The sequence below is a fragment of the Streptomyces jumonjinensis genome, from assembly GCF_009600885.1.
In the GTDB taxonomy this organism is placed as follows: Bacteria; Actinomycetota; Actinomycetes; order Streptomycetales; family Streptomycetaceae; genus Streptomyces; species Streptomyces jumonjinensis.
Genome location: NZ_VCLA01000022.1, coordinates 1 through 51,079 on the forward strand (window position 1 = coordinate 1; position 51,079 = coordinate 51,079).

51 protein-coding genes, 1 other RNA gene and 1 pseudogene are annotated in these 51,079 nt (G+C 71.4%); 24 read left to right on the forward strand and 29 right to left on the reverse strand.

The window, feature by feature from the left end; translation table 11 throughout:
• On the forward strand, nt 1-480 hold a 480-nt coding region (locus tag FF041_RS02445), incomplete at its 5' end, for a histidine phosphatase family protein (protein WP_194291907.1).
• Nucleotides 481-644: 164 nt separating this feature from the next.
• Here FF041_RS02445 and eda read toward each other — a convergent pair.
• Both eda and yaaA read right to left on the reverse strand, forming a co-directional pair.
• Nucleotides 645-1,262, reverse strand: a complete 618-nt coding sequence (gene eda / locus FF041_RS02450) for a bifunctional 4-hydroxy-2-oxoglutarate aldolase/2-dehydro-3-deoxy-phosphogluconate aldolase (RefSeq protein WP_153520816.1) — start codon at nt 1,260-1,262, stop codon at nt 645-647.
• A gap of 75 nt (nt 1,263-1,337) precedes the next feature.
• Nucleotides 1,338-2,138: a peroxide stress protein YaaA gene (gene yaaA / locus FF041_RS02455; RefSeq protein ID WP_323391018.1), complete on the reverse strand. Its 801-nt coding sequence runs from the start codon at nt 2,136-2,138 to the stop codon at nt 1,338-1,340.
• A 207-nt stretch (nt 2,139-2,345) separates the two neighbouring features.
• On the opposite strand from yaaA, the gene FF041_RS02460 reads away from it, so the two are divergent.
• The 3 genes from FF041_RS02460 to FF041_RS02470 all read left to right on the forward strand — a co-directional run bounded on the left by FF041_RS02460 (nt 2,346) and on the right by FF041_RS02470 (nt 5,078).
• Nucleotides 2,346-3,779 (forward strand): RNB domain-containing ribonuclease, encoded by a 1,434-nt coding sequence (locus FF041_RS02460; protein ID WP_153520817.1) that lies wholly within the window; start codon nt 2,346-2,348, stop codon nt 3,777-3,779.
• A 45-nt stretch (nt 3,780-3,824) separates the two neighbouring features.
• Nucleotides 3,825-4,227: RNase P RNA component class A (rnpB, locus tag FF041_RS02465), an RNA gene on the forward strand.
• Nucleotides 4,228-4,655: 428 nt separating this feature from the next.
• Nucleotides 4,656-5,078 carry an NUDIX hydrolase gene (locus tag FF041_RS02470; protein WP_323391020.1) on the forward strand — a complete coding sequence of 141 codons (423 nt, stop codon included), beginning with the start codon at nt 4,656-4,658 and terminating at the stop codon, nt 5,076-5,078.
• 55 nt (nt 5,079-5,133) lie between these two features.
• Here FF041_RS02470 and FF041_RS02475 read toward each other — a convergent pair whose 3' ends face one another.
• Entirely contained in the window at nt 5,134-6,201 is a 1,068-nt protein-coding gene (locus FF041_RS02475) for a helix-turn-helix domain-containing protein (RefSeq protein ID WP_153520851.1), read from the reverse strand.
• Between the two features lie 111 nt (nt 6,202-6,312).
• Here FF041_RS02475 and FF041_RS02480 point away from each other — a divergent pair, with 111 nt between their 5' ends.
• The 3 genes from FF041_RS02480 (at nt 6,313) to FF041_RS02490 (ending at nt 7,409) form a co-directional block, all read left to right on the forward strand.
• Entirely contained in the window at nt 6,313-6,597 is a 285-nt protein-coding gene (locus tag FF041_RS02480; RefSeq protein WP_323391022.1) for a hypothetical protein, read from the forward strand.
• On the forward strand, nt 6,594-6,845 hold the full coding sequence (locus tag FF041_RS02485) for a type II toxin-antitoxin system RelE family toxin (RefSeq protein WP_153520819.1): 252 nt from the start codon (nt 6,594-6,596) through the stop codon (nt 6,843-6,845). Before FF041_RS02480 ends, FF041_RS02485 begins: the two co-directional genes overlap by 4 nt.
• Nucleotides 6,846-7,094: 249 nt before the next feature.
• Nucleotides 7,095-7,409, forward strand: coding sequence for a hypothetical protein (locus tag FF041_RS02490; RefSeq protein WP_153480309.1), 315 nt, complete (start codon nt 7,095-7,097; stop codon nt 7,407-7,409).
• A gap of 179 nt (nt 7,410-7,588) precedes the next feature.
• Here FF041_RS02490 and FF041_RS37685 read toward each other — a convergent pair whose 3' ends face one another.
• Nucleotides 7,589-8,338 carry a glutamate ligase domain-containing protein gene (locus FF041_RS37685; protein ID WP_228387992.1) on the reverse strand — a complete coding sequence of 250 codons (750 nt, stop codon included), beginning with the start codon at nt 8,336-8,338 and terminating at the stop codon, nt 7,589-7,591.
• Between the two features lie 136 nt (nt 8,339-8,474).
• A complete protein-coding gene (locus FF041_RS02500; protein WP_323391024.1) occupies nt 8,475-8,852 on the reverse strand; it encodes a D-alanine--D-alanine ligase family protein in 378 nt (125 codons plus the stop codon).
• Nucleotides 8,853-9,206: 354 nt separating this feature from the next.
• Between FF041_RS02500 and FF041_RS02505 the strand changes: the two genes are divergently transcribed.
• Entirely contained in the window at nt 9,207-9,527 is a 321-nt protein-coding gene (locus tag FF041_RS02505; protein WP_153520822.1) for a hypothetical protein, read from the forward strand.
• On the opposite strand, the gene FF041_RS02510 is transcribed toward FF041_RS02505, so the two are convergent.
• The 6 genes and pseudogenes from FF041_RS02510 to FF041_RS02535 form a co-directional block, all read right to left on the reverse strand.
• Nucleotides 9,524-10,360 carry a phosphotransferase family protein gene (locus FF041_RS02510; RefSeq protein WP_323391026.1) on the reverse strand — a complete coding sequence of 279 codons (837 nt, stop codon included), beginning with the start codon at nt 10,358-10,360 and terminating at the stop codon, nt 9,524-9,526. The two genes, FF041_RS02505 and FF041_RS02510, sit on opposite strands and share 4 nt — an antisense overlap.
• A gap of 212 nt (nt 10,361-10,572) precedes the next feature.
• Nucleotides 10,573-11,334 carry a hypothetical protein gene (locus tag FF041_RS02515; protein ID WP_153520823.1) on the reverse strand — a complete coding sequence of 254 codons (762 nt, stop codon included), beginning with the start codon at nt 11,332-11,334 and terminating at the stop codon, nt 10,573-10,575.
• Between the two features lie 625 nt (nt 11,335-11,959).
• A complete protein-coding gene (locus tag FF041_RS02520) occupies nt 11,960-12,805 on the reverse strand; it encodes a helix-turn-helix domain-containing protein (RefSeq protein ID WP_153520824.1) in 846 nt (281 codons plus the stop codon).
• Nucleotides 12,806-12,820: 15 nt separating this feature from the next.
• Nucleotides 12,821-13,348 carry a DUF6879 family protein gene (locus FF041_RS02525; protein ID WP_153520825.1) on the reverse strand — a complete coding sequence of 176 codons (528 nt, stop codon included), beginning with the start codon at nt 13,346-13,348 and terminating at the stop codon, nt 12,821-12,823.
• A pseudogene (locus FF041_RS02530) lies at nt 13,317-13,583 on the reverse strand (hypothetical protein). Before FF041_RS02530 ends, FF041_RS02525 begins: the two are co-directional and overlap by 32 nt.
• A 244-nt stretch (nt 13,584-13,827) precedes the next feature.
• Nucleotides 13,828-14,208, reverse strand: coding sequence for a RidA family protein (locus FF041_RS02535; protein WP_153520826.1), 381 nt, complete (start codon nt 14,206-14,208; stop codon nt 13,828-13,830).
• Nucleotides 14,209-14,490: 282 nt separating this feature from the next.
• Here FF041_RS02535 and FF041_RS02540 point away from each other — a divergent pair, with 282 nt between their 5' ends.
• A complete protein-coding gene (locus FF041_RS02540; protein WP_323391029.1) occupies nt 14,491-15,213 on the forward strand; it encodes an alpha/beta hydrolase in 723 nt (240 codons plus the stop codon).
• Here FF041_RS02540 and murI read toward each other — a convergent pair.
• A complete protein-coding gene (gene murI, locus FF041_RS02545; RefSeq protein ID WP_323391031.1) occupies nt 15,122-15,988 on the reverse strand; it encodes a glutamate racemase in 867 nt (288 codons plus the stop codon). The genes FF041_RS02540 and murI overlap by 92 nt on opposite strands.
• 24 nt (nt 15,989-16,012) lie before the next feature.
• A complete protein-coding gene (locus FF041_RS02550; RefSeq protein WP_194291908.1) occupies nt 16,013-16,990 on the reverse strand; it encodes a TauD/TfdA family dioxygenase in 978 nt (325 codons plus the stop codon).
• A 445-nt stretch (nt 16,991-17,435) separates the two neighbouring features.
• Between FF041_RS02550 and FF041_RS02555 the strand changes: the two genes are divergently transcribed.
• Nucleotides 17,436-18,392 carry a LuxR C-terminal-related transcriptional regulator gene (locus tag FF041_RS02555; RefSeq protein ID WP_194291909.1) on the forward strand — a complete coding sequence of 319 codons (957 nt, stop codon included), beginning with the start codon at nt 17,436-17,438 and terminating at the stop codon, nt 18,390-18,392.
• Nucleotides 18,393-18,591: 199 nt separating this feature from the next.
• Here FF041_RS02555 and FF041_RS02560 read toward each other — a convergent pair whose 3' ends face one another.
• Entirely contained in the window at nt 18,592-19,893 is a 1,302-nt protein-coding gene (locus tag FF041_RS02560) for an ATP-grasp domain-containing protein (protein ID WP_194291910.1), read from the reverse strand.
• A gap of 150 nt (nt 19,894-20,043) precedes the next feature.
• Nucleotides 20,044-21,132, reverse strand: a complete 1,089-nt coding sequence (locus FF041_RS02565; RefSeq protein WP_153520830.1) for a threonine ammonia-lyase — start codon at nt 21,130-21,132, stop codon at nt 20,044-20,046.
• A gap of 503 nt (nt 21,133-21,635) precedes the next feature.
• On the opposite strand from FF041_RS02565, the gene FF041_RS02570 reads away from it, so the two are divergent.
• Entirely contained in the window at nt 21,636-22,973 is a 1,338-nt protein-coding gene (locus FF041_RS02570) for an MFS transporter (protein WP_194291911.1), read from the forward strand.
• A gap of 783 nt (nt 22,974-23,756) precedes the next feature.
• Nucleotides 23,757-24,674 (forward strand): S1 family peptidase, encoded by a 918-nt coding sequence (locus tag FF041_RS02575; protein ID WP_407698097.1) that lies wholly within the window; start codon nt 23,757-23,759, stop codon nt 24,672-24,674.
• Between the two features lie 84 nt (nt 24,675-24,758).
• On the opposite strand, the gene FF041_RS02580 is transcribed toward FF041_RS02575, so the two are convergent.
• The 3 genes from FF041_RS02580 to FF041_RS02590 all read right to left on the reverse strand — a co-directional run bounded on the left by FF041_RS02580 (nt 24,759) and on the right by FF041_RS02590 (nt 26,909).
• Complete coding sequence (locus FF041_RS02580) at nt 24,759-25,739, reverse strand: RICIN domain-containing protein (RefSeq protein ID WP_153520833.1); 981 nt, start codon at nt 25,737-25,739, stop codon at nt 24,759-24,761.
• Between the two features lie 164 nt (nt 25,740-25,903).
• Nucleotides 25,904-26,065, reverse strand: a complete 162-nt coding sequence (locus FF041_RS02585; protein ID WP_153520834.1) for a hypothetical protein — start codon at nt 26,063-26,065, stop codon at nt 25,904-25,906.
• Nucleotides 26,066-26,156: 91 nt separating this feature from the next.
• Nucleotides 26,157-26,909, reverse strand: a complete 753-nt coding sequence (locus FF041_RS02590; protein WP_153520835.1) for an SDR family oxidoreductase — start codon at nt 26,907-26,909, stop codon at nt 26,157-26,159.
• Nucleotides 26,910-27,069: 160 nt separating this feature from the next.
• Here FF041_RS02590 and FF041_RS02595 point away from each other — a divergent pair, with 160 nt between their 5' ends.
• The 3 genes from FF041_RS02595 (at nt 27,070) to FF041_RS02605 (ending at nt 31,380) form a co-directional block, all read left to right on the forward strand.
• Nucleotides 27,070-28,782, forward strand: coding sequence for an alkaline phosphatase D family protein (locus tag FF041_RS02595; RefSeq protein ID WP_153520836.1), 1,713 nt, complete (start codon nt 27,070-27,072; stop codon nt 28,780-28,782).
• Nucleotides 28,783-28,928: 146 nt separating this feature from the next.
• The gene (locus FF041_RS02600; protein ID WP_153520837.1) at nt 28,929-30,257 is read left to right on the forward strand and encodes a Bcr/CflA family multidrug efflux MFS transporter; all 1,329 of its coding nucleotides are present in this window, start codon (nt 28,929-28,931) and stop codon (nt 30,255-30,257) included.
• A gap of 76 nt (nt 30,258-30,333) precedes the next feature.
• Entirely contained in the window at nt 30,334-31,380 is a 1,047-nt protein-coding gene (locus FF041_RS02605) for a small ribosomal subunit Rsm22 family protein (protein WP_323391035.1), read from the forward strand.
• A gap of 98 nt (nt 31,381-31,478) precedes the next feature.
• Here the strand turns inward: FF041_RS02605 and ddaH are convergent, their stop codons facing one another.
• Nucleotides 31,479-32,303: a dimethylargininase gene (ddaH, locus tag FF041_RS02610; protein ID WP_407698098.1), complete on the reverse strand. Its 825-nt coding sequence runs from the start codon at nt 32,301-32,303 to the stop codon at nt 31,479-31,481.
• Nucleotides 32,304-32,510: 207 nt separating this feature from the next.
• Here ddaH and FF041_RS02615 point away from each other — a divergent pair, with 207 nt between their 5' ends.
• Together FF041_RS02615 and FF041_RS02620 are read left to right on the forward strand one after the other, a co-directional pair.
• Nucleotides 32,511-33,146 (forward strand): TetR/AcrR family transcriptional regulator, encoded by a 636-nt coding sequence (locus FF041_RS02615; RefSeq protein ID WP_153520838.1) that lies wholly within the window; start codon nt 32,511-32,513, stop codon nt 33,144-33,146.
• A gap of 156 nt (nt 33,147-33,302) precedes the next feature.
• On the forward strand, nt 33,303-34,115 hold the full coding sequence (locus tag FF041_RS02620) for a bifunctional DNA primase/polymerase (protein WP_228386156.1): 813 nt from the start codon (nt 33,303-33,305) through the stop codon (nt 34,113-34,115).
• Nucleotides 34,116-34,248: 133 nt separating this feature from the next.
• Here the strand turns inward: FF041_RS02620 and FF041_RS02625 are convergent, their stop codons facing one another.
• Genes FF041_RS02625 through FF041_RS02645 form a run of 5 tightly spaced genes read right to left on the reverse strand, consistent with a single transcriptional unit; the run spans nt 34,249 to nt 39,107 of the window.
• Complete coding sequence (locus FF041_RS02625) at nt 34,249-35,199, reverse strand: hypothetical protein (RefSeq protein WP_153520839.1); 951 nt, start codon at nt 35,197-35,199, stop codon at nt 34,249-34,251.
• A complete protein-coding gene (locus tag FF041_RS02630; RefSeq protein ID WP_323391036.1) occupies nt 35,114-36,073 on the reverse strand; it encodes an FTR1 family protein in 960 nt (319 codons plus the stop codon). The genes FF041_RS02625 and FF041_RS02630 overlap by 86 nt, the downstream gene beginning before the upstream one ends.
• Before the next feature lie 52 nt (nt 36,074-36,125).
• The gene (locus FF041_RS02635; RefSeq protein ID WP_153520840.1) at nt 36,126-36,968 is read right to left on the reverse strand and encodes a heme ABC transporter ATP-binding protein; all 843 of its coding nucleotides are present in this window, start codon (nt 36,966-36,968) and stop codon (nt 36,126-36,128) included.
• Entirely contained in the window at nt 36,965-38,092 is a 1,128-nt protein-coding gene (locus tag FF041_RS02640) for a FecCD family ABC transporter permease (RefSeq protein ID WP_153520841.1), read from the reverse strand. The genes FF041_RS02635 and FF041_RS02640 overlap by 4 nt, the downstream gene beginning before the upstream one ends.
• Before the next feature lies 1 nt (nt 38,093).
• Nucleotides 38,094-39,107 (reverse strand): heme/hemin ABC transporter substrate-binding protein, encoded by a 1,014-nt coding sequence (locus tag FF041_RS02645; RefSeq protein WP_323391043.1) that lies wholly within the window; start codon nt 39,105-39,107, stop codon nt 38,094-38,096.
• A gap of 287 nt (nt 39,108-39,394) precedes the next feature.
• Between FF041_RS02645 and FF041_RS02650 the strand changes: the two genes are divergently transcribed.
• From FF041_RS02650 to FF041_RS02660, 3 genes are all read left to right on the forward strand, one after another.
• Nucleotides 39,395-40,852: an HtaA domain-containing protein gene (locus FF041_RS02650; RefSeq protein ID WP_153520842.1), complete on the forward strand. Its 1,458-nt coding sequence runs from the start codon at nt 39,395-39,397 to the stop codon at nt 40,850-40,852.
• A gap of 23 nt (nt 40,853-40,875) precedes the next feature.
• Nucleotides 40,876-42,570 (forward strand): HtaA domain-containing protein, encoded by a 1,695-nt coding sequence (locus FF041_RS02655; RefSeq protein WP_153520843.1) that lies wholly within the window; start codon nt 40,876-40,878, stop codon nt 42,568-42,570.
• Between the two features lie 112 nt (nt 42,571-42,682).
• Entirely contained in the window at nt 42,683-43,438 is a 756-nt protein-coding gene (locus FF041_RS02660) for a PhzF family phenazine biosynthesis protein (protein ID WP_323391038.1), read from the forward strand.
• Between the two features lie 148 nt (nt 43,439-43,586).
• Here FF041_RS02660 and FF041_RS02665 read toward each other — a convergent pair whose 3' ends face one another.
• Nucleotides 43,587-44,264 carry a biliverdin-producing heme oxygenase gene (locus tag FF041_RS02665; protein ID WP_153520844.1) on the reverse strand — a complete coding sequence of 226 codons (678 nt, stop codon included), beginning with the start codon at nt 44,262-44,264 and terminating at the stop codon, nt 43,587-43,589.
• Nucleotides 44,265-44,408: 144 nt separating this feature from the next.
• Nucleotides 44,409-45,266 carry a type I methionyl aminopeptidase gene (gene map / locus FF041_RS02670; RefSeq protein WP_153520845.1) on the reverse strand — a complete coding sequence of 286 codons (858 nt, stop codon included), beginning with the start codon at nt 45,264-45,266 and terminating at the stop codon, nt 44,409-44,411.
• A gap of 59 nt (nt 45,267-45,325) precedes the next feature.
• Between map and FF041_RS02675 the strand changes: the two genes are divergently transcribed.
• Nucleotides 45,326-45,553 carry a hypothetical protein gene (locus FF041_RS02675; protein WP_153480276.1) on the forward strand — a complete coding sequence of 76 codons (228 nt, stop codon included), beginning with the start codon at nt 45,326-45,328 and terminating at the stop codon, nt 45,551-45,553.
• Nucleotides 45,554-45,747: 194 nt separating this feature from the next.
• Here FF041_RS02675 and FF041_RS02680 read toward each other — a convergent pair whose 3' ends face one another.
• A complete protein-coding gene (locus tag FF041_RS02680) occupies nt 45,748-47,028 on the reverse strand; it encodes an MFS transporter (RefSeq protein WP_323391040.1) in 1,281 nt (426 codons plus the stop codon).
• Between the two features lie 70 nt (nt 47,029-47,098).
• Complete coding sequence (locus FF041_RS02685) at nt 47,099-47,758, reverse strand: hypothetical protein (RefSeq protein ID WP_153520846.1); 660 nt, start codon at nt 47,756-47,758, stop codon at nt 47,099-47,101.
• Between the two features lie 107 nt (nt 47,759-47,865).
• On the opposite strand from FF041_RS02685, the gene npdG reads away from it, so the two are divergent.
• Nucleotides 47,866-48,588, forward strand: a complete 723-nt coding sequence (gene npdG / locus FF041_RS02690) for an NADPH-dependent F420 reductase (protein ID WP_153520847.1) — start codon at nt 47,866-47,868, stop codon at nt 48,586-48,588.
• A gap of 159 nt (nt 48,589-48,747) precedes the next feature.
• Nucleotides 48,748-48,933 carry a hypothetical protein gene (locus tag FF041_RS02695; protein ID WP_153520848.1) on the forward strand — a complete coding sequence of 62 codons (186 nt, stop codon included), beginning with the start codon at nt 48,748-48,750 and terminating at the stop codon, nt 48,931-48,933.
• Between the two features lie 18 nt (nt 48,934-48,951).
• On the opposite strand, the gene FF041_RS02700 is transcribed toward FF041_RS02695, so the two are convergent.
• Nucleotides 48,952-49,761, reverse strand: coding sequence for a site-2 protease family protein (locus tag FF041_RS02700; protein ID WP_153520849.1), 810 nt, complete (start codon nt 49,759-49,761; stop codon nt 48,952-48,954).
• A 213-nt stretch (nt 49,762-49,974) separates the two neighbouring features.
• Between FF041_RS02700 and FF041_RS02705 the strand changes: the two genes are divergently transcribed.
• Nucleotides 49,975-51,079 (forward strand): AfsR/SARP family transcriptional regulator (locus FF041_RS02705; RefSeq protein ID WP_323391041.1); only part of this gene is annotated, 1,105 nt, incomplete at its 3' end.

Consider the following 51,079-nt stretch of genomic DNA (forward strand, 5'->3'; position numbering starts at 1 on the left):
CGCGGCACGGTCCAGGAGATCGTCAGCTCCCCGCTGAAGCGCTGCCGGGAGACGGCGGAAGCGGTCGCCGCCCGGCTGAACCTCGACGTCCGGATCGAGGAGGGGCTGCGCGAGACCGACTTCGGCGCGTGGGAGGGGCTGTCGTTCGCGGAGGTTCAGGAGCGGTACGCCGACGATCTGGCGGCATGGCTCTCCTCGGCGAGGGCGACCCCGACCGGCGGCGGTGAGAGCTTCACCACGGTCGCCCGCCGGGTGGCGGCGGCCCGTGACCGGATCGTGGCCCGCTCGGCGGGCCGTACGGTCCTGCTGGTCACCCATGTCACGCCGATCAAGACCCTGGTGCGGCTGGCCCTCGGCGCACCGCCGGAGTCCGTCTTCAGGATGGAGCTGTCGGCGGCGTCCGTCTCGGCGGTGGCGTACTACGCGGACGGCAACGCGTCCGTACGGCTCCTCAACGACACCTCGCATCTGCGGGGATGACACGGGCCCGGGGGCGCAGGGCCCCCGGCTGCGGTGAGCGCCCCGGGGACTTCGGGCCCGGGGCGTCTCCGTTCCCGGGGCCGGGCGTCCGGAGGCAGCCCTGTCCGGGGCGGGCGGGGCGAGTGTCCGGTACCGAGGGCTGACCAGGGGCCGCGTCAGGAGCGTCAGGCGCGCAGGGCGGACGCCTCCGCCGCGAGGGCGGTCACCCGCCCCCAGTCCTTCGCCGCGAGGGCGTCGGCGGGCAGCATCCAGGTGCCGCCCACGCAGCCCACATTGGGCAGCGCCAGATACGAGGGGGCCGAGGCGAGCGAGACGCCGCCGGTCGGGCAGAAGCGGGCCTGGGGCAGCGGGCCCGCCAGGGACTTGAGATAGGCGGTGCCGCCCGCCGCTTCGGCCGGGAAGAACTTCATCTCGGTCACTCCGCGCTCCAGCAGCGCCACCACTTCCGAGGTGGTGGAGACCCCGGGCAGAAACGGCAGGCCCGACCGCCGCATGGCGTCCAGGAGCCGGTCGGTCCAGCCGGGGCTCACCAGGAACCGCGCCCCGGCGGCCACGGCCGCGTCCACGTTCGCGGCGGAGATCACGGTGCCCGCGCCCACGACCGCCTGCGGCACCTCGGCCGCGATGGCGCGGATGGCGTCGAGCGCGGCGGGCGTCCGCAGCGTCACCTCGATGGCGGGCAGCCCGCCGGCAACGAGTGCCCGCGCGAGCGGTACGGCGTCGTCGGCGTTCTCGATGACGACGACGGGGATGACGGGCGCGAGATCCAGCACGGAGGTCATGGGCTCATCCTGCCGTTCCCCCGCACAGTGCGCAACGCGCGTTGCATCCTGCGCAATAGGCGGCAATAGACGCCCTTAGTGGATCTGCGTCACCACGACATCCAGCTCCCATGGCCGCCCCGCCCGCGCCGGAGCCTCTGCCTCCACCGTGTACCCCAGCTCCCGCAGGGCCGTGACCAGCTCCCCGGGACCCTTGGGCTTCGCCCCCGAGACCAGCAGATCCCTGACGATCCGGCCCTTCGTCGCCTTGTTGAAGTGGCTGACCACCGAACGCTTCTCCACCCCGTCGACCAGCTGGGAGTGCAGCACCCGCACCGTGGCCGTCCGCCCGGCGAGCTCGCCCTTCGGCTTCCAGGCGGCCGTATACGCCGAGGAGCGCAGATCGAGTACGAGACCACGCGCCGCGATCTCCGGAAGCGCGGCCTCCATGGGTCGGCGCCAGTACGCCCCCAGCGCGCCGAGCCCCGGCAGCCGTACGCCCATCGAGCAGCGGTACGACGGGATGCGGTCGCCTATCCGCACCGCGCCCCACAGCCCCGAGAACACCAGCAGCGAGGAGCGCGCCCGGCGTCTGGCGTCCGGGGGCAGGGTCGCGAGCCCGAGGGCGTCGTACAGCACCCCCGTATAGATCTCCCCGGCCGGCCGGGCGCCCGCCGTCCGCAGCGCCGCGTTCTTCGCGATCTCCCCGCGCAGCCCGTCGCTCAGCCCGAGGATCTCCCGCGCCTTGTCCTCATCGGCGGCGCAGAGCTCGACCAGCTCATCGAGCACGGCGGCGCGCGCTTCGGCCAGCGCGGGCAGCGACAGCGACCCGGGCTTCAGGGGAGCCCCCCGCCCGGAGGCGGCCTTGCCCTCGGACGGCGGCAACAGTACGAGCACGGATCGTTCTCCTCATGCGCATGGAACGGGGCGCGGGGCACACCCCGCGCCAGGGTACGCGCCCGGGCCGGTCCGGTCCGCTGCTGAGACGGGTGCACCCGCTGCCCTGGTGGCGTGACCGCGTCCTGCATCGGCCTCGGGGCGGAGCCCGGCGTTCCCCGGCCCGCCCGCATGCCGAGTCGGCGCCCCCGGCCTACGCTCGGTGTCATGCCCCGCCGCCTGATGCGCGTCACCGGCGCAGCCGAGGCTCCGCTGCGGAGCGCCCTGGGCCGGCTGCGGACGGCGCTCGGTGTGCCCGAGGGCTTTCCGGCGGCCGTGCTCGCGGAGGCGGAGTCCGCGGCCGGGGCCCCACGGCTCCCCGCCGCCACTGTCGACCTCCCCTTCTTCACCGTCGACCCCCCGGGCTCGGCCGACCTCGACCAGGCGATGCACCTCGCCCGCCACGGCAGCGGCTTCCGGGTCCACTACGCCATCGCCGACGTGGCCGCCTTCGTCGCCCCGGGCGGCGCGATCGACCGCGAGGCGCACCGCCGCGTACAGACCCTCTACTTCCCGGACGGGAAGGTTCCGCTGCATCCGCCCGTGCTCTCGGAGGCCGCCGCGAGTCTGCTTCCCGGGCAGACCGTCCCCGCCCTGCTCTGGCGGATCGACCTCGACGCGGACGGCCGTACCACCGCGGCCGAGGTGAGAAGGGCGCTGGTACGCAGCCGGGCCCGGCTCGACTACGCCACGGCCCAGGCGCGGATCGACGACGGCACCGCCCCGGAGGAGCTCGCCCTGCTGCGGGACGTGGGGCTCCGCCGCGAGGAGCTGGAACGCGAGCGCGGCGGGATCTCCCTCCGGACACCCGAGCAGGAGATCACCGAACAGGACGGCTCGTACCGGCTGAGCTACCGCGCACCACGCCCGGCCGACGGATGGAACGCACAGCTCTCCCTGCTCACCGGAATGGCCGCCGCCGAGATCATGACCAGGGCCGGCACCGGTGTGCTGCGTACCCTCCCCACCGCCCCCGGCGGCGCGGTGGCACGGCTGCGCCACTCGGCGAAGGCCCTGCACATCGACTGGCCGCACCATGTCCCGTACGCCGATGTGGTGCGCTCCCTCGATCCGCGCGACGCCCGTCACGCCGCGTTCCTCCTGGAGTGCACGACCCTGCTGCGCGGTGCGGGCTACACCGTCTTCACCGGCGGCAGGCTCCCCTCACCCGCGATCCACGCGGCGGTGGCCGCCGCGTACACCCACTGCACCGCGCCGCTGCGACGGCTGATCGACCGCTATACGGGCGAGCTGTGCGTGGCGGCCTGCGCCGGGCAGGGGGTGCCCGAGTGGGTGCTGGGCGCGCTCGACGGCCTTCCGGGGGAGATGGCGGAGGGCGCGCGCCGCGCGAACACGGTCGAGCGGGAGTCCGTGGACATCGTGGAGGCGGCGCTGCTGAGAGGGCGGGTGGGCGAGGTGTTCGACGGCTTCGTGGTGGAGGTCGGGGAGCGTGAGCCGAGGGTCGGCACGGTCCATCTGGAGGACCCGGCGGTGGTGGGGCGGGTGGAGGGCGACACCCCTCTCCCGCTGGGCGAACGGCTGAGGGTGCGCCTCACCCGGGCCGACCCCGGCACGGCGAAGATCCTCTTCATGGCGGTGTGAGCCGCCGCCGGGGGGAACGCCGGGTAGCATGGTCGCCACGGCAGACGAGCCGGGCGGGCGGCCGCGTGAGGATCCTCCGGATCCTCCCGAGGAACGTCCGGGCTCCACAGGGCAGGGTGGTGGGTAACGCCCACCCGGGGTGACCCGCGGGACAGTGCCACAGAAAACAGACCGCCGGGGACCTCGGTCCTCGGTAAGGGTGAAACGGTGGTGTAAGAGACCACCAGCGCCTGGGGTGACCCAGGCGGCTAGGTAAACCCCACCCGGAGCAAGGTCAAGAGGGGCCGCTGTAACAGGCGGCTCTGCGCGGACGTTCGAGGGCTGCTCGCCCGAGTCCGCGGGTAGACCGCACGAGACCGGTGGCAACACCGGTCCTAGATGGATGGCCGTCGCCCCGACGACGCGAGGTCCCGGGGCACAGAACCCGGCGTATAGCCCGACTCGTCTGCCCCCAAGGGCTTCTGACCAGCAAACTTGCAGGTCAGAAGCCCTTTTTCATGGCCTGAGGCAGTGGGATTGAATACCGGTACATACCGGTTCAAACGGGATCACTCGGCTGTGAACGTAGCCATGAAAGTAGCCACGAAGGTAGCCACATTTTGCGAGACCGGAGACGGATGTGGCAGGTCGGGGGTCCCCGGAAGGCAGCCGTTCAGGCGAGCCGCCGCCCCCAGCGCAGAAGCGGGCTGCCGCCGATCCAGCGCAGGTGTGATCTCTCGGTACCGCAGGGCTGGTCATCTGCTGTGTCTTTGCGCAAGCAGTTCAGCGAAGGCAGCGGACATGGGAAGACCAGTCCCCGTCTCCCCACCCCCACTGCTGATCCATGGCATGGCATTCCATCCGTGAATCCTGGGTGCGTCCCGTATATCTGGTGGGGTGAGAGATGACGAGATCAAAGGTACTGGCGCGCTGCTGGTGAACGCGGCCGGCCAGTATCTTCTACACCTGCGTGATGACATTCCAGGGATTTGCGACCCGGGGGCGTGGTCGCTGATTGGCGGGAACCGCGAACCTGGGGAAGGACTGGAAGAGACGATCCAGCGGGAACTGTGGGAGGAAGCCGAGCTGGTGGTCCCCGCTCTGAAGCGGTTCACCGTGGTCGGGAGTACGGGCCCGGACGGCGTGGTGAAGGGCTTCGTCCAGGTGTTCCGGGGCCGGTGGGACGGGGACGTTGCCGGGCTCCCGCTGTCGGAGGGGATCATGCTGCACTGGTTCGAGCCGGAGATCGTGCCGCGGCTGCGGATGAGTCAGTGGGCCCAGGAGGCGATCCGCCGGGACCGGGCCTGCGCCCCCGTATGACAGGACCGGGTCGGCGGCGTGCCGGGGCGGCCTGCCCCGGCACCGGTGCTGTCGGTCAGCGGGTGAGCGCGAGTGCCAGTTCGCGGACGCCGGGCGTGTGGAGGTGCCGGGAGGACAGCGAGCTGACGATCGTGCGGATGGAGGGACGGTCGCGGACCTCGGAGGGGCTGACCCGGAGGGCGGCGAGGAGTTCCCGGGCGGTCTGTTCCGGTTTGCCGTACTGCCACCAGGCACGGGCGAGGTCGGTGTGCATCCGGCTGGTGCGTTCCGGGGTGGGGAACTGGTCCGGTCGCAGATGCCGCCCGGCCTCCAGCGCGGCCCCGGCGTCGCCGAGGGCCCAGTGGACGCCGACGGCATAGAGGTCGGCACCGGCCGGGGAGATGCGGAAGAGCCGGTCCGCCGGCGCGGTGGCGGGGAGCCGGTGGGCGGCGGCAGGCTGATCTTGGTGGCGCAGGACGATCGACAGCTCGCGGGCGGCTGCGGCGGTTGCGATGGGGGACTCGGCGACAGCGGCGTAGGTGGTGGCGCGGTCGGCGGTGAGCCGGGCCCGTTCGTAGCGGCCGATCTTCCCCAGGACCTGGGTGGCGAGGAGATAGCAGGCGGAGAGCCGGGCGTGGTCCAGAGGGGTACGGGATCGGGCGGCCCGGTGGGCGTCGCCGAGAAGGCCGGGCAGCTCCGCGAGGAGGGCCGTATGGCGGCCGGTGTCCCACATCTTCCGGGCTTGGGCGAGACGGTGGTCGACCGGCACGGTGCCGGTGCCGGTGGGGGTGACGGCGAGGGCGTCGTCGATTGCCAGGAGCAGGGAGGCGGGCACGGCCGTGCCTGCGGCGGTGAGCAGGGTACGGCGGTGCATGGGGTCCTCCTCGGTGGGCGGAGCGTGCGGCGCCACTCTAGTGGGACGGGGATCGGCTCCGGTGGTGATGCCGCAGGCTGCCGCCAGAAGAATGGGTGGCAGTCCGACGGCGGTCGCGGCGGCCGTCAGCAGGCGGATGTCCGCAGGGTGCCTGCTGGCTTCCAGGCGGGAGACGGTGGAGGCGGAGCAGCCGATCCGCACTCCGAGGTCGGCCTGGCGCCAGCCGAGGCGACGGCGGCCGAGCCGGACGAGGCCGGAAGTCGCCGTCAGTGTGCTCGTCGTGCTTCCGCGCGCCGGGTGTCGTTCCGTGAGTGCCCCGGCTCCCTGGGGAAGACTGGCCGCGTTGCTGTCGTAGGTAGTGGTGAGCGAGAGGGGCGCACGGTGCACGACGGGCCTGTGCTGCGGACCAACATCGGAGATCGGGCGGTCGACCTGCCCGCCAGCCTGGACGGGATTCGGGCCTCCCTATCCGAGGACCTGCGGGAGGAGTTCGACCGCGAGATCGGCTCCGCGCTGATCACCGACGTACCCCTCATCGCCGCGCGGTGGTCACTGCCGCAGGAGGCCAGGGACGAGGACGAAGCCATGCTCCAGCAACTGCGGAACGGCGACTTCAGCGGCTTCACCGGCCTGGACGAGCCCTCTCCTGCCGGAGCCGGCCAGTGAGCGGGCGCGCGTACCGGGTGCAGTTCTCCAACGTGGCACGCGCCACTGTGGCCGCGCTGCCCGCGGATGTCCGCAGCCGTTTCGACACGGGTATCAAGAAGCTCGCGGCCGATCCGTACGGCGCGGGCTCAAAGCCCATCAAGGAGCCGGACTACCGCCAGGCCCTGGTGGGCGGCTGCATCACTTCGTACTACGTCTCCACCACAGTGGAGATCGTTTCCGTGACCCGAGTCCAGGGGCCGCCCTGACCGGAAGCCGACACCCTGGCCCGGCCGTTCCAGGAAGCCCTGCCGTTCCAACGTAGCCACGAAAGTAGCCACAGAAGACCCCTCCCCGCACGTTTGCACAGGTCATAGCGGTACGGAGACAGTCCCCGGCGTACAACCCGACTCGTCTGTCGGTTAACCGGGAAGGGCCTCTGACCTGGAGGAATGCCAGGTTAGGGGCCCTTTTTGCGTTTCTGGGCGTCGATGCCTTCATCAAAGACCACAGAGCCTGTGCCTGAGCGTCCGTGGCACTTCAACCTCGTCCTCGATGCTCCGCTCACCCCTCAGCAGTCGGACCTCCTGGACGGGCTCGACCGCTTCCACGAGGGCGGCATCGGGCTGGCTGAGCGTCCGGGGTACAGCCGGTTCATGTGCGTCATCCGAGCCGAAACCCTCACTGCTGCCATCGCGGACGCCCTGGACCGCTTCGATGACCTTCCCGGTGTCGTCGTCCGCAGCGTCGAGCTGAACGCCATCGCGCTGGACGAGAACGGCATGGCCACGGCCGCCGTTGTGCCGGTGCCGCCGCTCGCTGACGTGTGCTGAAGCTCCCCGGAGTGATACCCAGCACTCTCCCGTTGAGAGTGCTGGGGGGTTTTCGCCTTTAGGGCGGCTCGCAGCCCCCGGCGACGCTCCGGCGGCTGAGGACCGGGTGTCCCAGGCCCCCGCCATGGGTCTGCTTTCGTTCCGTGGAAGTTGGCGTGGGCCGCAGCTACGGAGGGGGCCTAGTAGCCGGTGATCGACTCGCTTTTCAGGGCTTGAGCGACCTGCCAGAGCATCCCGCCCCGGGACGCCTTGGTGAGGACGATGTCCCCCGGGCGGAGCCGGGATTCGATCAACGTGACTGCCGTCGCGTTGTCCCGGACGATGGCCACTTCCGGGACGCCTGCCTCGGCGGCTGCCAGCGCCATCTGCTTCGCCATGGCGTCGCCGACCGCGACAAGGAGGTCCACCCCGTACTCGGCAGCCATCTGGCCGACCTCCCGGTGCGACGTGGCAGCGGCCTCCCCCAGCTCGGCCATCTCGCCGAGGACGGCGATTCTCCGGCCTCCTTGGTGCAGCGGGGGGAAGGTGACGGCCCTGCCGGAGTACGAGCGGATCAGCCGGCTCAGGGGCACTCGGTCGTGGGTCTGCCCCCACCCGGACGGATCGCGGATCAGGATGACCGGGTCCGAGCCTTCCTCGTCCTCGAAGCCGCGGGCGACGACCAGGTGGCCGCCGCGCCGGCCGTCGTCGGGGAACTGCTCCGTGACTGAAATGATCATGGGGGCGTCGGTGAGGCGGGCGATCAGCTCGTCAGCGGGCACCGCTTCCGCGCGGCCAGGGACTCCGAAGCTCCCAGCAAGGTCGCCGATCCCCTGGTGGACCCATCCACGGTCCACCAGGATGCCCTTCTCGACTCCGGTCTTCAGGAGGTCGGTGACCTGGGGTGCCTCACACCCGTAGGCCAGCAGGATCATCCGGAGGGCTGCCATGCCGCACGCCCGATCGGACCACTCGATCCGATCGCCCAGTTCCTCGCCGCCGTGCCGAATCCACTCGTCAGGCTCTATACGCTGACGACACATCGGGACATCGTGGACGCGGGGCATGGCTGGACCCTCCGAGGGATCAGGACGCGCGCTTCCTCAGCGAAGGGCCGCCAGCGAAGCGCGGGACGGGTAGGGGCACATCGTATGGTGGGCGGACGATAGCTTCGTGGAGCATGGCCAGTACGACATCTGCGTGGCTGAAACCACACAGTTCGGCACCGCTGACGAAGTTGGAGCCGTCAGACATGCCAGGCGTGGTGTTGACCTCCAGGGAGTAGACCCGCTTGTCCGAAGCGACGATGAAGTCCACCCGCGCGGTTCCCCGAAGGCCGAGCGTGTTCCAGAGTGCCCGGGCGTGTCCCTTGATCGCTGTCCGGGTCTCGGGGGGAAGCTCGGTGAGTCGGCGATCCGGCGGACGGTCGGAGGTACCGCCGTCATGCTGGAGCAGCTTGACCACCTGGACGGAACTGGTGCCGCGCCTCCATCCCGAGCGAGAGCTCCGGCACCGAGCAGGGAGTAGACCACCTTCGCAATCACGGTTGCGTCGCACGGTAGCTCGATCGGGCGGTTTCGGCTCCGGCGCCGTGCCCTCCCCGCGGTCGGAGAGTGGTACGTACGGCCATGGGAATCGGCGACCCGCATCAGAAGAAGGATGTTGAGGCGGCACTGAAGAGGGCGGAGGCGGCCGGGCTCAAGGTGACCCGCACGGGAGGCGGGCATAAGTGGGGATACGTGCTGTGCTGTCCGTGTAATCAGCGGCGCACCGTTTCCTCTACGCCACAGAACCCGAGCGAAGAAGCGAGGTATATCGATGGATTCGTCAGGCAACACCGCGCCTGCGCGTAACTGGTACTTCAACCTGGTTTTGCAGGACATCATCACCGAGGAGCAGTCCGATGCGCTGGCGGAGCTGGCCAGCTTTCACGACGGGAGGATCTCGCTGGTCGAGTCTCCTGAGCGGTCGTGGTTCACGTGCTCATTCGCGGCCGAGACGCTGACTCAGGCCATCGCCGACGCCCTCGCCCGGTTCAAGGACTTTCCCGGAGTCCTGGTTCAGAGCGTCGAACTGGATCCGATCTCCCTTGAGTACAACGACATGATCACGCCGGCCGTTGTGAGGCTGCCGGACTAGAGAGGCTGGCAGCTCACCGGCCTTCGATGAGCTAGCCAGGCTTGGGCCGCAGCGTGCACCCTGGTTGTCCAGGAGTCGGAGTCGGAGTCGCCGTCGGTGATCTCATGCCACAGGTTCGTGTTGGCTGCCGCGAAGGCGGTGACGGCGGCGGGCGGCGCGTTGCGGAACGCGGGGATCTGCTGTGCTTGGCGTTCCGCCGTAACGGGGTCGTGCCGGCCCGCCGCGATGAGCCAGATGACCCAGTACGCGGCGTCGAGCCATGCGGTACCACGGGTGGCCCAGGCCCAGTCCACGAGCCAGGCCCGCCCTTCGGAGACGATGATGTTCTCGTTGTTGAGGTCGGTATGGCACAGGGTGTTGCCGCGGAAGTGGTCGAGATCTGAGGGCGACTCGACATAGCTGCTGAGCCGCTGCTCGGCGAATCGGAGATCTGCATCTTCGCCGGCCTGTACGGCGGACAGACGGGTCAGGAGGTCGACCACCAGGGGGAGATCGGCGGAGCCTGGCCGGTAGTCGGCGTGACGGCCGTCGAGCGCCTCGCAGACGTTCAGGTCCCACCCGTCCGCCGCCGCGCGCCATCGCAGTCGGGGCGCGATCGTGCCGGCGACTGCCGGGTTCACCGTGGCCTCGCGCGCCTGGGTCCATACGCGTGGGTGATCGGTCCGCATTCCCTTGACGTAGTACGTCCCTTGCGGGGTGGTGATGCGGGCGGCGACATCCGAGTCGAGTCCACCCGGGGAGTTCTCGATGTCCAGGATGGGGCCGAACCGCTTGGCGAGCACCTCACGGCGGCTGGGGGGCAGCTCTTCGAAGGGGATGCGTTCTGTGACCACAGAGGCACCCTGCCACACGAGGGGTGCGCCGAGGCCCCTACTCTCCGGAGGAGCCTCGGCGCTTCGCTGGTTTTACTGGTAGAGGTTGTCGTTGCCGCAGCCTGGCATCACATCGACGGCCAGGGCTTCCAGGTCATCGATGACGAGAGCCTCGGCCGGTTCCGGCGGTTTCCAGGGGCCTTTCTTCGCTACCTGGCCCCTCGCCGAGGGCCTCACCCGCTGTGGCGATTCATCTTCTCGACCTTCGCGTACAGCTCCCGCTTCATCTCCGCCATTCGGGCCGGGTCCGGGCGAGGGTGCACCCAACGGTTCTGATCGAACACGGTTTTCGGCAGTGGGGCACTCCGGAGGAACTCGGTGAACGCTTCATCGCACCATGGCGGCACCCACGCGCCAGACCGGCAGGCGAAGACCAGGTCGAAGACAGCGGCCGGTGCCCGACCGTCGTCGATCGTCATGGCGACCGGCGCGAGTGGTTCCTCCCGAGGACGGTCGAGCGACTCCCGCCAGGGCGGGAAGTGCACGTGCAGGGAAGCCCCCGCCCAGTGATGCGCGAGCATCCAGGTCTCACACCGGATGCCGTCGCCCGACGCTTTCCACTCCTCGAAGCTCTGGTGATTCTGCCGGTACCCGGCGTCATGGTGGGCGTCGTACAGGTGCACCGAATCCCAGCGCTCGTTGGGCCGGTCGAGGTCCGAGGGCCAGAGCAGCCCCGCCCACGCGTTGCTGTCGGCGTAGACGAGCACGGTTCCGTCAGAGAACCGGAACCTGCGCCAGAAGCCCTGCCAGCCCGTCACCTGCGGCAGTTCCACGCCGGCCGCCGTGAAGTCGCGGTGCCGCGCCTCCCAGATCGTTTCCGTGTGGAACTCGTCTTCCGCGACCGGCCACGTGAACAGATCGTCGTGCGGTCCTTGTGGCCCGCCCGCTGCGGGCGTGGGAAAGAAGAAGTCCCAGTCAACGACCAGAAGATGCATGAGCAGACCCTAGGGAGAACATCGGGCCCGAGCCTGGATTCCGGCCTGGGCGCTTCGACATGGCGGTCGGCGGGGCCCCGATCATCGACCGGGGCCCCCTTCCTGGAGGTGGTCCGTGATCAGTGGCCGGGCGAACCGCTTCCGCCCTGGCCGTCACCGTCCTCGATGTCGGTGTTGTCGGGGTCGTCGCCACCGCGCACGGTGGCCTCGCGGGCGAGTGCTTCCTTCAGAGACAAGGCGGTAGCCTCCTCTGTGTACGGCGACCCGGAGGCCGTCTCCGAGCCGTTGTGCACCTACGGCCCGTCGCGGCGCGCTTTCCCAGGCTGACGCTGGGGCGGGCCCCCTCGCCGGCTTCCACGGGAGAGCCGACGAGAAGCGTGAGATCACCTCATGCGCGAGGAGTGGCCGGGTTCACCGATGGCGGCGGCTCTGGTGGCGATCACCGAGGTCACGGTTCCTTCCGGGGCTGGAACATGGGCCCTGTCGGAGGACAGGCTGTGTGTTCTCCTCCAACGCCCGGGGCCGATGGGGATCAGCGTCTTTCGAGCACGGCTCGGGCAGTGCGACAACCCTGCCGATGCGGCGGAGGGGGCGGCAACGAAGTTGCGGAGAATTGCGCGCAAGCTCAGAGAGCGTCGATCGCGGATTCGATCAACTGCCGGGCCTTGGCACCGTAGACGGCCATCGCGCCCAACCCTCGGAACGCCTTCATGTAGTCGGCGATCTCGCGAGGCTGCCTCACATTGATCTCGGCCGTCAGCGTCTCGACCACCACGTGCCGGTCGTCGAACAGGTAGAAGCCCTCCAGCGGCCAGATTGCCCGCTGTGCGGTGAAGGGGATCACCCCGAGAGAAACGCTGGCCAGGGGTATCACCGAAAGAAGGTGCGAGAGCTGGTCGGACATCACCCGGACATCGCCGATCCGGGCCCGCAGCACCCACTCTTCGACCAGCACCACGAAGCGGTGCCCGCCCTGGTACAGGAATCGACTGCGGGCCAACCGTGCGGCGACCGCGTCGGTCACATCGTCGGGGGTGCCCTGGAAGTTCGTGATGCTGCGCATGAGCGCCGTCGCATAGCCGGGCGCCTGGAAGAATCCAGGGACGCCGTTCGAGGCGTACACGCGGCAGATCCGGGCGTTCTCGTGCAGCGTGTAGAAGTCTTCTTGAACCTTGCGCATCCCGTTGCGGTGCAGGCGACGCCACTCCATGTACATGGAGTCGACCGCCCGCGCGGTGGCGATCAGATCTTCCGTCTGGTCAGCGGCATCGCAGGCGACGCACCACGCGCGAATGTCAGCGTCAGTGGGGGCCGCCTCGCCCTTCTGGACACGGGTCGTCTTCGCCGGATGCCAGCCGCACCGGGCGGACAGCTCCTTCCCTGTGAGGCCGGCATCCTTGCGGAGGTGCGTCAGACGTACGGCGAGAGCATCCCGGGCGGCCTGAGCGCTTGAGGACGGGGACGAAGGCATGGAGCTGCGGTGAGATCAGACGGTGAACTCGCCATGGGGAGTGCCCCGCTCCCACACGGTCTCGAACGCCGAAGCGCAGAGCTTCACCACGGCAGGGTCTTCCGTGAACTCGTGCCCGGCCCAGTCACCGACGCCTGTGAAGAAGTGGAAGAGGACCAGACGGTCATCGATCAGCCACAGGTCATTGCCCGGCAGGGCGATGTCCGACGCCCGGTCGCGTGGGAGCCAGCGGACCTGCTCACCGATCGCGACATTGACCGGCGTCATGGCGTGTTCATACCGGATGTAGTCCGTGACCGGCGTAGAGACGATCCGGGCGCGACGCATGACCACACCCCGGCCGATCGCCTCGCGCACCAACGGGGTCCACCCCTGCCACTGCGCCGACTCGGGGTCGAGATCGACCGCGCCCGTCCGCAGGAACCGGTCGAAGCTGCCGGTCTCGTCGCCGACGTCGTAAATGTCCCGCAGCTCCAGGTGCACGGCGGTGTGCCGTGCCGATCGCAGCAGCTCAGCGAAGTCCGGAGCGCCGTTCTGCGACATCACACGCCTCCCTCAGAATCGGCACCATGCGGGCCGGAATACGAATCACTGTCTCGTGGTCGGGGATACCCCGATCATGGCCTGGTACCTACTCGGCCTCGCCGATCATCTCCTTCAGAAGCGCGTTGGCCTCCTTGCCCTGAAGGACCAGATCGGCTGTCTCTTCCTCAACCCATACGGTCGCCGAGCCGCCACCAGTCGTCTCCGGATCAATCCCAACGAAGGTTAGATCCACGGTGCCCTCCCACATAGAGCTGGTTGCACGTTCTTGCGCGCGACGTTCTCCGCGTGCCTGGTCCCAGTCAAGGGCAAAGAGCGGTCGACGTCCCCAGAACGGCTAATTCACGCCGGGTCGCTTTCCCGCGCCCCACCCCGATACCGGACGGCCCGGCCCGCGGCCTCCGCCCGCAGGTCGGCATCCGGAGCCTCGGCCGGGCGGCTCCGCCGGCCAGAGCCCTGGCGTGCATGGCTGGGGAGACTCAGGCCGGGCCCACGGCGATGGCGTCCACGCTGATGCGCCGGCCGCCGGGGAGTGTCACCATGGCGGCGCTCCGGGCGGGTGGGCGTGCCGGGAAGCAGTGGGCGCAGATCTCGTTGAGGGCCGGCAGGTCCGCCAGGTCGGTGTAGAACACCGTCAGCTTGGCCACTCGGTCGAGAGTGCTGCCGGCGGCCTTCAGTACGGACTCCAGATTGGCGAAGGCTTGCCGGCACTCGGCCTCGAACGGGCCGGGAGGGACCTCGCCGGTGGCCGGGACCACGCCCGACTGGGCGGATACGAAGACGAAGGGGCCTACGGTGACGGCGGGCGAGTAGGGGCCGAGCGTCGTGAGGCCGGGGGTCTGGAGGGGTTCGGGGTACATGGGCGCCTTCGCTGACCGCACATCGATTCCGCTTCAGCATGCGCGCGGCGTGGAGAGCGGACAAGCACGTCGGGATGTCCGGATCACGACTGTCCGGAACAGGTCATGGGGCGCTTCGCCCGCCTCCGCCGAAGAGGCTCCCCGCACGAGTGCGCCGTGTGTCATCGTGACGGGCGGGGCCGATGGGCCAGGTGACGCACCACTACGTCTGGAGCTGCGATGGATCTCGTCGTACACAGGACCGTTCACGCCGCTGACGGTGAACGGCTCAGCATCTACACCGTGACACCGCGGAACGAGCGGGCCGGGGCCTGTGGCGTCGTCATCATGCATGGTGCGGGCACCGGCAACAAAGAGCGAAATCTGCCGTTCGCCGAGGACTTCGCCGTGTATGGGCATCCCGTCGTCGCGCTGGACTTCTCGGGCCATGGCGAGAGCTCCGGCGAGCTGTCCGACCTCAGCCTCCGGCGGCGGTGCGACCAGGCCGCGGCGGTCATCGGCGAAGTCTTCGCCCCCGAGCGTCCGTTGATCCTCGTCGGGTTCAGCATGAGCGGCCAGACCGTCGCCGATCTGCTGGAGCTGTACGGCACACGGGTGACGGCCGTCGCTCTCTGCGCCCCGGGGATCTATGGAAGGGACGCCTGGGACGTTCCCTTCGGCGCCGGGTTCAGCGAGCTGATCCGGCGCCCGGAGAGCTGGCGTGACAGCCGGGCCCTGGACGTGTACGCGCGCTTCGAGGGCCGGGCGCTCCTCGTCGTACCGGAACACGACGCGGTCATTCCCGACGGGGTGACCGAGCTCCTGCGCACGGCGCTCGCCGCCCGCGCCGACTTCTCCGCGCTCCGCCTCACGGGGGCCGGCCACCAGCTCGGGATCTGGCTGGCCGGCCAACCGCGGGCCCGAAGGGAGATCGTCAGCACACTGCTGCGGCCACGTCCCTCATCTCAGGACCCAGGATCCGGGACCCGATCCGCTGGAATTCCCGTGGATCTCCCGTCGTCCTGAACACCCGGGAGGGCGGCGGAGCCGTAGCGCCGCGGGCGAGTCCCAGCTTGCCGAGCTGCCAGGCGATGTCTCCGGCGGACTCGGCGGCGCTGGAGATGAGAGTCACCTCGTCGCCCATCACTCCGCTGATGACATCGGCGAGAAGCGGGTAGTGCGTACAGCCGAGGATGAGGGTGTCCACCCCCGCGGCCCGTACGGTGCGCAGATACTCCCTCGCCGCCGCCATCAGCTCCGGACCCTCGGTGACACCGCGTTCCGCGAACTCCACGAACCGGGGGCACGCCTGCACCGTGAGCTGGATGTGCGGGGCTGCCGCGAAGGCGTCGACGTACGACATCGACGTCTTCGTGGCCTCGGTGCAGATCACCCCGACCCGGCCGTTCCGCGTCGTGGCCACCGCCTGGCGCACCGCCGGGCAGATGACCTCGATCACCGGTGCCTCGTACCGCTCCCGGGCATCGCGCAGCATCGCCGAACTCGCTGAATTGCAGGCGATGACGAGCATTTTGACGCCCATGCCGACCAACCGGTCGAGACATTCGAGCGCGTACGAGCGCACCTCGGCGATCGGGCGTGGACCGTAGGGCCACCGGGCGCTGTCGGCCAGATAGACCACCGATTCCCCGGGCAGCCGGCTGAAGACCGCCCGGGCCACGGTGAGCCCGCCGAACCCGGAGTCGAAGATGCCGATGGGGGCATCCGCACGGGATGCGGTCGCGCCGCCGGTCACCGCTCCCGGCGTCCTGGCCGACGACGGTTGGAGCTGCTGGAACACCTCGACGTTCCTCCTGGGGAGAGATCAGGCCGCGATGGCGCGGCTGAGGACGGTGGAGCGAAGGGCGCTGGAGCGACGCAGATCGCTGGTGAAGCAGAGGCGCGACAGCCAGCGCGAACGACCGGCGGGCAGCGGGGTGTAGGCGTCGCGGGCGTGTGCGCAGCGGTAGTTGTCGATGTAGACGAACTCGCCGCCCTTGAGGGACAGCGTGACCTTGTTGGCGTGGAGGTGGTCGTGGAGCTTCTCCACGGCGCTGCGCTCGATGCCCGAGAGCGAGTCGGGCTTCAGCGCGGCGAAGTTCACCCGGAAGTACGGGCTGTCCCGGCGGCCGAAGAAGATGGCCTGACGCTCCTCGTCGATGACGCCGGACGTCTCATGAATAGGGTTGTGCCCGATCTGGAATCGCGGTTCGAAGAGCACATTCCACTCCGCCGGACTCAGTGTGTCGAGCCCCTCGATACTGGACACGGTCGTGCCCGCCTCTTCGTCGTTGCGCAGACAGACGAGACCGAGATAGTCGGGACGGGCCGGGTGGAAGGCGTCCTCGATATGGAATCCGAAGTCGTGCCTCGATCCCGAGCTGGAATTCGGTACGTCCGCGAGATCTGGAATCGGAATGATGGAGTTGTAGGCGCTGCCGCCCCGCTGCGAGACATAGCCGATCGCCTCGCCGAGCAGGCTGCCGTAGAGACCGTGGAGTATCTGCGCCTCGTTGATCCGGTAGTCGGTATCGGCCTCGACATACCTGGTGGGCGTGGGAGCGAGATCGTCAAGCGGTAGGGGGCTGCCGACCACATGCAGGGTCGTGTCCCGCTCATTCCGCTTGAATCCGTAGAACACCTCGCGCACACGACGGGGCAGCTCATGGGCGAGCACATGAGCCTGCTCAAGAAAGTAGTACTGATCCGTCATGCGGGCGTCGAGCAGGACTTCATCCAGAACCTTGCGGATCTGCTGCGCCTCGGAATCCGTCAGCTCCAGCCGCAGAACTGATGTGGGCACGATTACTCCCTCGGGTCATCGGCGGCCAGTGTGGCGCGCGAATATCTTTATGTCGGGAATGGATGTCGCCCGCACACGAGGGAGCGGCTATCCCTTCGGTACGCGTCGCCGCAGCTCAAAAACCATCAAGAGACTGCGGAGAGAGCGACTTGGTATGGGAAGGGGTGCAATCGGTCCACGTCCTCCGAAATGACCGACTCCGCTTGTGAAGGCAACATCCACACAAGTAAACGTTGTTCAACAGAAGGATCTCATGTCGGCCATGAGCGGAACGGAATAATCTAGCATCGTGATTGCGACTGCCGTAATCAAGAAGGTGGGCAAAGTGGACGCACTTGCTGATGGTTCCGCGGTATCCGGCAAGAGAGCAATCGCGTTTACCTCGGCAGAGGTGGATCTCTATCGGCGTATCGCGTCGAAAGGTTCGCTGTGTATGGAGGATTTGATGCCGCGTCAGGGTTCGGGAGATACTCTCGCGGCCCTCGACACCCTCATCGCGACCGGGTTGGTGCGTCATCTCGGAGCGGGGCGGCTCGCCGTGACCGACCCCGCCAGAGTGTCGGACTCATTCCTCGGGGAATGGGAGGAACGGGTCAAGAGCGCACAGCGCGGACTGCTGCGGTCGCGCGGCCAGCTCGCCGAGCTGATGATGATTCACGCCGCCCGGCTGCGGGCGTTCGAGGGGCCTCAGCTGGAACGGGTCGATTCGTCCGCTGAATTATCGCGTCTGCTGGAGCAGTGCGTCGGCGAATGCCGGGTGGACCTCGTCGTCGCCCAGCCCGGCGGACCCCACCCGGAGTTCCAGCTGACCGGCGACCCCGAGAATGTCTGGCCGCTGCTCAAAAGGGGCGTACGGCTGCGCACGCTGTATCAGTACTCGGCGAGGTTCGATCCGCCCACGGTGAAATACGCGGAGAAGGCCGGCGAGCTGGGCGCGGAGTCCAGGACGGTGACCGGTGATCTCGCCCGGTTCGTCGTCTTCGATCGCAGTGTGCTGGTGATGCCCCTGGGGGACGCCCGGGGCGGAGCGCTGGCCGTCCGGAACCCCGAACTGATCGCGTTCGCCATCGAGTTGTTCAATTTCGCCTGGTCGACCGGCGAGCCGCTGAACACACCGCGCCGGAAGACCTTCATCCAGGGCGTCGCGAACCAGACCAAGCGCTCCATACTCCAGCACTTGATCGAGGGCGAGGACGACCGGACCACCGCCCGGGCGCTGGGAATCTCCGTACGCACCTGCCAGCGCCATGTATCCGAGCTGATGCAGCAGCTCGGTGCGTCGACCCGGCTCCAACTCGGCTACTTGATCGAACAGCACGGTCTCCTGAAGAACGGAATCGGCTCACACGCGCCGGCGCCCGGCGACACCCGGGCAGCGCAGCGGAGCACGGCTCCCCCGTGACGGCGTCGGTGACGGCATCGGTGACGGCATCGCCGGTCGCGGGCCAGCTATAGGGCGGGTGCGGGTGCGGGTGCGGGTGCGGACGGCGGGCCGCGCGGGCCGCGGGGACCGCCGTCCCGGCGCGCGCGGCCGGTCCGTCACCATCAGCCTTCCGCGCCGCCCGTTTCGGTCAGTCCTCCGCCCCGACCGACCGGGGCCGTCAGCCCTCCGCCCCGCCCGGGGCCGACGTGTAGTCGAGCAGCTGGCCGGGCTTCAACTGGTCGTACAGCTCAAGAAGGGGCCCCGCCGAGTCGGCGACTCCGACCAGCCGCGCCACCGTCCCGCCCGGGGTGCCCTGCTGCCACAGCGGCCGGTCGCCCACCGCATAGGCCAGCTCGGCCTCCGCCACCGGGGGCAGCGCGAGCAGTTCGGCCACGGAAGGCGCTTTCGTGAGGGCGGTCGCGCCCTGCGGCGCCTGGGGGAGGAAGTAACCCGTGCTGCGCACCGGCGGGGTGAACGGCGGGACGGGCCTGCCGGTGGCGATCGCGGCGCGCGCGAGAACCGAGTCGTACCCGCAGCAGTAGTGGAGCATCTCGGTGACGCCGCCGCCGATGCGGCTGTTCACCTCGATGACCCGGGGGCCGTCCTCCGTGAACATGATCTCCGTGTGGACACCGGAGTCGGTGATGCCCATCGCCTTGATCGCTTGGGCCGCGCACTCCAGGAGGGAATCGGTGACCGTGCCGGGCAGCACGGACGGCATGATGCCCCCGTTCTCGCGGAAGCCCGGTGAGAGCGGGAACTTGTCCGTCACCGCCAGGTGCTGGACCACGCCTTCCTGGACCAGCGACTCGACGCTCGCGTACGCGCCGTAGCGGTCGTCCGTGTGCGGCGAGACGCCGACGAGGAACTCCTCCAGCAGGAAGTCCGCCGCGCTCCCGCCCCGCGGGTCGTCCGCGTAACTGGCGCAGGCGGCCGTCCACAGCCCGGCGAGATCGGCCGAATCGTCCACGCGGAACGTCGCCATGCTGCCGACTCCCGCCTTCGGCTTGAGGATGGCCGGCAGACCCACCGAGGCGACGGCGGCGCGGAGTTCGGACAGGCTCCGCACCGAGGCGAAGCGCGGGGTGGGGAGACCGGCTTCGGCCAGCAGCCGGCGCTGCTCCTGTTTGTTCCGCAGGGCGGGGATCGACCAGGGGGCATTGGCCGGCAGACCGAGGCGGTGGGCCGCGGTGTGCATGGGACCGATCGCCATCTCGCCGAAACCGAGTACGCCTTCCGGACGCCACACCTCGGCGTAGGCGGTGAGCTCCTCGCTCGCGGTCTCCTGGCCGCGCATCGTGGTGTGGCCGCACCACTGCTCGAACTGGGCCGCCCGGGCCCGGTCCTTGGCCGTGTCGCCGCTGAGCAGCCACATGATGTGCAGGTCGTACTCGGCGCAGAGCCGGGGGAGGTACCAACCGGGCCGCGGCCCGGTCGGCACATCGAACAGGAGAAGCCGGGGACGCTGAGCGCTTGCCATGATCATTCCCTTGTCGATCGGTCGACTGGTCGTCGGGGCGGGCGAAGTCGGGGGGCCGGGGTCTGGTGGGCCGAGGTCTGATGGGCCGAAGCCAGGCCGGGCGAGTTCAGGGGGCCGGGGTCTGGTGGGCCGAAGCCACGCGGGCCGGAGTCAGGCCGGGCGGGTGACGTCGCCGCCGGTCCGGGGTGTGAGCAGGGCGGCGAGGTCCGCGGGGTGCACATTGCCCCCGCTGACCACGGCGACGCACGGCCCGTCGCCCGGTACCCGCCCGGCGAGGAAGGCCGCTGTGGCCACGGCCCCGGAGGGCTCGGCCACCAGATGGGCCCGGCCCGCCAGCACGCCCACCGCGGCACGGATCTCGTCCTCGGTCACGGTGACGATGCCGTCGACGTACCGCTGGATGTGCTGCCAGGTGAGCTCGCCGACCATCGGCGTACGCAGCCCATCGGCGATGGTGCGGCCGGTCCGGGCGGCCGGCCAGGCGACCCGGCGGCCGGCCCGGCGGCTCTCGGCGGCGTCCGCCGCGAGCTCGGGCTCCACCCCGACGACCCGGCATCCGGGGAGCACGGACTTGGCGGCTGCGGCGATCCCGCCGAGCAGGCCGCCGCCGCCGATGGGAGCGAGGATCGTCAGTTCGCCCGCGGACCCGCCGGACCCGCCGGACCCACTGGAGGACCCGCGGAACCCGGCGGGGATGTCCTCGGCGATCTCCAGGGCGACGGTCCCCTGCCCGGCCATCACCAGAGGATCGTCGAACGGCGGGATGACGATGCCGCCGCACTCGGCGGCGAGTTCGAGGGCGCGCTCGCGGTAGACCTCCGCCGGCGCGGTGATCACCTCGGCGCCCAGCGCGCGGGTCGCCCCGATCTTGAACGCGGTGGCGGTCTCCGGCATGAGGACGGTCGCCTCGACGCCGAGGAGCCGGGCCGCGTACGCCACCGCCTGGGCGTGGTTGCCGCTGGAGTGGGCCACCACCCTGCGCGTCCGCTCCTCCGCGGGCACGGCAGCCAGCCGGTGCACGGCGCCGCGCACCTTGAAGGAGCCGGTGACCTGGAGATTCTCCGCTTTGAGCCAGAGCGGACGGCCCGTGTCCAGGCAGGGGAGGGGGACCAGGGGAGTCCGGAGCACGGTCGAGGACAGAGCGCGCCGCGCCGCCTGGAAGGCTTCGAGGGTGAGCAGACGCGTGGCCCCGGCCCGGGCGGTCCGCGGACCGTCTCCGGGAGAATGCGGTACTGGCATGGTCGAAGAGGATCCTTAACGCTGACGGCCCGTGGGCGCTGACGCACTCCTGGGAGGACTCTGCCGGGGCGGCGGCCGGCCGCGATAGCGGCGGCGCCGTTCCAGATCACGCATGGCGCGAAGACGAGAACCCCCCGGTCGGACGGGGCGGTCGCGCTCCGGGACGGGTGCGCCGGCGCGGTCGGGCGGCATCCGCCCTCGCATCAGGACAGCGACCCTTGTCCTCTTTGCGACAGGCGTGACTACACCAGTGCCGATCTGCGTGTTCGCCTCCTCCGTTCATGCAGACTGACCCAGGTTCCGGGCGCGGGGGTCGGCTTGGCGGTGCGCGGTGCGCGGTACGTGGCACGTGCGCGGCCAGGGGCTCGCCGGCCGGGATACGCGAGCCGGGCGAGCCCCGCCAGGACCTGGCCGAAAGACCCCGGGCCAAGCCCTGGCAGGTCCCGGACGACCGACCCCGGGACGCCACGGGGCGGCCACAGCGCTCAGCGGGAGGTGGAGGGGTGACACAGGAGAACGTGCGGACCGCCGAACCACGGGATCAGCCGTCGCGGTCCCGCTTCGCGATCTTCTTCGGCGGCAAGGTGTTCTCCCTCATGGGAGACGGACTGGCCTTCCTCGCCGTCCCCCTGGTCGTCCTTCAGCTGACCGACGACCCGTTCGCCGCCGCGCTCGCCGCCGCACCCCGCACGGTGGGCTATCTGCTGTTCGGTCTGATCGCGGGCGCGATCGTCGACCGGCTCAACCCGCGTCTGATCATGCTGACCACGGACATCGTCCGCTTCTCCGCGTTCCTCGCCCTCGCGCTGCTCGCTCAGACCGGCCTCCTCCAGGTGTGGATGGCGCTGGTCCTCGCCTTCGCGGCCTCGGGGGCGGGCGTCTTCTTCGATACGGCCCTGGCGGTGGCCGTGCGGGATCTGGTGCGGGGCGAACGTCTGCTGCGCGCCAACTCCTGGCTTGAGACCACGAATCAGGCGTCCCTCGTCGTGGGGCCCGGCGTCTTCGGTCTGCTGAGCGCCACGGTGGGCCTGCACGCCGCGCTGTTCGGCAACGCGGCGACCTATCTCCTCTCGCTCGTGACGGTCTTCGTCGTCGCCGGCCCGGGCGCGACACCCGCTCCCGGCCGTCCCGCGAAGCTCGCCGGCGCGCTGCGCGGGCTGCGCCAGGACGTGGCGGACGGGCTGCGCTTTCTGCGGGGGGCCCGGCTGATCCTCCTGCTGACCTGTCTGCAGACCACCGCCAACTTCTTCATCGCGGTGGGGACCCTCACCCCGTTCTACGCCAAGAACTTCCTGGGCCTCTCCGATGCGGCCCTGGGCGTCGTGGTCGGCCTCGGCGGTCTCGGCGGCCTCCTGGGCGCGATCGCCGCACCCCGGCTCGCGGTCCCCGTACGCCAGCTCGCCGTGGTGGTCGTGAGCGCCGGCTGTCTCGGGCTGGGCCTCGCCGGGATGGGCCTGGTCGGCGGGCTCGTCCCGCTGGCCGCGCTCAATCTGGTGGTGAGCGGGGGATCGATTCTCGCGGTGGTCGTGATCCGCAGCATCCGGCAGGAGCTGGTGCCCAGGGAGATGCTCGGCAGGGTCACCGCGACCGCCCGCACAGCGGCTCTGATGGCCGGCCCGGTCGGCGCGATGGCCGCGGGACTCCTCGCGGGCATGAACGGCGGTGATCCGCGTCCGGTGTTCCTCTGCTTCGGCCTCATGGTCGTGACCTGCACGGTTCTCGTCTGGTTCGCCGGACTCCGGGAGTACGCCGGCCGATCGTCCCTGGACGGCGTCGCGGCACGCGAACAGCGGCCGGAGCCGGAGAAGAGGCACGAGCGGGCGGAGCCGGAGACGCGGTGACGGGGAGGGCGAACGCCGTTCTCCGGCCAGTTGGGATGGGGCTGGGCCTGCTCACATGGCGGGTAATGGCGGTCCGGGAGGGGCGTGCCAGCGAGAACCGGACACTCGGGCATGGTGTTCGAAGAGGGGCAATCGACTCATACCGTAAAGGTGGGGCAAGGCGACCGGATATCGCCGCACCCACATCCGGACAGCGCGATCCGGCCGCCTGTTCTCCCCCGTCTCGTACGGAATTCTCCAGCACGTCCCCGGTGCGCCGGCCTGGTCCGCGCTGCACCGGCGTACCGGAAGGGCCTGACCGGTGTTTGTCGCACACGAACAAGGAGTGGGGATCGAGTGCTTCAGGCCGTCACGTTTCGGCCTTGCGTGGCTGTCAAGTGTGCGTTGGTCAGCGAACGTCGCATGACAGCGGCATAGTTCAGGCGGAACGGGATCTTCACGCGGCGTTCTCGTGACCGGGATCCAACGGCAATTCGCCGGAATCCGGCAGAAGTCCGCGAGGTGTGGGCCGCTGTCTTCGAACACATCACCCCGGACACGCCCCGTCGAAAATCGAACAACATCGTCTTCCCGCCATGGGCCACGTTCTGCCCTTATGACGCGCGTAGTGCGACCAAAAGCCGGGCTTGTCCGGACCGTGCGGGGACCTCACGATCCGTACCACGTGATGGGCAGGTTCATGACCCGCCGCATGGTCCATGACCGCCGCATGGTCCATGAGCCCGTCCGCCGCGTAGCTCCAGGGCCCGGACACCGAACGGGCCCCAGATCCTCGGAGGATTTGTGAAGATGAAGAGGCTCTTGTCTTCAGGTCCCGTCGCCGGACGTGTTCGTCTCGCCGCCGTCACGCTCAGCCTGATAGCCGTCTCGGCGCTCGCCGCTCCCACCGCGGCGGCCGATACGGGCGATGCGGGCGATGGCGCGAAGGCCACCGCCGTCCAGCTCGCCCGGGCGAGCGACGGAGTGCACGACGCCGATGTCGGCGGCACCGCCTGGTACACCGACATGAAGTCCGGCAAGGTCGTCGTGACGGTGGACTCGACGGTCTCGGCCGCCGAGATCGCTGAGATCAGGAAGGCGGCCGGCGCGCAGGCGGGCAGGCTGGAGATCAAGCGTACGCCCGGTGAGCTCACCCGCTTCATCGCGGGCGGCGAGGCGATCTACTCCGGCAGCGTGCGGTGCTCTCTCGGCTTCAATGTCGTCCGGGCCGGTGTGTACTACGCGCTCACGGCGGGCCACTGCACCAACGGCCGGCCGAACTGGACCTTCGCCGGGGGCACACTGGGCACTGTGGTCGCCGGCCAGTTCCCCACGAATGACTACGGCGTCATCCAGCACGCCAACGGCGCCAACGCGGACGGCCGGGTCTCTCTCTACAACGGGACCTACCGTGACATCGTGAACGCCGCGACCCCGGCGGTCGGGCAGCGCATCGAGCGCAGCGGCAGCACCACCGGGTACCAGACCGGCACGGTGACCGCGCTCAACGCCACCGTCAACTACGGCAACGGCCAGATCGTCTACGGCACGATCCAGACCAACGCCTGTGCCCAGCCCGGTGACAGCGGGGGCCCGCTGTTCAGCGGCGAGACCGCACACGGTCTGCTCTCCGGCGGCAGCGGCAACTGCTCGGTGGGCGGCACCACGTTCTTCGAGCCGGTCGTCAGGCCGCTCGGCCTCTACGGCCTGAGCGTCTTCTAGGGGAGATGACGTGCGGCCGGTGGCTCCTCCGCTCGCGCGAGCGGAGGGGCCACCGGCCATACCGAGTGAGTCCTACAGGGAGTTCTACAGGGACAGCCGCCACCGCTGGGCGGGCCCGTAGGTGTCGGGCCCCTGGTGCGCCTCCGCGCCGTCGGCCTCGCTCTCGCCGGCGATCCCCAGGTACTTCATGCTGTGGAGATTGACGAGCCGGGTCGAACCGTCGCCCATCTGCTCGGTGACCCAGGACTGCGGGCGGGAGACGAGACAGCTGGACTGGACGGCCCGTGCGCCGTCGTCGTAGCTCGCCTGCTCGATCTGGACGCACTTGCCGGTGGCCGCGTTGCGCAGCGCGACGGAGACCCCGAGGGCGGGCGTCACATACCAGCGCTGGTCCGGGTCGCCGGTGCACCTCGACTGGACGACCCGTGCGCCGTCCCCCGCATCGGAGTCCCGGATGGCGAGGCACTTACCGCTGTTCACATTGACGATCGTCGTATCGCGGGCCGGCTGGGACCGCTGGATGAAGCCGGCCCCCGGCTGACCGGTGCAGTTCCACTGCCGCAGCGGAGCACCCTCGGCGAGCGAGGACCGCCTCACCTCCACGCACTTGGCCGGGCTCGACGTCAGCGGCTTCAGCAGCGCCGCCTCTCCCGCGTCGCCCATCCGGAAGGACGCGCCGGCGCTGCGGTCGCACGCGCCCTGCTGTATGGCGGCCCCGGCCGCCGCGCTGGAGTCCTTGACGCGCAGACACTTGCCCGTGGACGCGTTGACGATCTGGTAGGCGTCGCGGGCCACGGGGGACGCGCGGATGGACCAGAGCGCCCGGGGGCTGTCCGAACAGCGCTGCTGGCGCACCGCTTCGCCGTCGGCGGCCGAGGCGACCTCGACGCACTGCCCGCTGTGCGCGGCCACGATGTTCAGCTGTCCGGAGGCCGCCTCGGCGGGTGCGGCAGCCGTCGTGACGCCGAAGCCGAGCAGGCCGGCGGTCAGGGACAGCGCCAGCAGGATTCGTCCGGTGAGCCGGCTCCGTGTGCTGCCTCCGGCGGGGGTCGCTGGCGACTTCATGCAGTGCACTCCTCTGTGTCGTCGGCATCCCCGGGCGGTGGTGTGCCCACCCCTGTCGGGCGTGAGGATGCGGTGGACGGGCGGGTGTGCCGTCCACCGCTGACCAGTAAGTGACACGTCACTGACATCTCACTGACAAGCCGCTGACACAGGAGTCGCAGGAGTCACAGCGGTCGCAGCGGCGTCTCCTCCTCGGGTGAGCGGGTGCTCCGCTCGTCCAGCCGGACGCGGAGTCGGTCGACCGTGTCCCAGATCGGGTCCCAGGTCGCGTCCCGGATCGGGTCCCAGGCCGGGTCCCGGATCGGGTCGAGGGCAGTGTGATCCATGCCGGTCAGCGTCCCATGGCCGGGCCGCCTTGGGGATGCCCCGGCGGGGTGGACCGCGAGGCGGCGTCACCCCCTGCCGGCAGAGGCGGCGTCACCCCCTGCCGATATACGGCATCGCCGTCGCCATCACCGTCGCGAACTGCACATTCGCCGCGAGCGGCAGCTCCGCCATATGCAGCACCGTCCGCGCCACGTCGGCCGCGTCCATCACCGGTTCCACCGCCGTCTCCCCGTTCGCCTGCGGCACCCCCGTCCGCATCCCCCGGGTCATCTCCGTCGCCGCGTTGCCGATGTCGATCTGGCCGCAGGCGATCGAATAGGCCCGCCCGTCCAGGGAGAGCGATTTCGTCAGGCCGGTCATCGCGTGCTTGGTGGCGGTGTACGGAGCGGAGTGCGGACGCGGCACATGCGCCGAGATCGAGCCGTTGTTGATGATCCGTCCGCCCTGCGGAGACTGTCCCTTCATCACCCGGAAAGCGGCCTGGGCGCAGAGGAACGCACCCGTCAGATTGACGTCCACCACCGCGCGCCAGGCGTCGTAGGAGAGCTCCTCGAAGGGGACTCCGCCCGGTCCGAACACCCCCGCGTTATTGAACAACAGGTCAACTCGGTTGAAATGGCCGCACACCGTCTCGAAGAGCCTGGAAACATCGGCGGGCGCCGTCACATCGGTGGGGACGGGGAGGACATCGCCGCCGGTCAGCGATGCCGTCTCCGCCAGGGCTCCGGCCCGGCGGCCCGCCGCCGCCACCGACCAGCCCGCGTCGGCGAGCGTCAGCGCGACGCTCCGGCCGATGCCCGAACCCGCACCCGTCACCACGGCGACTTTCGCAGAAGCGTTCATGCCCCCGCAGCGTAGACCCGGCCCGGCGCGGCGTAGACCCGGGCCGTACACGGGGAACTCATCCGGCCGCCTTGTGGATGTCGTGTACTCGACAATTCGCGTTCACCGGTCCCTACTCCCATGCGGAGGTACCAGCCGTCAGGAGAAGGGGAGCACGTCCATGAGACAGGCACACAGACCCGAACTCCGCGCCGCCGCCCGCCGGATCGCCCGGTACATCGACGCGGAGGATCCGAGCCGTACGCGGGGACGCGCCGCCGCGCACCCCGGAGCCGTACCCGGAGCCGCCGGCGTCGGGCGGCGGCGCATCGTCACCGGCGCCTTCGCCGCCGCGGCGGCCCTCGCCTTCGGCACCGGGCTGCCCGGCGCCGCCCACGCCGCCGAACTCGACCCCAAGGGCATCACCGAGGACCCCTTCACCCTCGGCGTGGCCTCCGGAGACCCGAGGCCCGGCTCCATCCTGCTGTGGACCCGGCTGGCGCCCCGGCCCTACGAGCCCGGCAGCGGACTGCGCCCAGGCAGGTACACCGTGCGCTGGGAGGTCGCCCACGACCCGGACTTCACCAGGATCGCCGCACGCGGCCGGGCCACCGCGCACCCCGAGCTGAACCACAGCCTGCACACCGATGTGAGCGGCCTCGACGACGACCGCGTCTACTACTACCGCTTCCGCGCCGGAGACTGGATCAGCCCGGTCGGACGGACCCGGACCGCCCCCGCCCACTCCGCGCCGATCACCGCGCTCTCGCTCGCCGCCGTCTCCTGCCAGGCGTACCACGACGGCTACTTCACCGCGTACCGGCATCTCGCCGACGAAGAGCTCGACGCCGTCCTCCATCTCGGCGACTACCTCTACGAGTACGCCGTCAACGCGGTCGGCGGAGCCCGGAACTACACCGACCGCCGGCTGCCCGCGCACTTCAACCGGGAGACCATCACCCTGGAGGACTACCGGCTGCGCTACGCCCTCTACCGCTCCGACCCCGACCTCCAGGCCGCGCACGCCGCCCACCCCTTCATCCTCACCTGGGACGACCACGAGACCGAGAACAACTACGCCGGGGACGATCCCGACGGCGGCACCGTGCCCACCGAGGAGTTCCTGCTCCGCCGCGCCGCCGCCTACCGCGCGTACTGGGAGAACCAGCCGCTGCGCCCGCCCCAGCGGCCACAGGGTCCCGATATGCGGCTCTACCGGCGGCTGCGCTTCGGGCAGCTGGCCCAGTTCGACGTCCTCGACACCCGGCAGTACCGCTCCGACCAGCTGTACGGCGACGGCTGGCAGCGCCCGGGACCCGAGCTGGAGGACCCGGAGCGCACCATGACCGGCGCGGAGCAGGAGAGCTGGCTGCTGGACGGCTGGGAGCGCTCCACCGCGCGCTGGAACGTCGTGCCCCAGCAGGTGGTCTTCTCCCGGCGGCGCGACGCCCCCACCGACGCCTACCGGCTCAGCATGGACTCCTGGGACGGCTATCCCGCCGCGCGCCGGAGGCTGCTCGACGGGGCGGCGGCGGCCGGGGTGGAGAATCTGATGATCCTCAGCGGGGATGTGCACGTCGGCTACGGCCTCGACCTCAAAGAGGACTGGGACGACCCCGGCTCGCGCACCCTCGGCACCGAGATCACCGCCACCTCCGTCACCAGCGGACGGAACGGCGCCGACCGGCCGGCCAACTACGACAACCTCACCCGGGCCAATCCGCATCTGAAGTTCTACAACGGCCGCCGGGGCTATGTGCGGATCACCCTGGGCGAGGAGCGGGCCCAGGCGGACTACCGGACGGTCGACGCCGTCACCACGCCAGGGGCGCCCGTCCGTACGGCGGCGTCCTTCGTGACCGAGGCCGGTGACCCCGGGCTCAAACCGGCGTAGATCTTCTCGGGGGTCCCGGGCCGCCGGATCCGCGCCGCGCGCCCCGCGACGCGCGCCCCGTGCGGCCCGCGACCCCCGGATAAAGGTCCCGGCTCTCCGCGCCGAGCTGAGAGCATAGGAAAGGATTCAACGATACGGAGAGCTAAATGCCGAAGCCGGAGAGCGGCCGAGCCACCGAAGAAGGACACATACCGCCCGACGCGACTCCGGCGCCCGCCGTGGCCCTGGCCCCGGCCGCCCCCGGCCCGCCCGGAGACCCGGGAGCCGCGCGGCGGGCCGGGCTGCTGGTCACACTCGTACTCGGCGGGCTCACCGCACTCCCGCCGCTCTCCATGGACATGTACCTCCCGGCGCTCCCCGTCCTCACCGGATCCCTCTCCGCCTCCGCCGCGACCGTCCAGCTCACCCTCACCGCCTGCCTCGCGGGCATGGCGCTCGGACAGCTCGTCGTCGGCCCCATGAGCGACCGGTGGGGACGCCGCCGGCCCCTGCTCATCGGGATGGCCGTCTACGCCGTCGCCACCATGATCTGCGCCTTCGCCCCCACCATCGAGCTCCTGATCGCCTTCCGGCTGCTCCAGGGACTCGCGGGGGCCGCGGGCATCGTCATCGCCCGGGCCATGGTGCGCGATCTGTACGACGGCGTGGAGATGGCCCGGTTCTTCTCCACCCTGATGCTGATCTCCGGTGTCGCGCCGGTCATCGCGCCCGTCATCGGCGGGCAGATCCTGCGGTTCACCGACTGGCGCGGGATCTTCGTGGTGCTGGCCGCCGTCGGAGCGCTGCTCACCCTGGTGGTCCTCAGACGGCTGCCCGAGACCCTGCCCCGGGAGCGGCGGCACTCCGGCGGCGTCGGCGAGGCGCTCCGCACGATGCGCGGACTGCTCGCCGACCGCGCCTTCACCGGATACGTGCTCACCGGAGGGCTCGCCTTCGCCGCGCTCTTCTCGTACATCTCCGCCTCGCCGTTCGTGGTGCAGGACATCTACGGCGCGTCCCCGCAGACCTTCAGCCTGCTCTTCGCCGTCAACTCCCTCGGTCTCATCGCCGCCGGCCAGTTCAACGGCCGGGTGCTGGTCGGGCGGGTCAGCCTGGACAAGACCCTCGGCGCGGGGCTCGCGGTGATCGCGCTGGCGGCCCTCGCGCTGCTGCTGATGACCTCCGGGGTCTTCGGCGATCCCGGGCTGCTCGGCGTCGCGGCCGGGCTCTTCGTGCTGATGTCCGCGATGGGGCTGGTGATGCCCAACACCAACGCGCTGGCCCTGACCCGCACCCCGCACGCGGCGGGCTCGGCCTCCGCGCTGCTGGGCACCTCCTCGTTTCTGATCGGCGCGATCGCGTCGCCGCTGGTGGGCATCGCGGGGGAGTCGACCGCCGTTCCGATGGCCGTGGTCCAGCTGAGCTGCGCGCTCACCGCGCTGGGGTGCTTCCTGGGGCTGTGCCGCCCCTGGCGGCGCGGCCCGGCGGAGCTCTGACGCCGTCGGGGACCCAGCGGCCGGGACCGGGCGGCCGGGTGCCCCGGTCACCGCGGAGACGACCTAGAATCGATCGGTGTCTTCCACCCTTCCCACGGCGGAAGCCCTGCGCGACGCCCTCGGTGGGCTGCTCGACGGGCTCCCGCCCACCCAGGCCGCCCAAGCGGTCGAGCGGCTGATCGCCAACTACCGCGGGACCACCCCGACCGACGCCCCCGTGCTCCGGGACCGCTCCGACGTCGCCGCGTACGCCGCGTACCGGATGCCCGCGACCTTCGAGGCCGTACGGTCCGCACTCGCCGCGCTCCGCGACGCCGCGCCGGACTGGGTCCCCGCTACCCACACCGATATCGGCGGCGGTACCGGCGCGGCGAGCTGGGCCGTCGCCGAGGCATGGCAGGGCGAGACCCCGGGGCCGGACGGCGATCCCGGGCCGCGCACCACCGTGCTCGACTGGGCCGAACCGGCGCTCGCGCTCGGGCGGGAGCTGGCCGCCGCCTCCGGTGCGCCCGCCCTGCGCGCCGCGCGCTGGCAGCGCGCTCGTATCAGTGCGTCGCTCCGGATCGAGAGCACCGATCTCGTCACCATCTCGTATGTGCTCAAGGAGCTGACCGAGAGCGACCGGACCGCCGTCATCGACGAGGCGGCGCGCGCCGCCTCGGCCGTCGTCGTCGTGGAGCCCGGCACCCCCGACGGCTACGCACGGGTGATCGCGGCCCGTGACCGGCTGATCGCGGCGGGCCTGACCGTCGCCGCCCCCTGCCCGCACAGCGCCGCCTGCCCCATCGTGCCCGGCTCGGACTGGTGCCACTTCGCCGCGCGCGTCAGCCGCTCCTCGCTGCACCGGCAGGTCAAGGGCGGATCGCTGCCCTACGAGGACGAGAAGTTCAGCTATGTGGCGGCCACCCGCTTCCCGGTGACCTCGATGACCTCGGTGACCCCGGTGACCGCCCGTATCGTCCGCAGGCCCCAGATCCGCAAGGGGCTGGTGCTGCTGGATCTCTGCGCGGCGGACGAGACGCTGACGAGAGAGACCGTGACCAAGCGGCGGGGAGCCCTGTACAAGGCGTCACGGGACGCGGAGTGGGGCGACCCCTGGCCCCCGCCCGGGGAGCAGGAGTAGCGGCTCCCGCCGGGGGCGGGAGCCATGCCCCGCGGAGCGACCGGAAGCCCCCGGCGGAACAAACCGTTCCGCCGGGGGCCTCCGCGCTCGGCGGGCCCTCAGGAGCGCAGCTCCTGCGTACAGCACTTCACGCTGCCGCCCCCCTTCAGCAGTTCGCCCAGATCCATCCCGATCGGCTCGTACCCCCGGTCCCGCAGCGGCTCGAACAGCCCCACCGCCGCCTGCGGCAGCAGGACATGGCGGCCGTCGCTCACCGCGTTGAGACCGAGGAAGGCCGCGTCCCGCTCCGTGGCCCGCAGCGCGTCCGGGAAGAGCCGGGCCAGGACGGCCCTGCTGCCCGGCGAGAACGCGCCGGGGTAGTACATGACGTCGTCCGTGGCGTCGTCGAGCACGGACAGTGCGGTGTCCAGGTGGTAGTAGCGCGGGTCCACCAGATCGAGACCTATGACCGGTCTGCCGAAGAACTCCTGCGCCTCGCCGTGCGAGAGCGGGCTCGACCGGAATCCCCGCCCGGCGAGCACATACGACGAGGTGACCGCGAAGTCCCCCTCGCCCTCGTTGATGTGCGCGGGCTCATGGACCGAGGCGTACCCGGCCGAGCGGAACCAGTCGTGGTGGGCCGCCGCCTCGCCCTCCCGTTCCGGGTGGGCGAAACGGGCGAGCAGCACCCGGCCGTCGACGACGGTCGCGCCGTTGGCGGCGTAGACCATGTCGGGCAGTCCGGGCAGCGGCTCCAGCAGCTCGACGGTGTGGCCGAGCGCGCGATAGCGGTCCCTCAGGTCCTCCCACTGGGTCATGGCCAGCGGCAGGTCCACGGGTTTCGCCGGATCCATCCACGGGTTGATGGAGTACGTCACCATGAAGTGCGCGGGTGGGCACATCAGATAGCGACGCGGCGATGCGTGACGAAGCGATGAGCTCAAAGGAGGGCTCCTCACAGTCGACTGCGGTGGGAACACGCGGTCTGCGTGGTTGCACCATGGTGGGGCCAATCCGGCCGATGCGCTCGGTACCGCTGTCCGGCTTCGTCAGTTCCCGGAGAGAAGGGCCGCCGACCCTCGGGCCGACCCTCGGGCCGCCCCTGAAGTGAGACGAAACGTCTCGACTTCGATATTGGTAGATTGAGGGACATGAACGACACCCAGGCCCCCGGCGGCCCGGCGGACGGGACCAAGCGGCCCGACTCCAGCCGCCGCAGCGAACGTTCCCGGCGTGCCATCTACGACGCGGCCCTCGCCCTCGTCGCCGAGCTGGGGTACGGCCGTACCACCATCGAGGGCATCGCCGCCCGCGCCGGAGTCGGCAAGCAGACGATCTACCGCTGGTGGCCCTCCAAGGCCGCCGTGCTGATGGAGGCGTTCCTCGACCTCGCCGACCAGGCCGCCGGCGGCGAGACCGGCTTCCCCGACACCGGGGATCTGGCGGCCGATCTCGGACTGGTGCTGCGGGCCACCGTCGACGAGATGAACAACCCCGTCTACGAGGCGCCCACCCGCGCCCTCGCCGCCGAGGGGATCGTCGACCCGGAGCTCGGGGCGCAATTCGTCGAAAAGCTTCTCGATCCGTCGCTCCAGCTCTATGTGCGGCGGCTGCGCTCCGCCGAGGCCGCGGGGCAGCTCCGCGCCGGGATCGACCACCGGATCGCCGTGGAGCTCCTGGTCGGCCCGCTCACCCACCGCTGGCTGATGCGCACCCTCCCGCTCACCCATGAGTACGCGGACGCCCTGGTCGACTACGCGCTGGCCGGGCTCGCGCCCCGTGACTGACCCCGTCCGCCCCCCGCAGGCCCCTGTCCGGCCCGTTCCGCCTCTGTGAGCCCCCCGGCCGCCGCCCCCCGGTGGAGAACTGTGGCTACCCACACCGCAGGATGGTGGGACGATGGTAGAGACCACGTGGGGCGAGCGTGAGGTGTGAGGGGATAGATGGGCGACGGTAGAGGCCGGTACAGCGGCACGGAGAACAGACCCAGCTGGGAGAGCCGCCTGCCCCAGTGGCTGCGCAGGCGTCCCAAGGACACCGAGGCCGACGACTCCCGCCGTGAGGAACTGCTGCTCGCTGTCGCCGGGGCCGGCATGCCGCTGGCGCCCGCCGCCTACCCCGTCGCCTACCGGTGCTCCTGTGAGCGCATCGGCTGTCCGATCCCCGGGCGGCACCCCGTCTCCTTCGCCTGGCAGACCCAGTCGACCACCGATCGCGCACAGATCCAGCGCTGGGCCCAGGACCAGCCCCAGGCGAACTTCATCACCGCCACCGGCATGGTCCACGATGTGCTCGACGTGCCGCTGGAGGCCGGCCGGGCCGCGCTGGAACGGCTGCTGGAGCAGGGCGTCGAGGTCGGCCCGGTCGCCGAGTCCACCGGAGAGGGCGAGGAGGGGCGGGCGCTGTTCTTCACCGCCACCCGGGGCACGCCCGAGGACGAGGACGAATGGTGGCCCTGTGAGCTGGACTGCCGTCCCGAGACCATGGACGAGCACCCGGGCCTGCGCTGGCACTGCCGGGGCAGCTATGTGCTCGTGCCGCCCGCCCGGCTCCCCGGCGACCACGGCGTGCACTGGGTCCGCGGCCCCGAACACCCGCTGCCGGACCCGCTGACCCTGCTGGAGACCCTGACCGACGCCTGTGCGCGGTACGCGGGAGAGCACGCGGAGCCGGAGGAATACGAGGAGCCGGGGGCGTACGAGTACGGCGAGGGGCGCTCCGAACACCGGGCGGCCTGGCCGCTGAGCCGCCGCTGACCTTATGCGCGGGAGCGCGGCCACTTGGACCTTCCGCGCGTGAGCGAGCGGGGGCTCCGGGCAACGGGAGCCGCGCCGGGCTGAACGAGCCGCCCCAGGCCGCCGCGCCCGCCGTCCGCTTCGGACGGCGGCCTCAGGCCCCCTTCGCCGAGGTCAGGCCCGTCAGCCTGCCCAGCACCGCCACCTTCCCGCCGCCGCCCGCCGGCGGCACCACCACCGCCTGACTGGAGACCCGCTCCTTGGTCAGCGAGGAGTGCACCTCGCCCCTCAGCAGCGCTTTCACATCCGGGTGGACGGCGATGCGGACGCCCTTCGCGGCGGTCTCGCGCTCGAAGTTGCGCACCGTGAAGAAGGCCAGCGCCCCGCCGTCCTCGGTGGCCAGCGCCAGCGGGGCGTAGTCGTCCCGGTTCAGCGGCTCGTCGAGATACTGCTTGGACCGCCCGGGCCGGGTCGCCTCCTTCTTCCGGGAGTCGCGCCATCCGGAGGTGTGCGGGCCGTCCTCGAAGACCTCCGGCTTCCCGGTCTCCAGGTAGGACGCGTACTTCTCGCCCAGATCACGCGGGGCGTGCGCCAGCGCGGTGCTGTCCAGGGCGACCGGCTCGGCGAAGCCGTCCTCATCGGTCTTCAGCTCGGGGATCAGACGCGGGAAGAGGATCGTCAGATAGGCGGCCTGCCAGGCGTCGTCCGGCCCGGTGCGCAGAAAGACGATCAGCCAGCGGTTGTCCCCGGCGCTGTCGTCCCGGTCGCGGTTGGAGTCGGCGTCGGCGACGAAGAACCGCGGCCACCCCGCCTTCTTCGGGATGGCGAACTCCGCGTCGGTCAGCTCCAGCGGGGAGTGCTGAGGATTGCCCTCGGGGTAGGTGACGCCGCGTGAGGTGAGCCCGGCCTGATTGATGGCGCCGAGCGCGCCGGTGACATGGGCGGCGTCCAGATCCGGGTCATGGGCCTTGTCGGCCGCGTTGTACGCGGCGGTGAACTCCCGAAGCGTCTTCGCGGCTTCAGCCTTCGTCACCGAGGGGACCACCGCCAGCTCCCCGTGGACGGTCACACATCCGCCCGCCGTCAGGGCCAGCGCCGTCGCCATCGCCGCGGCGCCCGTCGCCGTACGGCCCCGGCGGCCGGGCGCGTACCGCGTTCCCACCCGAATCGGCCTTCTCATCGGTCGCCTTCTCCTCGCCCCCCGCTGACCGCCCGAAGCCTACCGGGGCGAGGGTGTGGACGAGCGCCGGGATCGTGTACAGGCCCCATACCGCGCACTGGAGGACGGTCGGGTCCGGCGGCAGACCGAGGACCGCCGTCAGCGGCGCTCCGTACCAGCTGTCCGGCGGGACCGCCGCCGTCAGGTCGAAGGCGACGGCCGCCCAGCCGCCGGACCCGTCCGCCGTCCCCGCGCCGGCCGACTGCCACCGGCCGGCGCCGTGCGCGAGCGCGCCCCCGGCCAGGACCGCCAACGCCCCGTACGCCAGAGCGCGCGAGCGCACCGAGGTCACGACGGGATACGCCAGTCCGGCCGCCGTCGCGAAGCCGAGCAGCACCAGGGCCAGCGGCCCGGCGGAGCCCTGCCCGTCCAGCGCGGACCGTACCGCCGACCATGTGAACAGGGCCGTGTCCGTGCCGTCGCGTACGACCGCCGCGAAGGCGACCGCGAACAGCAGGCGCCGCCCAGCGGCTCCCGGGCCCCCGCGCACCAGGGCGGTCAGCGCCCCCGTGAGCAGGGCGGCGGCGCCGACCGACAGGGTGCCGCCCAGCAGCTCCCGGGCCCTGAACGTCAGTCCCTGGGAGGCGAATTCCAGCGCGAAGCCGAAGCCGCCCGCGAGGACGACCGCGGCCCCGCACCCGTACAGCACCGGGCGTGCCGCCGCCCGCCGCCCGGCGGCGACCGGGCGGGCGAGCAGAAGAGCGACGGCCAGGAAGGCCGCCAGCCCCTGGCTCAGTCCGAAGAGATAGGTGTCGAACACCCATCGATCGGATCATGAGAACGATCCTCGAACACGATCACGACGCCACTCGTTACGCCTTGCGGACATCTCCCCGGCGCGGCAGCACCACCGGAGCGCCCGAGCGCGGATGCGGAAAGACCTCCACGGGCTGCCGGTAGACCCGGCTCAGCAGCTCATCGGTGAAGACCTCGGCGGGCGGGCCCTCGACCGCGATCCGGCCCGCGTCCAGGACCGCGACCCGGTCCGCGTAGGCGGCGGCCAGCCCGAGATCGTGCAGCACCACGACCACGGCGTCGCCGGCCGCCGCGCGCTCCCGGCAGACGGTCAGCACCAGCTCCTGATGGCGCAGATCGAGCGCGGCGGTCGGTTCGTCCAGGAGCAGCAGCGAGGTCCGCTGGGCGAGCACCCGGGCGAGGGCGACCCGGGCGCGTTCGCCCCCGGAGAGCGCGGAGAAGGGCCGTCCGGCGAAGTCCGCCGTCTCGGTGGCCGCCATGGCCTCGGCGACCGCCGTGTCGTCCTCGTCCTCCCGCGCGGTCCCCGCCCAGGGCGCGCGCCCCATCCGTACGACCTCCGTGACCGGGAAGGGGAAGGAGAGCGCGGCGGTCTGCGGCAGCACCGCGCGGCGCAGGGCGAGTTCGGCGGCGCTCCAGTCGCCGGCCGGGCGGCCTGCGATCTCCACCGAGCCCCGGTCGGCCGGGAGGTCGGCGGCGAGCGCGCCGAACAGGGTCGACTTCCCGGCGCCGTTGGGCCCGACCAGCGCGAGCACCTCGCCCGAGCGGGCGATGAGATCGATCCCGGTCAGCACGGCACGGCCGCCGAGCCGGACATGGACGCCGCGCGCCCGCGCGAGGACCGCGCCGGGCGGCGGGGGCTCGGGCAGCGCTCGTCCGCGGATGCCGAAGAGGGTCCTCATGCCCAACCACCTTGTCTGCGACGGGTCCTGCGCAGCAGCCAGAAGAAGAACGGGCTGCCGAAGAGCGCGGTGAGCACCCCGAGCGGCAGCTCGGCGGGCTCGGCGACGGTCCGCGCGGCGAGATCGGCCACGGCCAGCACCAGCGCGCCGCCGAGCGCGGAGCCGGGCACCAGGAAGCGGTGGCCGGGGCCGTTCACCATCCGCAGCAGATGCGGTACGAGCAGTCCGACGAAGCTGATGACGCCCGCGACGGCGACCGCGGCGGCGGTGAGCAGCGCGACGATCAGGATGAGGACGATACGGAGCCGTTCCACGTCGACGCCCAGATGGCGGGCGGGCCGCTCGCCGAGGGCGAGCAGATCCAGCTTGCGCGCGTAACAGGGGGCGATGAGCAGCCCGAGCACGGTGCACGGCAGGACGGCGAGGACCTTGGGCCAGGTCGCCTGGGAGAGCGAGCCGAGCTGCCAGAAGGTGATCTGGGTGATCTGCGCGTTGTCGGCGAAGAAGATGAACAGCCCGATCAGCGCGCCCGCGAAGGCGTTGACCGCGATGCCGGTGAGGATCAGGGTCACGACCTCGGTCCGGCCGCCGGAGCGGGAGAGCGTATAGACGAGAGTTACGGTCCCGAGCCCGGCGGCGAAGGCGCAGACGGTGATGGTCCAGTTGCCGAAGAAGCTCAGCCCGAGCGCGATGGAGGCGACGGCCCCCACGGCCGCGCCCGCCGAGATGCCGATGATCCCGGGTTCGGCGAGGGGGTTGCCGAAGACGCCCTGCATCAGCGCTCCCGCGCAGCCGAGCGAGGCTCCCACCAGCAGGGCGAGCACGACGCGCGGCAGCCGTACGTTCCACAGCACGCTCTCGCCGACCCGGTCGAGGCGCGCTCCGCCCAGGCCCAGCCGGTGCTGGGCGGAGGAGACGACCTCGCCCAGGGGGATGTCGTACGCGCCGTATCCGGCGGAGACGAGCGTGATCAGGAAGAGCGCGGCGAGCAGGCCGCCGGTGAGGAGGTAGGCGGTGGACCGGGGGCGTACGGAGGGCGCCTTCGCCGGAGGGTCCGATGGGTCCGAGAGGTCCTTACGGACCGGGGGCGGCGGCTGCGGTGTCGCGTGCGTTTCCGTCGTCATGTCACTTGCCGTCCGCGTACAACTGGTCCACCAGGGACGTGAGCACCTCGTCGGTACGCGGGCCGTAGTTGAGCAGCACTCCGTCCGGCACCGACACCACCCTGCGGTCCATCCCGGCCGGGGTCTGCGCGACGCCAGGGATCTCGACCAGGCCGTCCACGCCGCCGACCGAGTCCAGGCCCTTGGACATCACCAGGATCGCGTCCGGCGCGGCCTTGGCGAGGGCCTCGCTGGTGATGGCGGTGAAGTCCTTCTCCAGACCGGACTCCTTGCCGGCGTCCACCGCGCCCGCCGCCTCCAGCAGCGATGACGCGCCGGAGTCCGCGCCGCCGAGCAGATACACCGACGCGGTGCCCCGCAGATAGAGGAAGGCCACCCGGGGCTTCTCGCCCTTCGGGGGTGTGGGGATGTCCTTCTGTACGGCGGTGATCCGGTCCTGGGTGCGCTTCTTCAGCTCCGTGCCCGCGGCGGGCACGCCCAGCGTCCGGGCCACCGTGTCGATCCGGGCGCCCACGTCCGCGAGGCTCTTCGCCGTCTCCACGACCACCAGCGGGATGCCCGCGTCGCGGATCTGCTGAAGGGATTCGGCGGGGCCGGACACGGTCTCGGCCAGGACGATCGTCGGCTTGAGCGAGAGCACGCTCTCCGCCGAGACGTCGTGGCCGCGCGTCACCACCGGGAGCTTCGCGGCCTGTTCGAAGGTGGCGGTGACATCGCGGGCCACCACCCGCTCGCCGAGGCCCAGGGTGAAGACGATCTCGTTCAGCGATCCGGTCAGCGGGACGATCCGGTCCGTCGAGGTGACGGTCACTTTCCGGCCGTCCGCGGATGGGACGGTCACCGGCAGTTCGGGGGTGGGGACGGCGCCCAGCGGCTCGACCCGGTCGGGGGCCGCCGAGCTCTTCGACTGCCCCTTCCCGGGGGCCGAACCGCCCTCGGGGGAAGGCGAAGCGGAACCACCGCCGCAGCCCGTTGCCACCAGGGCGACGGTGAACGCGGTCAGGGCCGCGCCCACCAGGCGGAATCTGCGTACCGAGCGCGCCGAGGTCTGTGAAAGCACCGAGAGCACCGTCCTGTCGTCATGTCGTATGCCGCTATCGGCATAGCGCTCGGGGGGCGTTCCCCCTGGGTCGTGTCCGACGGATCGGACAGGCCCTGGTCGTCGCCTGCTCCGGAGACCCGACCGGAATCGGTTGTCCACGGCCGGAACCGGAATGCATGGGGCTACCGGCGCAAGCTGGACTTAGCTTAGGTTAGCCTTACCTCGCTCTGCCAGACTCCGTACCCCCCTCGGAGGGACTCATGCTGCCGTCCAGACCGGCCCGCGCGTTCGCCGTAACGCTCCTCGCGGCCATGCTCGGAGCCCTGCTCCCGGCGGGAGCCGCGCAGGCGGCGGAGCGCCCGGTCGAGGGCGGCAGACTCGACTGGGGGCTGAAGTCCTCCTTCCAGAAGTACGTCACCGGGCCCATAGCGAGCGGCGAATACCGCCTCACGGCGGGCGCCGCCACGGTCGGGGAGAGCCTCTTCCGCTTCCACTCGGCGAAGGGGGGCTATGACCCCGAGACCGGCGCGTTCCAGGCCGCGTTCAGCGGCGGGGTCCACTTCACCGGGCACCGCAAGCCGGACGGCAGCCATGAGCTGGACCTCTCCCTGAGCCGGCCCACGGTCCGGATCTCCGGCGGCAAGGGCACGCTCCACGCGGACATGGTGAGCAAGGCCCGGGGCAGCGGCAAGGTGACCAGGTCGACCCAGGTCGCCTTCGCCTCGCTGAATCTCTCCGGCATCGACATGAGGGGCGGCACCGGCCCGGTCGCGCTCAACAACGTGCCCGCGACACTGACCTCGCAGGGCGCGACCGCCTTCGCCGGCTTCTACACGGCGGGCACCCCGCTCGACCCGATCAGCCTGAGCGTCGACACCGCCGAGAGCGCCGAGAGCGCCGAGAGCGCCGAGAGCGCGCCGGAGCGGAAGAGGCCCGCTGACGAGCCCGCCGACAAGGCGGCCGGGAAGCCGGCCGGTGAGAAGTCCGCCGACGAGCCCTCCCGGGCGAAGCAGGGCCGGCTCGCGGACGGGGCCGTCGACTGGGGTGTGCGCCGTACCTTCCGGGAGTACGTCACCGGCTCCGTCTCCCAGGGGGAGTGGACCCTGAGCGACGGCGCGCAGGACGGCGGAGCGCTCTTCCGCTTCCCCCGGGGAGAAGGCTCCTACGACGCCCGGAAGCAGACCCTCGACGCGTCCTTCGCCGGCTCCGTCGCCTTCACCGGCAAGCACCTCGATCTCACCCTCGGCAAGGTCACCGCCCGGGTGAAGGACGGCAAGGGCACGCTCAGCGCCGATGTGACCAGCGAGGGCCGGACCCGTGAGGCGGTGCCGCTGGTCACCTTCGAGGCCGGGAACCTGACGCCCGAGAAGGGACTCGTCTCCCTCGACGAGGCCCCGGCGACGCTCACCGAGGGCGGCGCGAAGGCGTTCGGCTCGATGTACAAGGCGGGCACCGCCATGGACCCGGTCTCCCTCGCCGTGGCCGTGGACGAGAAGGCCCAGCTGCCCGCGCTGCCGGACCTCGGCAGCGACGCGAGCCCGGCCCCCGCGAAGGACGCGGAGAAGCCCGCGGAGAAGTCCGCCTCCGACGCGGCCCCCGCCGCCGACTCCTCCGCCTCCTCCCTCACCTGGGTGTACGTCGCCGCAGGCGCGGGAGTGCTCGCCGCCGCGGCCGTCGCCCTCCTCGTCGTGCGCCGTCGCCGCACGGCCCAGAACTGACCCGAATCAAGGAGTACCCCCTCATGCCCGCCTCCCGCCGGCCCCTCGTCCTCGCCGCAGCGGCGGCCACCGCCGCCGCGCTCGGCGCCACCGCACTCGCCCTCCCGGCGGTCGCGGCGGACTCGTCGCCGCCCGCCGCCGAACGGACCACCGCCGTGCCGTCAGCCGACGCGCCGTCCGCCGCCGGGATCGAACTGGCGGAAGGAACCCTGGACTGGGGCTTCAAGGACTCCTTCCGCGCCTACGTCGGCGCGGAGAACATCAAGGTGTCCCAGGGAGCGAAGCAGGCGGCGGAGAACGGCCCGTTCACCTTCACCGGCGGCACCGGCACATACGACACCGCCACCTCCGTGAACAGCGTGTCCTTCGAGGGCAGTGTGCTCTTCACCGCGAAGCACTTCACCCTCGAACTCTCCGATGTGAAGATGATCAGCGACCGGAAGAGCGGCACCGTCCAGGGCGATGTCACCGTCGACGGCGAGAAGCGGAACGACATCGCGATCGCCGAGCTCGATATGGCGAAGGCGGACCGGGGCTCCGGCGACGGCGGTGCGACGGTCTTCGCGGACATCCCGGCGACGCTGACGGCCGACGGCGCGGCAGCCTTCCGCTACCCGGCGGGCCAGGCGCTGGACACGGCGACCCTCTCGGTCAGGACGGCGGACGGCGGCGAGCCGAAGCCCCCGCCGTCCGCCGGCCCCGGGCCCGCCGCCTCCAAGAGCCCCGGGCCGTCCGGGAAGCCGCAGCTCAAGCCGGAGTCCGAGCCCTCCGCCGGCGCCTCGGCGAAGCCCTCGGAGCAGTCGGCGAGCGGGAAGGCGGCGAACGGGAAGTCGGGGCGGTCGGGGACCGGAGCGGGCGACGGCGCGATCGCCGACGGCAATCTCGACTGGGGCCTCAAGAAGCGGTTCCGTGAGTACGTCGTCGGCAACATCGCCCACGGCAAGGTCGAACTCGCCGACGGCGCGGTGAAGTCGGGCGACGGCTACCGCTTCCCCAAGGGCACGGGCGCCTTCGACGCCGACGCGAAGTCCCTGTCGGCCTCCTTCGACGGCAGCGTCCGCTTCCTGGGCCATCTCACGAAGGGGCAGTACATCCTCGATCTGAAGCTGAGCGGCCTCACCGTCCAGGCGAACGGCGCCCAGGGCGCCCTGACCGCCGATGTCAGCACCAAGACCCGGCCGAAGGGAAAGGAGAAGCCGAAGGTCCTGGTCTACGACGACCTTGAGTTCGCCTCGCTGACGATCCCGTCCGGCGGGCTCACGGCCGCGAGCGACGTCGTACGGCTGAATGCCGCCCCGGCGAAGCTGACGGCCGAGGGTTCCAAGGCCTTCGACGGCATGTACAAAGCCGGTGAGGAGCTGGACCCGGTCACCCTCGCGGTCTCCCTGGACGAGAACACCGAGGTCCCCGACACCACGGGCGGCTCCACCGGCACCACCGGAGGCTCTTCCACCGAGGGCTCCACCGGCTCCGGCACGACCGGCTCCACCGGTGGCGACTCCACCGGAGGCTCCGGCTCCACCACCGCGGGCTCGGTCGGCGGCTCCACGGGCGGCTCGACCGGCGGTTCCACCGGCGGCTCGGTCGGCGGCTCCCTGGCGTCCACCGGCGCGGACATCCCCGCCACCGCGCTGATCGCCGCGTCGGCGGGCGTCGCCGCGGCCGGCGCGGGCGTGGTTCTCGCGGTCCGCCGCAAGCGGACCGCGACCGGTTCCTGACCTCACCCAGGACCCGGAGACAGGGCTGCACCGGTGCCAAGTGCGCTGGTGCGGCCCTGCCGTTGTACTGACCGCGTACGCCGGACGGCCGAGCCGGTGCTTCAATGCCGGGGTGAACGAACGCGATGTACGCCATGTGCTCGATGTGCTCCATGTCTTCTGCGACGCCGAAGGCCGGCACGGGAACGCCCTCGGGGTCGTCCGCGACCCGCGCGGCTACCCCGACGAGGCGTCACGGCTGGCGCTCGCCGGTGAACTCGGCTACAGCGAGACCCTGTTCGTGGACGACCCCGAGCGCGGGACCGTGGACATCTACACCCCGGGCCTGCGGCTCCCCTTCGCCGGGCATCCGCTCGTCGGCGCGGCCTGGCTGCTCGACCTGGCGGAGCTGAACCCTCCGGCGGGCACCGTGGAGGCGCGGGGCGACGGGGAGTTCACCTGGATCACCGCCCGCGCCGAGTGGGCCCCGCCCCGGCTGCTGGAGCGGTACGCCACCCCGGAGGAGATCGACGCGCTGCCCGCGCCGCCGCCGGGGGAGGGCTGGCTCTACGCCTGGGCCTGGGAGGACGAGGCCGCCGGACGGGTGCGGGCACGGGCGTTCCCCCGGCGGGACGGGGGGATCGTGGAGGACGAGGCGACGGGGGCCGCCGCGCTGCTGCTCACGGATCTGCTGGGCCGGGCCCTGAACATCACTCAGGGCCGGGGGTCGCAGATCCTCACGGCCCCCGGCCCCGACGGCACGGTGGAGATCGGCGGACGGGTCCGCCTCGCAGCCGCCGCGCCGACTCCGGCACGCGGCATCGCGGGCCCGGCTCCGGTGCCCGCCCGCAGGCTGAGCGTCACCGACGCGCTGCGGCTGATGGGCTGAGGCCAGGCGGTCCGGCGGCTTCGCGGCTCGGGGGCTCGGCGGCCCGGCGGGGAGCCGCGCCCGCCGGGCCCGGGCGTCCGGGCTGCTCCGTACGCCTCAACCGCTCCGTACGCCTCAGCGGCTTCACACCTCAGCCGCCTCAGGCGCCTCACGCGCTGAGCGGGAACTCCCCGTCCAGCGCCTGGAAGACGGCGCTGTTGTGGTCATAGGCGCGGTTGCACTCCTCGATGATCCGCTGCCGCTCCAGATCGTCCGCGTTCACCGCGTCCAGCAGCTCGCGGTAACCCCGCTTGAAGGCCGCCGGGTTCGGGATCTCCTCGAAGACGTAGAAGCGCACTCCGTCGCCCTTGCGCTCGAACCCCCAGGTCCGCTCCGCCCGGTCGCGCACCAGCTGGCCGCCCGCGAGATCCCCGAGATAACGGGTGTAGTGGTGCGCTATGTATCCGGCGGGCCAGGTCCTGGCGCACTCGGTGATCCGGGCGGCGTACGCGGCGGTCGCGGGCAGCGGCGTCAGGCCCGTACGCCACTGCGCGCCCAGCAGATGGGCCAGATCGCGCTCCAGCTGCGCGGTGCGGAACAGCTCGGGCTTGATGAAGGGCCCGGCCACCGGGTCGTCCTTCAGCAGCTCCGCGGACTCCTCCAGCGCCCGGTACACGAACCAGAGCTGGCCGGTGTAGCGGATGTACGCCTCTCTGCTGTGGCGGCCCCCGACGAGATCGCTGATGAAGGACGAGGCGGTCGCGTCGTCGTGCTTCGCTTGTGAAGAGGTGCGGATGAGCGTCGAGAAGGGCGTGCCGACGGGCGTATCGGTGGCGGTGGCGTCCAAGGCGATGACCTCCAGGACCGGGGGACGGACGAGCGGACGGCGCGCGGAAAGGGCCGTGCACCGCCACCGATCATCCTACTTAGGCTTACCTAAGTCAATGTGTTGCCGACGCCCTGTCGGTAAAAATCCGCTCCGCCGCGCCGGTCAGGGCAGCGTGAGGATGTCCGCCCCGGTCTCCGTCACCACCAGCGTGTGCTCGAACTGGGCCGTCCGCTTGCGGTCCTTGGTCACCACGGTCCAGCCGTCCTCCCACATGTCGTACTCATGGGTGCCGAGGGTGAGCATCGGCTCGATGGTGAAGGTCATCCCGGGCTGGATGACGGTCGTCGCGTGCGGCGAGTCGTAGTGCGGGATGATCAGCCCGGAGTGGAACGAGGAGTTGATCCCATGCCCGGTGAAGTCGCGGACCACGCCGTAGCCGAAGCGCTTGGCGTACGACTCGATGACCCGGCCGATGACATTGATCTGGCGGCCGGGCTTGACGGCCTTGACGGCGCGGTTGAGCGACTCCCGGGTGCGCTCCACGAGCAGCCGGGACTCGTCGTCGACCTCGCCGCAGAGATAGGTGGCGTTGTTGTCGCCGTGGACGCCGCCGATGTACGCGGTGACGTCGAGGTTCACGATGTCGCCGTCGCGGAGCACGGTGGAGTCGGGGATGCCGTGGCAGATGACCTCGTTGACCGAGGCGCAGAGGGACTTGGGGAAGCCCCGGTAGCCGAGCGTGGAGGGGTACGCGCCGTGGTCGCACATGTACTCATGGGCGACCCGGTCGAGGGCGTCGGTGGTCACCCCCGGAGCGATGTGCTTGGCGGCCTCCTCCATCGCCCGCGCGGCGATGCGGCCCGCGACGCGCATCCGCTCGACGGTGTCGGAGTCCTGCACCTCCGGCCCGCTGTACGGGGTCGGGGCGGGCTTTCCGACGTATTCGGGGCGCCGGATGGCGGCGGGGACGGAGCGGGCGGGGGACAGTTCCCCGGGCACGAGCAGTGACTGGCCAGACATGTCAGCGAGTCTAACCACGGGGTGTGGGGCAGCATGGCTCCAGAGGAAGGGAGCGGACGATGGCGCTGTTCAAGAGGCGTACGGCTGGAAAGCCGGGCGAGTGGTACTACTGCCTGGAGCACGGGAAGGTCGAGGAGGGGCCGGAGTGCCCCGCGAAGAACCGGCTGGGGCCCTACGGGACCCGCCAGGAGGCCGAGCATGCCATGGAGACGGCGCGGGAGCGGAACGAGGAGTGGGAGAACGACCCCAAGTGGGGTGACACCCCCCGGGACGCCCCGGGGGCCTGAGCCGGGGGCGGCGGCGGGGTTCGGCGCGGTGGTCCGGCGGCGGGGGCGCGCACGACGGCCGTGAGCGCGCCGGACGTGGGCACCGGACCGGTCTCCCGGACCGGTCTCCCGGACCGGTCTCCCGGGTCCGGTCTTCCCCGACCAGGTCTCCCCGACCAGGTCCCCCGGACCGGTCGCTCCCCGGCCGGAGGGCGTCACTCCCGGGTCGCGGCCTCCTGCTGGGCGCGGCGGCGCAGGGCGTCCTCGTCCGTGGTCGCGTCGTACCGCAGCAGCTTCGGCAGCGCGGCCGTCAGCAGGGCGACCCCCGCCACACAGACCACGCCCCCGCTCCAGATCGCGGCCCGGGTGCCGGTCCACCCCGCCATCGCCCCCGAGCGGACCTGCCCCAGCTGCGGGCCGACGCTGTACGACAGCACCTCGATGCCCGCCAGCCGTCCCCGCAGCTCATCCGGGATGGTCTGGTTCCAGATCGTCATCCGGCCCAGCCCGCTGAGGGTGTCGCCCGCGCCCGCGAGCGCCAGGCACACCAGCACCAGCCAGATATTGTCGAACCAGCCCGCGGCGGCGATCGCCAGCCCCCAGACCGCCGCGCCGTAGACCACCAGCAGTCCGTGCCGCCGTACCCGGGTGGTCCAGCCGCTCATCGCGCTCAGCAGCACCGAGCCGAAGGAGATGGCGGCGAACATCAGCCCCAGCGACCACTCCGCGTCCAGGTCGTCCGCCAGGAAGGGAAAGATCGCGAGCGGGAAGGCGAAGATCATGGCCACCAGGTCGATGGCGTACGTCCCCAGCAGCACCGGCCGTGAGGCGGCATAGCGCGCGCCCTCCGCGATCCCGCGCAGCGACGGCTTCTCGGCGTCGTGCGCTGCCGGGGCGGGCGCCAGCCGCAGACACATCAGCACGGAGACCGCGAACCCGGCGAGGGTGATCCCGTACGCCGGCGCATGGCCCGCGTAGGCCACCACCAGACCGGCCGCCGCGGGCCCGGCGATCCCGCCGAGCTGCCAGCGCAGATTGTTCAGCGCCGCCGCCGCGGTCATCTGGTCGTGCGGGACGATACGGGCTATCAGCGCGTCCAGCGCCGGGCGCTGGAGACCGGCCATCGCCGAGACCCCGGCCGCCACCACATACAGCGGCCAGAGCATGGGCTCCGGCAGCATCGCGTTCACCAGCAGGATGACGGCGAGCACCCCGAGACCCGCCTCCGTGCCGATGATCAGCTTCCGCCGGTCGGCGGCGTCCGCGAGCGCTCCGCCGTACAGCCCGAACACGATCAGCGGCACCAGCTCCACCGCGCCCATCGCGCCGACCGCGAGCGGCGACCCGGTGAGGTCCTTGATCTGGAGCGGCAGCGCGATCATCGCCATCGCGCTGCCGAAGTGGGCGATCAGCCCCTGGACCCACAGCAGCCGGAAATCGCGGGAGGACCGCCAGGGGGAGAGATCGGGAAGTATCGCGGAGATCTTGGACGTCACAAACGGCCATGGTCCGTCCGTGACCTCGGCACCGGCAACCGAATTCGGGGCCGCCCAGCGCCCCGGGGAGCTACCAGCGCGCGGGCGGCGGTGAGGTCAGCTGATCCACCAGCCGGGAGAGCCGGTCGCGGAAGGGGCGCCCGCCGCGCGAGCCCGGCAGACTGTTCTCCCCGGCCGCCGCGCTCACCAGATGCTGCACCATGTCCATGTCCACGGCGTCCATGGTGTCTACCGCGTTCACGGCGTTCACGGCGTTCATCGCGTTCATCTCGTTTCCTCGCGCCGCCACCGTCAGCGCCTCGTGCGCCAGCCCGTGCACCTCCGGGTCCCCGCCGTCCAGCGCCAGCACCGTGGCCCCCGCGCGGCGGGCGTCGCGCACCCGCTCCAGCAGCTCCGCCTCCGGCCGCTCCGGAGCCACCACCAGCAGCGTCTCCCCGCGCCGCACCGACTCCAGCCGGCCGAGGCCGACCGCCAGATGAGCCGGGTCGCCCGGCCTCGCCCGGTGGCGCACCAGCGTCGGGGCCAGCTCCGGCAGCCCCGACCAGGCGGCCTCGTCCACGAGATGCGCGGCCAGATGCCACGGCTCGTACTCCTCCGTCCCCACCAGCAGCAGCCCGCCCCCCTGCGGCACCACCGACGACCGCAGCACCCGGGCGAACCGCCGGGTGGCGCCCGGCCAGGGGGTGCCCGCCAGAACCTCGCGCAACAGCGCCACTCGCACCGCGTCCATGGCACCGCATCCTGTAGCACCCGCCGCCCGCGCGCAGGGCGGATCCGGCCCGGCTCACTCCTTCGAGAGCCCGTACGCGCTCCGCCGCCTGGAAGTAGGGTCGGGCCATGACTTCCACTGACAACTCAGCCGACTCCCCTGCCGAGGCCAAGCCCGCCGCGAAGGACCCCTGGGACCTCCCCGATGTGTCCGGTCTCGTCGTCGGCGTGCTCGGCGGCACCGGCGATCAGGGCCGGGGGCTCGCCTACCGGCTGGCCAGGGCCGGACAGAAGGTGATCATCGGCTCCCGGGCCGCCGAGCGCGCCGAGAGCGCCGCCGCCGGACTGGGCCTGGGCGTCGAGGGCGCGGACAACGCCGAGTGCGCCCGGCGCAGCGATGTGGTGATCGTGGCCGTGCCCTGGGACGGACATGCCAAGACCCTCGAATCGCTGCGCGAGGAGCTGAGCGGCAAGCTGGTCATCGACTGCGTCAATCCGCTCGGCTTCGACAAGAAGGGCGCGTACGCCCTCAAGCCGGCGGAGGGCAGCGCAGCCGAGCAGGCCGCCGCACTGCTGCCGGACTCCCGGGTCACGGCCGCCTTCCACCATCTGTCGGCGGTGCTGCTCCAGGACGAGTCGATCGACGAGATCGACACCGATGTGCTGGTGCTGGGCGAGGCGCGGGCCGACACCGATCTGGTGCAGGCGCTGGCGGGCCGGATCCCCGGAATGCGCGGAGTCTTCGCGGGCCGGCTCCGCAACGCCCACCAGGTGGAGTCCCTGGTCGCCAATCTGATCTCGGTGAACCGCCGTTACAAGGCGCACGCCGGGCTCCGCGTCACCGACGTCTGACCCGGGCCCGTCCGTACCGGGACCGGAGCCGGGACCTTACCGGGTCCGGAGCCGGGACCTTGCGCGGGACCGGACCGGACCGGCCGGAGTGTGAGCGCGAACGGGGCATGGGGGACACTGGGCGGGACGGACACACACCCCCGACAGGAGCCTCACCCCATGCCCCGCCTCGCTCTCTACGCACTCATCGTCTGCGTGCTCGCCGTCACGGCGGCCGTGGTCTCCTTCACCCAGGGCATGTGGATCGGCGTCGTCTGGGTGCTCCTCGCCGGGCTCTCCTCCAACATGGCCTGGTACTACTTCCGCAAGGCCAAGCTCGACCGCGCCCACTCCGCCGCGAGCTGACCCGCCCGGACAGGCTCTCTAGCGCCCGGCGAACGAAGCGCAGAACGCGTTCTCGCCCTGCCAGAAGCGGTAGTAGTCCAGACCGCAGCCGGTCTCCAGGTCGCCGACGCCCAGCTGCCGCAGCACCGCGTCGACCCCGTCGAAGAACGCGTTGTTCACCTCGGGGATGAAGAAGAGCAGCACGAACACCAGGATCAGCCCGAACGGCGCGAGCGGCTCCACCTGGCGGCGGATCCGGTGCGAGAGCCAGGGCTCGATCACCCCGTACCCGTCGAGCCCCGGCACCGGCAGGAAGTTCAGGATCGCCGCGGTCACCTGGAGCAGTGCGAGAAACGCCAGCGCGTACCGGAAGACCACCGGTACGCCGTCCAGCGCGTTCAGCCAGAACGGCGCGGTGCACACCACCGCGAACAGCACGTTCGTCAGCGGCCCCGCCGCCGAGATCAGACTGTGCTTCCACCGCCCCTGGATCCGGCCGCGGTCGATGAAGACCGCGCCGCCCGGCAGCCCGATACCGCCCATGATCACGAACAGCACGGGGAGCACGATGCTGAGCAGGGCGTGGGTGTAGGCGAAGGGGTTGAGCGTCAGATACCCCTTGGCGCCGATGGACAGATCACCGCTGTGGAACGCGGTGCGCGCGTGCGCGTACTCATGCAGACAGAGCGAGACGATCCACGCCGAGGTGACGAAGAGGAAGACCGCGAGGCCGGGGACGTCGGCGAAGTCCGTCCACACCGCCCAGCCGCTCACCGCCGTCACGGCGGCGATCCCGAGGAACACGGGGCTGATGCGCCGGTCGCCGCGGTGGGAGGTTCGGGTGGGCATGGGAATGCCTCCTCGGATACGGGGACGTGCGGACCGACCGTACACGCGCGCTCCGACAGCGCACCGGGACAACGCGCGACCATGGCCGCGGGGTTCCGGCCCCGGCCCCGGGCGCTCCGCCTCCCGCTGCCTCCCGCCGCCTCCCGCTGCCTCCCGCTGCCTCCCGCCGCGTCCCGCGCCGGGGCACGCCGGGGGAGCGGCGACAATGAGCGGGTGCGTATCTCGGTACTCGGCACCACCCAGGCCCTCCAGGGCGACGGCACCCCCGTCGCCCTCGGCGGCGCGCGGCTGCGCGCGCTGCTGACCGTGCTGGCGATACGGCCCGGACGGGCCGTCCCGGTCGGCCGCATCGTGGCCGAGGTGTGGGCCGGGGACCCTCCGGCGGACGCGCCGGGGGCCGTCCAGGCGCTGGTGGGGAGGTTGCGCCGGGCCCTGGGGCGGGACGCGGTGGCGTCGGCCGAGGGCGGCGGATATCTGCTGTGCGCCGAGGCCGACGACGTGGATCTGCACCGGTTCGACCGGCTGGCGGGGGACGGCGCGCGGGCGCTGGGGCAGGGCGACGCGGCGAAGGCGGCGGGCCTGCTCGACGAGGCGCTCGGGCTGTGGCGGGGACCCGTGCTGGCGGATCTGCCCGACCGCGCCGCACTGGCGGCCCGCTGGGAGGCCCGCCGCCTCGACGCCCGCCGCACCCGGCTGACGGCGGCGCTGGACCTCGGGTCGGCGGCGGAGGCGCTCCCGGAGCTGACGGCGCTCTGTGCGGACCATCCGATCGACGAGCCGCTCCAGGCGCTGCGGCTGCGGGCCCTCGCCGTGACGGGCCGCCCCGCCGAGGCCCTCGCGGCGTACGACGTCTTCCGCCGCCGTCTCGCGGCCCGGCTGGGCACGGACCCGGGCCCCGCCCTGCGCGCCCTCCACCGGGAGCTGCTGGCCCCCGACTGCGTAACCGCCCCGGCGCAGCCGCCGACCGCCCCCGACCTGACCGGCCTCCTCACGGGTGCGCCGGGGAGCGGGCTCCCGGGGCCGGGGGCCGCCGCGTCCGGCACCGGTGCTTCCGGACCGGCGGGCCAGGCTCCTGAGGCTCCGGGGTCGGCGGCTCAGGCTCCCGTTGCTCCCCGGTCACCGGACCGTGCGCCCGGTGCTTCCGGTGCCTCCGGGGTTTTCGGGTCGACGGACCCGGCTCCCGTCGCCCCCGCGCCGGCGGCTCAGGCTTCCGATGCTCCCCGGTCACCGGACCAGGCCCCCGGCACCCCCGCCCCCGGCGGCGTGCTCCCGGCGGCCGGGCATCCCATCCCCGGCACCCCCGCCCCCGGCAGCGTGC

Excerpts from the sequence above, each read along its gene's own strand:
- eda (WP_153520816.1), bottom strand. The coding sequence starts at position 1,262 with ATGACCTCCGTGCTGGATCTCGCGCCCGTCATCCCCGTCGTCGTCATC.
- FF041_RS02460 (WP_153520817.1), top strand. The coding sequence starts at position 2,346 with ATGCCCCGCCGCCTGATGCGCGTCACCGGCGCAGCCGAGGCTCCGCTG.
- FF041_RS37685 (WP_228387992.1), bottom strand. The coding sequence starts at position 8,338 with ATGGCAGCCCTCCGGATGATCCTGCTGGCCTACGGGTGTGAGGCACCC.
- FF041_RS02505 (WP_153520822.1), top strand. The coding sequence starts at position 9,207 with ATGGATTCGTCAGGCAACACCGCGCCTGCGCGTAACTGGTACTTCAAC.
- FF041_RS02515 (WP_153520823.1), bottom strand. The coding sequence starts at position 11,334 with ATGCATCTTCTGGTCGTTGACTGGGACTTCTTCTTTCCCACGCCCGCA.
- FF041_RS02520 (WP_153520824.1), bottom strand. The coding sequence starts at position 12,805 with ATGCCTTCGTCCCCGTCCTCAAGCGCTCAGGCCGCCCGGGATGCTCTC.
- FF041_RS02525 (WP_153520825.1), bottom strand. The coding sequence starts at position 13,348 with ATGTCGCAGAACGGCGCTCCGGACTTCGCTGAGCTGCTGCGATCGGCA.
- FF041_RS02535 (WP_153520826.1), bottom strand. The coding sequence starts at position 14,208 with ATGTACCCCGAACCCCTCCAGACCCCCGGCCTCACGACGCTCGGCCCC.
- FF041_RS02555 (WP_194291909.1), top strand. The coding sequence starts at position 17,436 with ATGCCGCGTCAGGGTTCGGGAGATACTCTCGCGGCCCTCGACACCCTC.
- FF041_RS02560 (WP_194291910.1), bottom strand. The coding sequence starts at position 19,893 with ATGGCAAGCGCTCAGCGTCCCCGGCTTCTCCTGTTCGATGTGCCGACC.
- FF041_RS02565 (WP_153520830.1), bottom strand. The coding sequence starts at position 21,132 with ATGCCAGTACCGCATTCTCCCGGAGACGGTCCGCGGACCGCCCGGGCC.
- FF041_RS02580 (WP_153520833.1), bottom strand. The coding sequence starts at position 25,739 with ATGAAGTCGCCAGCGACCCCCGCCGGAGGCAGCACACGGAGCCGGCTC.
- FF041_RS02585 (WP_153520834.1), bottom strand. The coding sequence starts at position 26,065 with ATGGATCACACTGCCCTCGACCCGATCCGGGACCCGGCCTGGGACCCG.
- FF041_RS02590 (WP_153520835.1), bottom strand. The coding sequence starts at position 26,909 with ATGAACGCTTCTGCGAAAGTCGCCGTGGTGACGGGTGCGGGTTCGGGC.
- FF041_RS02595 (WP_153520836.1), top strand. The coding sequence starts at position 27,070 with ATGAGACAGGCACACAGACCCGAACTCCGCGCCGCCGCCCGCCGGATC.
- FF041_RS02600 (WP_153520837.1), top strand. The coding sequence starts at position 28,929 with ATGCCGAAGCCGGAGAGCGGCCGAGCCACCGAAGAAGGACACATACCG.
- FF041_RS02615 (WP_153520838.1), top strand. The coding sequence starts at position 32,511 with ATGAACGACACCCAGGCCCCCGGCGGCCCGGCGGACGGGACCAAGCGG.
- FF041_RS02620 (WP_228386156.1), top strand. The coding sequence starts at position 33,303 with ATGGGCGACGGTAGAGGCCGGTACAGCGGCACGGAGAACAGACCCAGC.
- FF041_RS02625 (WP_153520839.1), bottom strand. The coding sequence starts at position 35,199 with ATGGCGACGGCGCTGGCCCTGACGGCGGGCGGATGTGTGACCGTCCAC.
- FF041_RS02635 (WP_153520840.1), bottom strand. The coding sequence starts at position 36,968 with ATGAGGACCCTCTTCGGCATCCGCGGACGAGCGCTGCCCGAGCCCCCG.
- FF041_RS02640 (WP_153520841.1), bottom strand. The coding sequence starts at position 38,092 with ATGACGACGGAAACGCACGCGACACCGCAGCCGCCGCCCCCGGTCCGT.
- FF041_RS02650 (WP_153520842.1), top strand. The coding sequence starts at position 39,395 with ATGCTGCCGTCCAGACCGGCCCGCGCGTTCGCCGTAACGCTCCTCGCG.
- FF041_RS02655 (WP_153520843.1), top strand. The coding sequence starts at position 40,876 with ATGCCCGCCTCCCGCCGGCCCCTCGTCCTCGCCGCAGCGGCGGCCACC.
- map (WP_153520845.1), bottom strand. The coding sequence starts at position 45,266 with ATGTCTGGCCAGTCACTGCTCGTGCCCGGGGAACTGTCCCCCGCCCGC.
- FF041_RS02675 (WP_153480276.1), top strand. The coding sequence starts at position 45,326 with ATGGCGCTGTTCAAGAGGCGTACGGCTGGAAAGCCGGGCGAGTGGTAC.
- FF041_RS02685 (WP_153520846.1), bottom strand. The coding sequence starts at position 47,758 with ATGGACGCGGTGCGAGTGGCGCTGTTGCGCGAGGTTCTGGCGGGCACC.
- npdG (WP_153520847.1), top strand. The coding sequence starts at position 47,866 with ATGACTTCCACTGACAACTCAGCCGACTCCCCTGCCGAGGCCAAGCCC.
- FF041_RS02695 (WP_153520848.1), top strand. The coding sequence starts at position 48,748 with ATGCCCCGCCTCGCTCTCTACGCACTCATCGTCTGCGTGCTCGCCGTC.
- FF041_RS02700 (WP_153520849.1), bottom strand. The coding sequence starts at position 49,761 with ATGCCCACCCGAACCTCCCACCGCGGCGACCGGCGCATCAGCCCCGTG.